The sequence below is a fragment of the Chryseobacterium sp. CH21 genome (genome assembly GCF_004119445.1).
Taxonomy (GTDB): domain Bacteria; phylum Bacteroidota; class Bacteroidia; order Flavobacteriales; family Weeksellaceae; genus Chryseobacterium.
Map to the genome: position 1 here is coordinate 57672 of NZ_QICI01000013.1, position 57671 is coordinate 115342.

The 57671-nt window shown below is 36.8% G+C and carries 55 protein-coding genes, 2 tRNA genes and 1 pseudogene (2 of these 58 cut by a window edge); 26 read left to right on the forward strand and 32 right to left on the reverse strand.

Features of this window, described 5'->3' with window-relative positions; genetic code table 11:
* Window positions 1–1066, reverse strand: the 5' portion of a protein-coding gene (locus tag BOQ62_RS01445) for a S41 family peptidase (RefSeq protein ID WP_129036647.1). The gene continues 701 nt to the left of window position 1, outside the view; the window shows 1066 of its 1767 coding nt (coding positions 1–1066); the start codon lies at window positions 1064–1066; its stop codon lies off the left edge, out of view.
* Window positions 1067–1140: 74 nt separating this feature from the next.
* The gene (locus BOQ62_RS01450; protein ID WP_317127347.1) at window positions 1141–1581 is read right to left on the reverse strand and encodes a DinB family protein; all 441 of its coding nucleotides are present in this window, start codon (window positions 1579–1581) and stop codon (window positions 1141–1143) included.
* A gap of 233 nt (window positions 1582–1814) precedes the next feature.
* Between BOQ62_RS01450 and BOQ62_RS01455 the strand changes: the two genes are divergently transcribed.
* Both BOQ62_RS01455 and BOQ62_RS01460 read left to right on the forward strand, forming a co-directional pair.
* Complete coding sequence (locus BOQ62_RS01455; RefSeq protein WP_129036648.1) at window positions 1815–2951, forward strand: tetratricopeptide repeat protein; 1137 nt, start codon at window positions 1815–1817, stop codon at window positions 2949–2951.
* Window positions 2952–3021: 70 nt separating this feature from the next.
* Window positions 3022–3360: a YciI family protein gene (locus BOQ62_RS01460; protein WP_129036649.1), complete on the forward strand. Its 339-nt coding sequence runs from the start codon at window positions 3022–3024 to the stop codon at window positions 3358–3360.
* Window positions 3361–3440: 80 nt separating this feature from the next.
* Here the strand turns inward: BOQ62_RS01460 and BOQ62_RS01465 are convergent, their stop codons facing one another.
* The 7 genes from BOQ62_RS01465 to BOQ62_RS01490 all read right to left on the reverse strand — a co-directional run bounded on the left by BOQ62_RS01465 (window position 3441) and on the right by BOQ62_RS01490 (window position 8002).
* A complete protein-coding gene (locus BOQ62_RS01465) occupies window positions 3441–4004 on the reverse strand; it encodes a DUF6624 domain-containing protein (RefSeq protein WP_129036650.1) in 564 nt (187 codons plus the stop codon).
* 58 nt (window positions 4005–4062) lie between these two features.
* Window positions 4063–4623: an AAA family ATPase gene (locus BOQ62_RS01470; RefSeq protein ID WP_129036651.1), complete on the reverse strand. Its 561-nt coding sequence runs from the start codon at window positions 4621–4623 to the stop codon at window positions 4063–4065.
* A gap of 25 nt (window positions 4624–4648) precedes the next feature.
* Window positions 4649–5644: an MsnO8 family LLM class oxidoreductase gene (locus BOQ62_RS01475; protein WP_129036652.1), complete on the reverse strand. Its 996-nt coding sequence runs from the start codon at window positions 5642–5644 to the stop codon at window positions 4649–4651.
* Window positions 5645–5710: 66 nt separating this feature from the next.
* Window positions 5711–6067: a winged helix-turn-helix transcriptional regulator gene (locus BOQ62_RS01480; RefSeq protein WP_129036653.1), complete on the reverse strand. Its 357-nt coding sequence runs from the start codon at window positions 6065–6067 to the stop codon at window positions 5711–5713.
* Between the two features lie 122 nt (window positions 6068–6189).
* On the reverse strand, window positions 6190–6354 hold the full coding sequence (locus tag BOQ62_RS22300; RefSeq protein ID WP_158521351.1) for a bacteriocin-like protein: 165 nt from the start codon (window positions 6352–6354) through the stop codon (window positions 6190–6192).
* Between the two features lie 68 nt (window positions 6355–6422).
* A complete protein-coding gene (locus tag BOQ62_RS01485) occupies window positions 6423–6668 on the reverse strand; it encodes a hypothetical protein (RefSeq protein WP_129036654.1) in 246 nt (81 codons plus the stop codon).
* A 38-nt stretch (window positions 6669–6706) separates the two neighbouring features.
* A complete protein-coding gene (locus BOQ62_RS01490) occupies window positions 6707–8002 on the reverse strand; it encodes an Ig-like domain-containing protein (RefSeq protein WP_164976653.1) in 1296 nt (431 codons plus the stop codon).
* Window positions 8003–8238: 236 nt separating this feature from the next.
* Here BOQ62_RS01490 and BOQ62_RS01495 point away from each other — a divergent pair, with 236 nt between their 5' ends.
* The 7 genes from BOQ62_RS01495 to BOQ62_RS01525 all read left to right on the forward strand — a co-directional run bounded on the left by BOQ62_RS01495 (window position 8239) and on the right by BOQ62_RS01525 (window position 15552).
* A complete protein-coding gene (locus BOQ62_RS01495; protein ID WP_129036656.1) occupies window positions 8239–9120 on the forward strand; it encodes a cupin-like domain-containing protein in 882 nt (293 codons plus the stop codon).
* A 140-nt stretch (window positions 9121–9260) separates the two neighbouring features.
* Window positions 9261–9974, forward strand: a complete 714-nt coding sequence (locus tag BOQ62_RS01500; RefSeq protein ID WP_129036657.1) for a hypothetical protein — start codon at window positions 9261–9263, stop codon at window positions 9972–9974.
* 63 nt (window positions 9975–10037) lie between these two features.
* Window positions 10038–10574: a TetR/AcrR family transcriptional regulator gene (locus BOQ62_RS01505; protein WP_129036658.1), complete on the forward strand. Its 537-nt coding sequence runs from the start codon at window positions 10038–10040 to the stop codon at window positions 10572–10574.
* Window positions 10575–10584: 10 nt separating this feature from the next.
* Window positions 10585–11118 carry a Crp/Fnr family transcriptional regulator gene (locus tag BOQ62_RS01510; protein WP_129036659.1) on the forward strand — a complete coding sequence of 178 codons (534 nt, stop codon included), beginning with the start codon at window positions 10585–10587 and terminating at the stop codon, window positions 11116–11118.
* A 67-nt stretch (window positions 11119–11185) separates the two neighbouring features.
* Complete coding sequence (locus BOQ62_RS01515) at window positions 11186–11569, forward strand: hypothetical protein (RefSeq protein WP_129036660.1); 384 nt, start codon at window positions 11186–11188, stop codon at window positions 11567–11569.
* Window positions 11570–11730: 161 nt separating this feature from the next.
* Window positions 11731–14511, forward strand: a complete 2781-nt coding sequence (locus BOQ62_RS01520; protein WP_228413552.1) for a TonB-dependent receptor — start codon at window positions 11731–11733, stop codon at window positions 14509–14511.
* A gap of 6 nt (window positions 14512–14517) precedes the next feature.
* On the forward strand, window positions 14518–15552 hold the full coding sequence (locus BOQ62_RS01525; protein ID WP_129036662.1) for a phytase: 1035 nt from the start codon (window positions 14518–14520) through the stop codon (window positions 15550–15552).
* Between the two features lie 393 nt (window positions 15553–15945).
* Here the strand turns inward: BOQ62_RS01525 and BOQ62_RS01530 are convergent, their stop codons facing one another.
* From BOQ62_RS01530 to BOQ62_RS01565, 8 genes are all read right to left on the reverse strand, one after another.
* Window positions 15946–16668, reverse strand: a complete 723-nt coding sequence (locus BOQ62_RS01530) for a sterol desaturase family protein (RefSeq protein WP_129036663.1) — start codon at window positions 16666–16668, stop codon at window positions 15946–15948.
* 80 nt (window positions 16669–16748) lie between these two features.
* Window positions 16749–17018: a hypothetical protein gene (locus BOQ62_RS01535; protein ID WP_129036664.1), complete on the reverse strand. Its 270-nt coding sequence runs from the start codon at window positions 17016–17018 to the stop codon at window positions 16749–16751.
* 306 nt (window positions 17019–17324) lie between these two features.
* A complete protein-coding gene (locus BOQ62_RS01540) occupies window positions 17325–18650 on the reverse strand; it encodes a S41 family peptidase (protein ID WP_129036665.1) in 1326 nt (441 codons plus the stop codon).
* Between the two features lie 6 nt (window positions 18651–18656).
* Entirely contained in the window at window positions 18657–19334 is a 678-nt protein-coding gene (locus BOQ62_RS01545) for a hypothetical protein (RefSeq protein ID WP_129036666.1), read from the reverse strand.
* 240 nt (window positions 19335–19574) lie between these two features.
* On the reverse strand, window positions 19575–20540 hold the full coding sequence (locus BOQ62_RS01550) for a T9SS-dependent choice-of-anchor J family protein (RefSeq protein ID WP_317127348.1): 966 nt from the start codon (window positions 20538–20540) through the stop codon (window positions 19575–19577).
* Window positions 20541–20573: 33 nt separating this feature from the next.
* Window positions 20574–21866 (reverse strand): hypothetical protein, encoded by a 1293-nt coding sequence (locus BOQ62_RS01555; protein ID WP_129036668.1) that lies wholly within the window; start codon window positions 21864–21866, stop codon window positions 20574–20576.
* 314 nt (window positions 21867–22180) lie between these two features.
* Entirely contained in the window at window positions 22181–25468 is a 3288-nt protein-coding gene (locus BOQ62_RS01560; protein ID WP_129036669.1) for a TonB-dependent receptor, read from the reverse strand.
* 157 nt (window positions 25469–25625) lie between these two features.
* Window positions 25626–26465 (reverse strand): FecR family protein, encoded by an 840-nt coding sequence (locus BOQ62_RS01565; protein ID WP_228413554.1) that lies wholly within the window; start codon window positions 26463–26465, stop codon window positions 25626–25628.
* 242 nt (window positions 26466–26707) lie between these two features.
* On the opposite strand from BOQ62_RS01565, the gene BOQ62_RS01570 reads away from it, so the two are divergent.
* A complete protein-coding gene (locus tag BOQ62_RS01570; RefSeq protein WP_129036670.1) occupies window positions 26708–27334 on the forward strand; it encodes an RNA polymerase sigma factor in 627 nt (208 codons plus the stop codon).
* A 426-nt stretch (window positions 27335–27760) separates the two neighbouring features.
* Here BOQ62_RS01570 and BOQ62_RS01575 read toward each other — a convergent pair.
* Both BOQ62_RS01575 and BOQ62_RS01580 read right to left on the reverse strand, forming a co-directional pair.
* Window positions 27761–28260: pseudogene (locus BOQ62_RS01575) on the reverse strand (HAD family hydrolase); the annotation flags it as partial.
* A 28-nt stretch (window positions 28261–28288) separates the two neighbouring features.
* On the reverse strand, window positions 28289–28909 hold the full coding sequence (locus tag BOQ62_RS01580; RefSeq protein WP_129036671.1) for a helix-turn-helix transcriptional regulator: 621 nt from the start codon (window positions 28907–28909) through the stop codon (window positions 28289–28291).
* Between the two features lie 194 nt (window positions 28910–29103).
* Here BOQ62_RS01580 and BOQ62_RS01585 point away from each other — a divergent pair, with 194 nt between their 5' ends.
* The 6 genes from BOQ62_RS01585 to BOQ62_RS01610 all read left to right on the forward strand — a co-directional run bounded on the left by BOQ62_RS01585 (window position 29104) and on the right by BOQ62_RS01610 (window position 32707).
* Window positions 29104–29730, forward strand: a complete 627-nt coding sequence (locus tag BOQ62_RS01585; protein WP_129036672.1) for a superoxide dismutase — start codon at window positions 29104–29106, stop codon at window positions 29728–29730.
* A gap of 24 nt (window positions 29731–29754) precedes the next feature.
* Window positions 29755–30255 (forward strand): DUF2480 family protein, encoded by a 501-nt coding sequence (locus BOQ62_RS01590; protein WP_129036673.1) that lies wholly within the window; start codon window positions 29755–29757, stop codon window positions 30253–30255.
* A gap of 4 nt (window positions 30256–30259) precedes the next feature.
* A complete protein-coding gene (locus BOQ62_RS01595; protein ID WP_129036674.1) occupies window positions 30260–30829 on the forward strand; it encodes an NADPH-dependent FMN reductase in 570 nt (189 codons plus the stop codon).
* Between the two features lies 1 nt (window position 30830).
* Entirely contained in the window at window positions 30831–31883 is a 1053-nt protein-coding gene (locus tag BOQ62_RS01600) for an NAD(P)/FAD-dependent oxidoreductase (protein WP_129036675.1), read from the forward strand.
* Window positions 31884–31888: 5 nt separating this feature from the next.
* Window positions 31889–32212 carry a 2Fe-2S iron-sulfur cluster-binding protein gene (locus tag BOQ62_RS01605; protein ID WP_129036676.1) on the forward strand — a complete coding sequence of 108 codons (324 nt, stop codon included), beginning with the start codon at window positions 31889–31891 and terminating at the stop codon, window positions 32210–32212.
* A 144-nt stretch (window positions 32213–32356) separates the two neighbouring features.
* Entirely contained in the window at window positions 32357–32707 is a 351-nt protein-coding gene (locus tag BOQ62_RS01610) for a 4Fe-4S dicluster domain-containing protein (RefSeq protein WP_129036677.1), read from the forward strand.
* Between the two features lie 4 nt (window positions 32708–32711).
* On the opposite strand, the gene BOQ62_RS01615 is transcribed toward BOQ62_RS01610, so the two are convergent.
* The 3 genes from BOQ62_RS01615 to BOQ62_RS01625 all read right to left on the reverse strand — a co-directional run bounded on the left by BOQ62_RS01615 (window position 32712) and on the right by BOQ62_RS01625 (window position 35291).
* On the reverse strand, window positions 32712–33650 hold the full coding sequence (locus BOQ62_RS01615; protein ID WP_129036678.1) for a ketopantoate reductase family protein: 939 nt from the start codon (window positions 33648–33650) through the stop codon (window positions 32712–32714).
* 64 nt (window positions 33651–33714) lie between these two features.
* On the reverse strand, window positions 33715–34296 hold the full coding sequence (locus tag BOQ62_RS01620; protein WP_129036679.1) for a Crp/Fnr family transcriptional regulator: 582 nt from the start codon (window positions 34294–34296) through the stop codon (window positions 33715–33717).
* A gap of 191 nt (window positions 34297–34487) precedes the next feature.
* Window positions 34488–35291, reverse strand: a complete 804-nt coding sequence (locus BOQ62_RS01625; protein WP_228413556.1) for a class I SAM-dependent methyltransferase — start codon at window positions 35289–35291, stop codon at window positions 34488–34490.
* A 187-nt stretch (window positions 35292–35478) separates the two neighbouring features.
* Here BOQ62_RS01625 and BOQ62_RS01630 point away from each other — a divergent pair, with 187 nt between their 5' ends.
* Window positions 35479–36234 carry a helix-turn-helix domain-containing protein gene (locus BOQ62_RS01630; RefSeq protein ID WP_129036681.1) on the forward strand — a complete coding sequence of 252 codons (756 nt, stop codon included), beginning with the start codon at window positions 35479–35481 and terminating at the stop codon, window positions 36232–36234.
* A gap of 27 nt (window positions 36235–36261) precedes the next feature.
* Window positions 36262–37458, forward strand: coding sequence for an FAD-dependent oxidoreductase (locus tag BOQ62_RS01635; RefSeq protein WP_129036682.1), 1197 nt, complete (start codon window positions 36262–36264; stop codon window positions 37456–37458).
* A 1108-nt stretch (window positions 37459–38566) separates the two neighbouring features.
* Here BOQ62_RS01635 and BOQ62_RS22305 read toward each other — a convergent pair.
* Together BOQ62_RS22305 and BOQ62_RS01645 are read right to left on the reverse strand one after the other, a co-directional pair.
* The gene (locus BOQ62_RS22305) at window positions 38567–39751 is read right to left on the reverse strand and encodes a tetratricopeptide repeat protein (protein ID WP_164976654.1); all 1185 of its coding nucleotides are present in this window, start codon (window positions 39749–39751) and stop codon (window positions 38567–38569) included.
* Window positions 39752–39915: 164 nt separating this feature from the next.
* Window positions 39916–40698 (reverse strand): tetratricopeptide repeat protein, encoded by a 783-nt coding sequence (locus BOQ62_RS01645; protein ID WP_129036683.1) that lies wholly within the window; start codon window positions 40696–40698, stop codon window positions 39916–39918.
* Between the two features lie 1123 nt (window positions 40699–41821).
* Here BOQ62_RS01645 and BOQ62_RS01650 point away from each other — a divergent pair.
* A complete protein-coding gene (locus BOQ62_RS01650) occupies window positions 41822–42307 on the forward strand; it encodes a GNAT family N-acetyltransferase (RefSeq protein ID WP_129036684.1) in 486 nt (161 codons plus the stop codon).
* Window positions 42308–42362: 55 nt separating this feature from the next.
* On the opposite strand, the gene BOQ62_RS01655 is transcribed toward BOQ62_RS01650, so the two are convergent.
* Window positions 42363–42435: transfer RNA gene (locus BOQ62_RS01655), tRNA-Lys, on the reverse strand.
* A gap of 314 nt (window positions 42436–42749) precedes the next feature.
* Here BOQ62_RS01655 and BOQ62_RS22310 point away from each other — a divergent pair.
* A complete protein-coding gene (locus BOQ62_RS22310; protein ID WP_164976655.1) occupies window positions 42750–42911 on the forward strand; it encodes a hypothetical protein in 162 nt (53 codons plus the stop codon).
* Window positions 42912–43106: 195 nt separating this feature from the next.
* Here BOQ62_RS22310 and BOQ62_RS01660 read toward each other — a convergent pair.
* The 6 genes from BOQ62_RS01660 to BOQ62_RS01685 form a co-directional block, all read right to left on the reverse strand.
* Window positions 43107–43179 (reverse strand) — tRNA-Lys (locus tag BOQ62_RS01660).
* Between the two features lie 256 nt (window positions 43180–43435).
* The gene (locus BOQ62_RS01665) at window positions 43436–44074 is read right to left on the reverse strand and encodes a DJ-1/PfpI family protein (protein ID WP_129036685.1); all 639 of its coding nucleotides are present in this window, start codon (window positions 44072–44074) and stop codon (window positions 43436–43438) included.
* A 104-nt stretch (window positions 44075–44178) separates the two neighbouring features.
* Entirely contained in the window at window positions 44179–45180 is a 1002-nt protein-coding gene (locus tag BOQ62_RS01670) for a GlxA family transcriptional regulator (protein ID WP_164976656.1), read from the reverse strand.
* A 192-nt stretch (window positions 45181–45372) separates the two neighbouring features.
* Complete coding sequence (locus tag BOQ62_RS01675; protein WP_129036687.1) at window positions 45373–46965, reverse strand: beta-carotene 15,15'-monooxygenase; 1593 nt, start codon at window positions 46963–46965, stop codon at window positions 45373–45375.
* Window positions 46958–47962: an HlyD family secretion protein gene (locus tag BOQ62_RS01680; protein WP_228413558.1), complete on the reverse strand. Its 1005-nt coding sequence runs from the start codon at window positions 47960–47962 to the stop codon at window positions 46958–46960. The genes BOQ62_RS01675 and BOQ62_RS01680 overlap by 8 nt, the downstream gene beginning before the upstream one ends.
* A 63-nt stretch (window positions 47963–48025) precedes the next feature.
* Window positions 48026–49348, reverse strand: a complete 1323-nt coding sequence (locus BOQ62_RS01685) for a TolC family protein (protein ID WP_129036689.1) — start codon at window positions 49346–49348, stop codon at window positions 48026–48028.
* A 131-nt stretch (window positions 49349–49479) separates the two neighbouring features.
* On the opposite strand from BOQ62_RS01685, the gene BOQ62_RS01690 reads away from it, so the two are divergent.
* The 6 genes from BOQ62_RS01690 to BOQ62_RS01715 all read left to right on the forward strand — a co-directional run bounded on the left by BOQ62_RS01690 (window position 49480) and on the right by BOQ62_RS01715 (window position 54788).
* Window positions 49480–50292 carry a helix-turn-helix transcriptional regulator gene (locus BOQ62_RS01690; protein ID WP_129036690.1) on the forward strand — a complete coding sequence of 271 codons (813 nt, stop codon included), beginning with the start codon at window positions 49480–49482 and terminating at the stop codon, window positions 50290–50292.
* A gap of 100 nt (window positions 50293–50392) precedes the next feature.
* Window positions 50393–50824 carry an RrF2 family transcriptional regulator gene (locus BOQ62_RS01695; protein ID WP_129036691.1) on the forward strand — a complete coding sequence of 144 codons (432 nt, stop codon included), beginning with the start codon at window positions 50393–50395 and terminating at the stop codon, window positions 50822–50824.
* 54 nt (window positions 50825–50878) lie between these two features.
* Window positions 50879–51331 (forward strand): hypothetical protein, encoded by a 453-nt coding sequence (locus BOQ62_RS01700; RefSeq protein ID WP_129036692.1) that lies wholly within the window; start codon window positions 50879–50881, stop codon window positions 51329–51331.
* Entirely contained in the window at window positions 51328–51756 is a 429-nt protein-coding gene (locus tag BOQ62_RS01705) for a c-type cytochrome (RefSeq protein WP_129036693.1), read from the forward strand. Before BOQ62_RS01700 ends, BOQ62_RS01705 begins: the two co-directional genes overlap by 4 nt.
* Window positions 51757–51799: 43 nt before the next feature.
* Window positions 51800–52525: an iron-sulfur cluster repair di-iron protein gene (gene ric, locus BOQ62_RS01710; protein ID WP_129036694.1), complete on the forward strand. Its 726-nt coding sequence runs from the start codon at window positions 51800–51802 to the stop codon at window positions 52523–52525.
* A gap of 13 nt (window positions 52526–52538) precedes the next feature.
* Entirely contained in the window at window positions 52539–54788 is a 2250-nt protein-coding gene (locus tag BOQ62_RS01715) for a nitric-oxide reductase large subunit (RefSeq protein WP_129036695.1), read from the forward strand.
* 303 nt (window positions 54789–55091) lie between these two features.
* Here the strand turns inward: BOQ62_RS01715 and BOQ62_RS01720 are convergent, their stop codons facing one another.
* Window positions 55092–57671 carry the 3' portion of a DUF2723 domain-containing protein gene (locus tag BOQ62_RS01720; RefSeq protein ID WP_129036696.1) on the reverse strand. 903 nt of this gene lie beyond the right edge of the window, so 2580 of the gene's 3483 nt are visible here — the last part of the coding sequence; the start codon falls outside the window, past its right edge; the stop codon is at window positions 55092–55094.

Here is a 57671-nt window from a genome sequence, read left to right on the forward strand (position 1 = left end):
CAGGATCTTCTTTTCCGGTTGCAAAATCAAATCCTCTTAAAGATAAGCGGTACATTCCATTTCCCTCTTTAGTAAAACTGTATTTTTCTGAGAGCAATTTTCTGTCAAAAGCAAGTGAATGTCTTGAGTCCTGAAGTTTTTTAAAATTTTCCAATGAGATTCCGGGCAATGAAATTTCTTTTACACTTCCATTCCATTGATAACTGATAATATAGTTTTTGTGGGTTCCGAATTCTATATAAAATTTGTCCAGCATCCCTCTTTCAAAGCCTGTTGTTTCTTTGTAAGGCATTGAATATCCGTCAGAAAAATAGTATTTTGAAAAACGGCTGATCATTTCTTTGGCAGGAACTCCGTTGATAGAAAGGATTTCAGCACCTAAAGGCAGTGCTGCATCTTTTGAATCCTGAAGCAGGCGGCCGTCAATATTTTTCAGGGTTATGGGTAAATATTCCGGCTTTTGAGTGAGATAATAAGAAGCATGATTAGGCAGATCTGTATAGTTATGACAGCTTCCTTCAAATCCGGTAACATTTGCTATTACTTTATAAAAGTCGAAAATATTTTTGCTGTTTCGCGCGTCAATTTCTGCCTGTTGGTAGATACTGTCGATTTGATTTTTTGTTCTGTAAACATACAATCCTGAATTTGCCTTATCCCGGATAGAACGAAAGGTTCTAAGGTCTTCCACAAACTGGTCAGGACTGAACTGGCCATCCAAAATTGCTGCATTTTTAGATTCTGTAATGGAAATTTTTGCCGGTTTGCTTTTCTCCACATAAGATTTAGCCCAGACTTTCAGTTCATATTTTTTTCCTTTTTCCGGTGTAAAATAGAAGCGTTCAACACTTCTTATCCCTCTGGAATCATCCTGCTCCTTCAGCTTTTTTCCATCCATGAATAATGCAAGTCCCAAATTGGCATCTCCGGACTGTATTGAAATCCATGAAGGTTTGTGGGATTGTGGAATATATTTTAAGGTATCTCCCGGTTTCAGGTCTGAAATTGTTTGTGCATATACACTGTTTAACAACAATAAAAGAGGGATGATAAAGGGTCTGGTCATTATTATTTTTTGAATGGGCTAATATACAAATTAACCTCAACTGGCTGAAAAATATTCATTCATACATTTGATTACTATAATTTTATACTCATTTCCTGAACCTCTTCTGCAGAAAATCCGTAGATCTGTGGTGTTTTTATATCCAGAAGATTCAAATAAATATAAATTTCAGCTCTGTGATGAATTTCATGTTCTATCATCGCACGAAGCCATTTCCAGATAGAAATTTCATTGTTGGCAGGGGTTAAGCATTTGCGGGTAAGATCTTCATCGGAAAGTCCGCCAATGATTTCCAATGTCTGGCGATGCATCTCATTAAAAAACTTAACTGTATCTTCATAGCTATCAGCCAGTTCTTTTCCACATCCCGGATAAGCACTTTTCTTCCCGGAAATGGTTTCTCCATACATGTAGCGTTCTATTGTCGCAATATGTCTGATCTGATCTCCAATGGTAAATTTTCCCGGTTTATAGGTAAAATCAATATGTTCAGGTGGTACAACTGCTATAATCAGGTTGGTTCTTTCTCATATTTTTTGATAATAATCCAGGAATGATTGTACAGTTTTTATTTCCATATCTAACGGCTTTATCTTATGCTTTTTTGTAGGGTGAATATAAGAATTCTAAAAACAGGAGTTTTTGATTTTAATTATAAATTATATATAAAACCGGAAAAAATCCCGAATAAGTGAGTATAAAATTTGGAAACTTACTGAATATCCAATATTTTAGTTAAAAAATAACCATGATGAAAATAGGAACATGCTTGTGCATTATTCTACTATGCTTTAATCATATTACTGCTCAGTCTGTAAAAATTGATTCTGAAAAGCTTCTTGAATACTATGAAACACAACGTTATGCAGATGCTGCAAAATATCTTCAGAGTATATATCCAGAAGATACACAGGATATAAAAGCCCTTTCTCAAATAGCTTACTGTAATATGATGGCCGGTAAACTTCCGGAATCAGAGAAAAATTATCAGAAAATCAATACTATTCAGCCCAATAATCTGTCTACTCTATTCAGTCTGGCGAGTATTAATTCCAGACGGGGAAATGCATCCAATGCCAAGGCCTATCTTCAGCAGATTATTCAGGTGGACAGTCTCAATTTCAGTGCTTATAAACAGCTTGCAAGCTATGCAGACACTCCAGAATCAAAACTTAATTATTTAAAAAAAGCCAATACTCTGAACGCTACAGATCCTGATGTGGCTTATGATCTTTCTCTGGCTTACAGTGGCCTCAAACAATTTAAACCAGCTTATAATGTATTAAAAACTGCCATTGCTTCCGATACAGAAAATTTCACTTTACAACAGGCTTTATTGCCGGTTGCCAATCAGTTGGGAAAGTATCCGGAGGTGATCGAAATTGGTGAAAAACTGTTGAAAAACCATGCGGATGTGAACGTAATGAATGATATGGGGCAGGCTTATTTTTATGTAAAAGATTATCAGAAATGCATTACTCTTTATAAAATGCTGGAAGATATGGGAGTACAAAATGAAGGTACCTTATATTTTATGGCGTTAAGCTATCGTGAACTTAAAGATTATAACAATGCTGCTATCTATGCTCAAAAGACAATTGATGAAGCTATTTCAGATCATACCACATTATATTACGCCGCACTGGCAGGCATTTATGAATCCAAGAATCAGTATAATGATGCGGTAACGGCCTATAAAAGAGGATTAACCTTTGGTACGAGCAATATTATTTATTATCGTTTGGGGCTTCTTTACGATCTTAATCTGAAACAACCCAAAAACGCTGCAACTTATTATCAATTATACCTTAAAAACAATCCGGATCAGGAAAAAGAAAAAGAGCAGATTGCATATGCTAAAGGCAGAATTCCTGGTTTAAAATAGATATAGAGAATTTTGTCCCCGTACTGATGGTTTAGTCGTCATTGAAATGAATAACAAAAAAATATAGATCATGAAAGAATTTGCATTAATCTTCAGGCTTAAAGATATTTCCGATTTTAAACCTTCCCCGGAACAAATTCAGGAACGGATGAACTGGCTGGGAAACATTGCCGCTCAGAATAAACTGGTGGACAAAGGAAATACCCTTCTGCCTGCCCCTGGAACTGCAAAAACTGTAAAACCGGATAATATTGTAACTGACGGACCTTACACGGAAATCAAAGAATTTATCAGCGGATATATTATTGTAAGAGCAGAGTCTATAGATGAAGCAGTAGAAATGGCAAAAGGAAATCCCATCTTTAAAATTGGGGGTAATATTGAAGTGCGAGAAGTTTTGAAGGTGTAAAAAAATATGAAGCTGGAAATCAGGAATTGGAAGTTATTGCAATCTATGTTGAAAATTGTACTCTTCATTCTGGAGTCTTTTTAAATCCAGCCTACTTTTTTTCTCCAGACCGTATACCCGGCATCTTTACTGTCTATTTCTGGAATCTCTTCAGGCTCTGGGATGTTGTTAATTTCCTCTTTTGAGAGTTCAGGCAGGTTTACCTTTTTACGTTCTTCGTTCAGATTGTCTTTATTTTCTACAGGATAGATGGTTCTTTCAGCACTCAGTTGTGTTCCGTATTTCTGTGGCTTACTTTGAAAAACCTGGATCCTGTCGTATAAATAGGCTATATTCGCAGGATTAATATCACTGCTATTCTCCTCCATCATGATGAGACATTCTTTCATAAATTCTGGCTCACTAATGGCATGCTGAATAATCAGCCAAGCAGCCTCGCTTGCGTTTTTACCTATTTTTGAAATGGTAGGATAACCAATTTCCGATATAATTTCCCGAAGACGTTGTGCATTAGCTCTATGAATACGTTCCATTTCAGGATGATAACCTCCGGATAATTCTCCTGCTTCCAACAGTTTTTCTCTAACTGACAGATCTTTATCAGCCATTTCAAGGAGTTCTTTTTCAAAAGGAAGATGATTCATATTATAAATGATAATTGATGATTGATAATTGATGATTGATGATTGATAAACGATTAATTTAATTATTCTGTGAAATCATATCAAGAACGAAGCGTGCTCTGTTTCCTACGGCTGCTTTCGGGACTTCTATGAGATTGTATCCATATTCCTGATAAATATCCTTCATGCATTCAAAGGTAAGAATCGCTTTTTCAAAGGTTTGTTTTCTTTCCTGATCATTTTCGTAAATTTCTTTCCATGGGGGAAGAATGAAAACATTGTTATGATACACCATTTCTCTTGCTTTCGCTTCCATTGATTTTGGAATAGGAATATTTTCAAGCCTCATATAACCCAGCGTATCCAATATTCCCCGGTCGAAGAAAACAGGTTTTGTATTGGGCATGTGACTTATTTTAAGATAGGATTTTACAGATTCTGCAAACATCAGTTCTGCAAAAAGTTCTTTATTAAGCCATGGAAGTCCATCATTACCAGAATCAATTTGTTCCTTAATGATTTTCCTTCCTTCTTCGGGTACGGTTTCCAGCCCGTTTCTGTTTAATTCATCCAGCAAGGTCGTTTTTCCTGCTCCGGGACCACCCGTCATGATATATAATACTGAATTATCCTGTTTCATGAGTTTGATTTATATTCCGGAGGACTTATTTATTATTTTTAATGATATTTTTATAGGTATTGATACGGTCTTCTTCCCGATGCATATTGCACAATATGAGAAGATCATCCGTATTGTATTTTTCTGAAACCTGCTGTAGTTTTTGATTGACAGACGCTGGTGTTTCCATGATAATCCTATCTAAAACCGTGAAAAACACTTCTTCATCATGAGTTCCCAAAATCCTTTGCTCTACTTCTTCAGAGGAAAGAACAGCATTGGGACTTACTAATTGACGGGATTGCAAAAACTGATATGCCATTCCATAAGCATTCCTTCTGGCCTGTTCAAGAGTGTCTGCAACCGATACCGCTAATGCAATCTGTAAAGAAGGCCGAGAAAAATATTGAGTCTCATCGAATTCTCTGAGATAAACTTCTGTATTTTCCATCCCATTCTCATTGTTCATAAAGGCAGCAAACGAATAGCCAATCCCATGTTTTGCAGCTTCCATGGCAGAGGTCTTTCCTGAACCCAGCCACATGATCTCCGGTATATGCTTTACTTGGGCAGGTTGTGCAATTAAACCGTCATATACTCCTTTTTCATCTCTGATGAATTGAATAATCTCTTCCAGTTTCGTTTCCATATTGGATAAAATGACGGGTTTATGATTATTCAATGCCATTACCGCATCTTTCAATCCTCCGGGAGCTTTTCCCAATCCGAGAATAAAACGTTCTGGATATAGAGTTGACAGCATTTTGGTCCATTCCGCGATCTTATAAGCAGAATAGTTACGCATCATAATGCCGGCTGTTCCTATCCTGATACGATTTGTTTTACTGAGTACGATGGCAGCTAATAATTCAGGGCTGGAACTGCCATAGGCTTCTACTCCATGATGTTCAGAATACATGATGCTGTGAAAGCCAGTTTCTTCAGCCAATAAAGCGAGATTGATACTGTTTTCCAATGCAGATGCTGCACTGCCTCCCATAGTTGTAGGTGACTGATCTAATATCCCTAATTTCAGCTTCATACTATTGAATCAATTTTATGGTGAAGGTATGAAAAAAGCTTTATTGAATGGTGAAATATACACTGATCATTCTTTGGGAGGAAACACAATTCCCTCTTCTTTGATCAAATCATAACCAAATGTCATGATGGTTTCAATTACCGGAATCGCTTTTTTCCCTTTTTCTGTAAGGCTATACTCCACTTTTGGCGGAACTACGGGGAATACTTCCCTGTTAATCATTTCTTTAGCCTCTAATTCACGCAGCTGGCTGGTCAGCATTTTGTCTGTAATATGGGGAATATCTTTTTTAAGCTCACTGAAACGAAGTGGTTTCTCCTGTAATCTCCACAGGATCGGCATTTTCCAGGTTCCGCCGATATGGCTTAAAGCAAACTCAATAGGAGTATAATACAGTCTTTTATCATGGAAAAATTCAGGCATAGGAATCGTTTTTACCGTTACCCTCTCAAAAAGGTAAGGTTATCAAAAGGAAATATACAACTTCTAAGCTTCAGTAAAAAATAAAACCTTCCGATAATGGAAGGTTTGTTTATAGAAAATGATTATGCACATCTGATATCAGCACAACCGCCACCGCCGCCATTTCCATTTTTGTAATAACATGCTGAAGTTGGGCATCCACATGCTATACATTCACTCTCTGCTGGCGGACGACCACCTGTGATTGTTTTTAAACTTTGTCTCGCGATTTTCTTTAGATTTTTCATAATAAATAAGTTATTAGTTTGAAAGAGTAATTTAATAAAAAATCATTGAACAGCTTTGATTCCAATTGTTAAAGTTTTATTTTTCTTAGAATATAATACAAAAGGGTCAGCAACACAGCTCCTCCCATAATGATCAGCCACCAGTAAGGCAAAACCCAGAGTATAAAATATTGTATGGAATTAACCAAATAGAAAAACATATTCTCCGAAGGATAAACCTGTGTGAAAGCAGAGTCTGTAAGCCCCAGAATATAGGCTATCAAAGACAATATCATGATGTTTATGATGAACACTTTGAGTATATCTTTCTTCATAGCCATATTAAAAATAAAAAAGTTGAATCGCTATCTAACTATTTGTTCGCCGTTTTAAACTTAATAAGAAGCTTCTCTTCTTTCAGCGAATAGCCTTCTTTGGATCTGAAACTTTTATTGGTGAGTACAAACTCATATTCTTTATTAGGTTTAAGATCTACTCCCAGAACCAACGTTTTATCCGTATTTTCCATGCCTAACACTTTGGTAATGGGCATATATTCTTTTCCTTTATCAGAAAGATTGAAAGAATAATATTCCGGTATCATTTCTTTTGAGAAAGTGATGCGTATTTCTTTTGTATCAGGATTTACATCTGCAGAACCATTGGCAGGGTCCATTTTCACAACAGCTGGCGACTTCTTACGGTATTCCTTCATCAGGTCTCTTGTTTTTTCTTTAAAAAATTGAGATTGAGTAAGAAAATTTTCTACCGCTTTATCACTATTGTAATTCAGCTCAATAATATCTTTGATGGCCTTTTTCTTATCTTTGGCATTCTGGTAATACAACTTACTGATTTCATACCCTACATAATATCCTAAATCTGCACTTTCACCTTTATCTCTTCCATTGTAGAGCCAGTTGGTATAATTTCCGGTGAACATTTCTTTTTTAAACAGATTTTTCACTTTATCCGCATGAGCAGCACCGTAAGATAAATATTTCTTTTCCTGAGGCTTATTCATCACAAGCTCGGCAATCAGGTCACATGATCCTTCTTTTATAGATTGGTTTAAAACCCTTCTGCGGTCTCCGGTCTGCTGGGTATGGATATATTCATGAATATTCAGAGAAACGATATTATCCAGAGACTGCTTTGCAAAAACGCCTTTCAGCCATTCATCTTTGAATTCTGAAACATCTGTAGACGCAAGTCCCGTAACAAGTTCAGCCCCTACCAACACCATATTTCCACTCACCGTTCCTCCGGAGTTAAGTCCACCAATGGTAAAATACATTTCAGCATCTTTAAGTTCAGGATATAGCTCCTTTAGCTTGGCAACACTGGCTTCCAGTTCTTTGGTTTTGGTTTTTATCGTCAAAGTATTGGGTCTGACAGAATTCCAGAATTTGGGATATTGCTCAATATTTTTTACATAAACACTGTCATTATAATTTCTGGCCTTCATAAAAGCTTTTAAACCTTTTGTAGCTTTATCCGTATAAAGCCTTTTTATCAGATCGAGTTTTTGGGAGTGATTGTCTGTCTTTTGAATACTGTCATAAGCTACCCAAAAATTATCAATATCTGAAGTAAAAATTTTGGCCGATTGCTGTGAAAAAGCACTAGCAAATACAAGTGAGAAAATAATAGTAGTGAAACGTTTCATGATTATTCTTAAACAGTAACAATGATACATACAATTATTGTATTTTGCAACTCACTTTTATAGTATAAACACGCCCATTGTAAAAGCTTAGAGATGGTAAAACCAGCAGAATAACTCCAACAAAAAGAAATCAGAATAAGTATTTTATCATTTATTTATATCTATTCCAAATAATTTTAATTCTTTCCATTTTATTATCGCAAATATTTAATACTTTAGCTTAATAATTTGAACGAATGGGAATAATCCTTAAACCAATTGATATTGTAGATGATATTTCACAAGAAGATTTCCGTGAAAAATATCTAAAGCCATGTAAGCCAGTGGTAATCAGAAATATGGCAAGAAAATGGCCCGCCTACCAAAAATGGACGATGGAGTATATGAAAGAAGTAGTAGGTGACGTTGAAGTTCCCCTTTACGACAGTTCCAAAGCAGATCCTGCCGCTCCTATCAATACTCCAACGACGAAAATGCCATTTCGTGATTATGTTGACCTTATTCAAAGGGAGCCTACTGATCTAAGAATATTTTTCTTTGATCCTATAAAATTTGCTCCAAAACTTTTGGACGATTATGTTCCGCCAAAGAATCTGATGGGTGGATTTTTGGATAAGTATCCCAGTATGTTTTTCGGAGGTAAAGGTTCAGTGACTTTCCTTCATTATGATATTGATATGCCGCATATTTTCCATACGCATTTCAATGGAAGAAAGCATGTCCTGTTATTTGAATACAAATGGAAATCAAGACTTTATAAACTTCCATATGCTACCTATGCACTGGAAGACTATGATATTGCCAATCCTGATTTTGAAAAATTTCCGGCATTGGACGGTATTGAAGGTATTGAATGCTTTCTGGAGCACGGAGATACATTATTCATGCCTACGGGCTGGTGGCACTGGATGAAATACCTGGATGGTTCATTCTCTATTTCTCTGCGTGCATGGGACAAAAGCTGGGCCGTAAAAGCACATTCTCTTTGGAACCTTGCTGTTCAGCGTAATTTTGACAACTTCATGAAAGGACGATACAAAAAAAGGTATATGGACTGGAAAGAAAGAAAAGCGGTAGAAATAGCGAATAACGCATTGAAAAAAGGACTTCCTAAATAACAGGAAGCAATTCTTATACAAGCAAAGAGAGTGGATGATCATGATAAATCATCCACTCTTTTTTATCCGTGGACTTTATTTTTAAGTTATTTGTTAAAAATTAATTAAATTTCATAGGATGTTTCCTAATACCCTTATATATGTTTGAAAAATTGATCGATAGCTTTGAGAAGCTGTGCCTGCAAATTATAATTGAAATATTATTGGTTCCTGTTACCATTTTCAAATTGTTTCAGGATCCCCGCCGCTGCTATGATCTTTCTGTACACGAGATGGAAAAAGAGGAGACAGAGCGTTTTCAGGACTACCTCTCTCCTATCAAACTTTCCGTTTATACCTCTGTGATTGTCTCTGTGCTATTAATGGATTATGGTGGTGAACACAATATTATTTCCAAGATCAAAGGAGTTAGCATGGTAGAAAAAGCTCTTTTTATATTCCTCATAAATAATATTACTGCAGTATTCTTCAGTGTTGCATTGTTAGTATATAAAAAAGAAAAGGTAAATACTGTTACATTTAGAACCTTGCTGTTTTCTTTCATTTATACGACGGTATATACTTCTACTCCATTTTTTATATTAATCAGTTCGGCAATGTTTTTAGGTCAAACCCTGAATGTAAAATCCTATCTGGATAGATTTGGCAAGATAACTGAATATGGAACAAGAGATTACCTGTTTTTTCTGGTCTTCCTTGTCTTTCTCATTATTGGGATTATCGGAATCTTTAAGCTCTTTAAAGCCTTACATTATATTCTGAAGAATAATTTCAGCTATCATCCCTATGTGGTATGGTTCTTCACGCTACTTTTCTTCGTTATTCAGCTTTATTATACCAGAGGATTTATTTAAAATTAGTTCTATTTTCAAACATACCCGTCTGTTTATTTTTTACATTTGTAAAAATTTTATACGATGCCCAAACCTCGCGAAAGAATACTAAATACAGCAATGGATCTCTTCCATAAGCAAGGTTACAACAATACGGGCATTAATCAGATCATTGAAGATGCAGGGGTATCAAAAGCAAGTTTTTACCAGCATTTCAGGTCTAAAGATGAACTTTGTATTGAATTTCTCAATAAAAGATATGACTATTGGGTTTCTGAGCTTGAACAATTCACATCAGAAGCAAAAACAGTACAGGAAAAATTCCAACAAACTTTTGATTTCCTGATTGATATGAATAAAAGAGAAGACTTCAGAGGATGCAGTTTCTTCAATATTTTGTCGGAAATTCCTGCAGATCAGGAAAACATTCATCATGTAATCCGTACTCATAAAAATAAGCTGAGAGAAAGCTTTAATGAAACCCTTCAAAATGATATGGTTTCAGCACATATTTACCTTCTTTTTGAAAGTGCCCTACTTACCAGCCAGCTTTACCGATCCAATGAACTCATAGAAAAATCTAAAGTTATTGTGCAGGATATACTGAACACCACCTATTAATTCTTCAGATATGCATATTCCAGATCTTCATTCTTTCTTAAAAACTGAACTTCATCCACTAAAAGAAGTTACCTATCCTGCTAAAACCATCCTTCTTGAAGAAGAAAAAATTTCAGATAAGATGTTCCTTGTAAAAAACGGAGCCTTAAGAGTATTTTTCTATCAGGACGGAAAAGAACTTACATTGGATTTTATAACAGAAAACCAGGCTGTTTCATCTTTTGACAGCTTCCTGAATGGTATTCCCAGCGATTTCGTTATTGAAACACTGGAATCTACTACAGTCTATGAACTTCATACTGATACTTTTCACACACTCATGGAAAATCAGGAATTTCAGCATACTTTTCATCCGCTTTTTTACAAACGTTTCAGCGAAATCAATAAAAGGCTCATTTCTTTCATTAAAGATTCTCCTCAACAGAGATATGAACAACTTCTCAAAAACAGACCAGAACTTCTTCTCCGCTTTCCACAACATTATATTGCCTCATATCTTGGAATAACAAGTGTTTCATTAAGTAGAATACGCAACCGCCGGTAATTTCTTTACAATTGTTATCGTTCAGTCATTACTCTGTAAGGTAATTTTGCTTCAAAATAATAAAGTTATGAAACATTTTATCCAACAGGTATTTAAAGAAGTATTAGAAAATCCGGTATTTGACGAACTATTAATTGAGAACTATTTTTCAAAAGAATACATTCAGTTTGTAGATCATTCTCAGCTGAATTATGATGAATTTGTTTTGCACATCAAAAAGCTTAAAGAAAAAGTAGCGGAACAAAAGCTTGAAATCATCAGCCATGCTGAAAATGGTAATATCATATTTACCAATCACATTGCAAAATCTATACTAAAAGATGGAAGTGAAGTTGTGCACAAAGTACTGGCAGAATTTACCATCCACAATCATCAGATTATACGATGTGATGAATTGACATTACTAGTGGAAGGAGATGAAACTGCAAAAAATTTAGGATCCGAAAGGTAAGTAATCACTCTGTATTTCCTTTGAACAAACAGTTTCTATATTAACAATTCTTAAGAAAACCTTAATTTTCTCTTCAACTTCATTTCCAAACAGACGTTTAATTTTGTTACGTTTTTAATCTAATTAAAGAAAAGTGAAAAAATTTTTACATCTGTTCTATTTTGTGCCTCTATTTTTTCTATGCACAAACCGGATCTCTTTCCGGAAACATCAATGATGATTCTAAAATTGCCCTGCCTGGAGCCAAAATCTCCTTAAGTCCGGGAAATATTTATACCACATCGGATGAACATGGAAATTTTGTATTTCTCAATGTTCCTCCCGGAAGCTACACTATGAAAATTGATTATCTGGGTTATGGTGTGCATGAATACAACGTAACAGTAGAACCTGAGAAAAATACACGCCAGAACATTGTTTTCGATAAGAAAGAAACATCCATTGCAGAAGTTGTAGTTTCCGGAGCTACGTTAAAAAATCAGGCTAGAGCTTTAAACAAGCAAAAAAACAATGCCAATATTACCAATGTGATTTCTTCAGATCAGATCGGGCGTTTTCCTGATGCCAATATTGGGGATGCCTTGAAGCGTGTTCCCGGAATCACCATACAGAATGATCAGGGTGAGGCCAGAAACCTTATCATCAGAGGGCTTGCTCCAAATCTTAATTCAGTTACCCTGAATGGAGACAGAATTCCGTCTGCTGAAGGAGACAATCGTAATGTACAGATGGATTTGATTCCTTCTGATATGATTTCTACCATAGAAGTTAATAAAACCTTGACTCCTGACATGGATGCCGATGCCATCGGAGGTTCTGTCAACCTTATTACCAGAGCTTCCCCGAATGGACAGAGAATTTCTGCAACCGTTGCAGGAGGATACAATCCTATCCGTGAAAAAGGAAATTACACCGCCGGATTTGTCTATGGAAACCGATTTCTGGATAAAAAATTGGGTGCTGTATTCAGTTTCTCCTATAACAACAACAATTTTGGTTCGGATAATATAGAACCTGTGTGGAGCCAGGCAAATGATCTTGCGCAAACCGTTTATGTAAGCAAAATGGGGGTACGTTATTATAATGAACACCGTATCAGACACAGCTTTGATCTTAATATGGATTATGAATTCAATTCCAAGAACAAGATCTACGCTTCTGCGATGTACAACTTCAGAAATGATAAAGAAACCAGGCTGGCATTAGGATATAAAATAAAACCAGTCTACAGTGCCGACGAAACGGAGATCACAGACTGGAAAGGAAGTATTACCAGACAAAATAAAGGAGGTGATGCAGATAATGACAATACCCGTCTGGAAAAACAAAGAGTACAGAATTATGCATTAAGAGGAGAACATTTATTAGGCTCTAAAGTGGATCTTGACTGGTCCGTAAACTACGCAATCGCCAGTGAAGACAAGCCTCATCAGCGTTATATAGAGTTTGAAAACAGCAAAATGAACTTCGCTCCTGACCTTAGCAATCCTGAAAAACCAATGTTCAACCTTCTGGCTGCAGATAATCTGGGCAGCTATAAGCTGAGTGATCTTTCGGATGCCAATAACTTTACTCAGGAAAAAGAGCTTGGCGCCAAAGTGAATGTCCGTTTTCCTTTTTCAATAATTGATGGTCAGAAAGGTCGTCTTCGTACCGGTTTCCGTATGCGTTTGAAGAAAAAGGAAAGAGAGAATGATTTCTATGCTTTTACTCCGGTCAACAGTATGGGAAGCCTTTTATCTGTTCCAACGATACATCTTAATGGTGATAATTTCCAGGCTGGCAATTATATTCCGGGGACTTTTGTGGATCCTGCTTTTCTTGGAGGACTGGATTTATTCAATCCAACTTTATTTAACGGCAAGCTTAAACCTGAAAAGTATCTTTCCAGCAACTACAATGCAAAAGAACAAATCTATGCTGGTTACATCCGTTGGGATCAGGATTTTAATGATCAATTATCTATGATTGTGGGAGCACGTTTTGAAACCACCCAAATTGATTATACCGGAAACTATGTGATGAATGAGAAAGATCTGGTAGGACAAATCAATAATACCAATACGTACACGAACGTACTTCCCAATATCTCCTTCAAATATGTTCCGATGCAGGACCTTGTACTTCGTGCAGCGTTTACTACTGCTCTCGCACGCCCGAATTATTACTCATTGGTTCCTTACCTGAATGTCATTTCGGAAGATGAGATCGTAGCAGCCGGAAATCCGAACTTAAAAGCAACCTATGCCTACAATTTTGATTTCATGGCAGAAAAATATTTCAAATCTGTCGGGATTCTTTCAGGAGGTGTTTTTTATAAAAACCTGAACAATTTTATTTATACCTATTCCAAAAGAAATTATACAGCCAACGATTTCACCAATGACTTTGCAGGGCAAACCAACCCGATTCCTGCCGGAGAAAGCAACTGGAAATTCACCCAGCAGCGTAATGGTGACAATGTAGATATCTATGGTTTTGAAGTTGCTCTACAAAGGCAGCTTGATTTCATTCCGGGAGCTTTCTGGAAAGGACTTGGTGTCTATGTAAACTATACCTACACCAAATCCAAAGCAAAAGGAATCACCAACGAAGACGGTGTGGAAAGAACAGATGTAGGACTTCCCGGTGCTGCTCCTCATATGTTCAACGGATCGCTTTCATGGGAAAACAAACGTTTTTCAGCAAGGGTTTCCATGAACTATGCTTCTCATTATATTGATGAACTTGGTGGCAAAGCGTTTGATGACCGTTATTACGATAAGCAATTTTTCCTTGATGCCAATGCTTCTTACAAGATCACAAGCCAATTGAGGTTTTTTGCGGAAGCCAATAATCTGACCAATCAGCCGTTAAGATACTACCAGGGAATCCAAAGCAGAACTGCTCAGGCGGAATATTACAGACCAAGATTTACAATGGGAGTGAAATTTGATTTTTAAATAAGCATGAAAAACATACATTATATATTGGCTCTTTCAGTTCTTCCTTTGGTGATCAACTGTACACGGCAGAAAGAAATAATAGAAAAATTAAAACCTACCGTTATCACAGAAACGGTAGTTCATGATACGGATGACCCTGCTATATGGATTAATCCTCAGGATGCTTCCAAAAGTATCGTCATCGGAACAGATAAAGATACTGATGGAGGGCTGTACGCCTTTGATCTCAACGGAAAAATCATCAATAAAGTTGTAGGACTGAAACGTCCCAATAATGTGGATATCGAATACGGTTTTATGCTGAACGGTAAGAAAACAGATATCGCAGCAGTCACTGAAAGAGAAACCAACAAAGTAAAATTGTATGCTCTTCCAGAACTGAAAGAAGTTGGCGAAATATCGGTATTTGAAGGAGAATCAGAACGTGGTCCCATGGGAATCTCAATGTATAAAAACCCTGAAACCGGCGATATATTTGTGATTGCAGGAAGAAAATCCGGTCCAAGTGACGGCTATCTTTGGCAGTATAAGCTTTCTGAGAAAAATGGGTCTATCACTGGAGAAGTTGTCCGTAAATTTGGGAAATACAGTGGCTTAAAAGAGATTGAAAGCATTGCTGTAGATGACGAAATGGGCTATATTTACTATTCTGATGAACAATTTGGAGTACATAAATATTATGCTGACCCTGGAAAAGATAATGAAGAGTTGTCAGTTTTCGGGAAAGGAGATTTTAAATCAGATGTGGAAGGAATTTCAATTTATCCCACTTCCAAAGGGAAAGGATATATTCTGGTTTCCAATCAGCAGAATGATACATTCAATGTGTATTCAAGAGAAGATCAGTCCAAAGGGAGAATTGCTGAAATTCCGGTTTCTACACTGGAAAGTGATGGTTCTGAGGTAACGAATGTTAATTTAGGTCCGAAATTCCCGAAAGGAGTTTTTGTTGCGATGAGTAATGGCAGAGTATTCCACTTTTACGACTGGAGGATTGTTGAAAAAGCCATAAAATCAGCAGTGAAAACTAATAAATAAAAAATAGTTTTTTAAACCATTAAGGTTTGATAAGTTTTTAAGAGTATTAAGCTGAATTAAACAGTCATTGCGAACCGAAGGTGAAGCAACCCATGAATTTTATCTAGCTTAATACTCTTCACTTTTTCATTTTTCTTAATGGTTTATAATCTTAAAAGTTTTTCAACGCAAAGGGTATTTAAATTTTGTAATATTTTAAGTAAGTTAAGCAAAAGTTGATTTGCAATCAACCGATGAAGCAAAATATTTATCCATGGGCTTTTTAAGCAGCTTGCTGCAAAACTTTGCTACCTCAAAAGTATGAAAGTCTTCTGCATAAACTTTGCGTTTGAAAAATAATTGCATTGTTATATCACAGCAACAACTTCCCTCTCCCAGCCTCCAGCCTCCTTCTTACTTATACGTCCCAAATACCCTATCCCAAATAGAAGTATAAAATCCAAAGTTTTTACTTTCATCCAAATGGTGCTGGTTATGAAACCTTGTTGTTCCCACCAAGAACCGATCAAAAGAAGCCGGAAAAAACTCTCTGTTCAAATGTCCTATGGTTCCCCAGATAAGATTGAGTAAAAGATATATTGAAATGGAAATTACAGAAAAGTCATAACCTATGAGTAAAGCCAGCATCATCAGCCCAAATCCTATGGTTTCGAAAGGATGCAGTACAAAAAGGCTTAAAAAATTGGTACTGACATGCTCATGATGTTTACCATGTAAAGTTTTATAGATGAAAGGCAGATGGGCTGCAAAATGAAAGAAATACATCAAAAGATCCATTAAGAGAAGCAAAGCTGACACTTCCGCTATGACTCCAATTACAGATTGAGTTTCTCCCAGTACAATCCATCCGTTTTTCCATAAGAAAGCACCTAAAAGAAGTACAAAACTGTTACATAAAACAGTAACGAGACTAAGGTAAAAGTCGGATCTGGTAACAGGATGATTTTTCTCCTGTAACTGGCTTTTACGGCAAGTTTTTTCTATAAAAACATATAAACCTATAGAAAATAGGTAGAGAACAACATTGATGATCAGGCTGAACACCATCCACTCTGGCCAGGAAAACTGCCAAAATATATGTAAATAACCGGAAAGTTCTGTTTGATTAAAATTCATAAGTCCTTCATCCTTCAGCTTGATGTCATAAAGGTATGAATTTCATAGTAGAAACAACCGATAAAGTCTGTTTTCAGTCATTATTTCTGTCGGGACTTTCTTCTGAGCTCACGAAGTCTTGATGTCAGTTTTTTTCTTAAATCATTATGATATTCGCGGTAGTTTTTGATGCTGTTTTCCAGATTTTTTTTATTGAGCAGATACTCATCATATAAATGTCTGAGCTCTGAAATCTGATTAATCACCTCCGAAGGCTGGCTTTCAGGATCTTCCGCAGCTTCTATCAGCAGACGGTAATATTCAACACGGCTGGTCAGGTTCATATGAAGTTTTGGCTCTATTCCCTGCATGATCTTATTATTTTATTGAGTTCTTGAATGGGTAAAAGACAAAGAGACTTTTGCTTTTACTATTCGATATATTATTTTTTACTTTTATTATTAAATAACCTTTTTAAACTTTCCTTTTTTTGAACCATTAAGATTGTATTAAGATGATTAAGATAAGCTTCGCTTTAATTTAAAATCAGAGTGATTGACCTTAGCTCTACTTTAATTCTTTAAAATTCTTAATGGTTAAAAAAAGGTATCCATTTTCACATAGTCGAAAATGTAACGCCTTTTTATCTTTTCTATCCAAATTCTATTTTTCCATCATTACCGGAGGCACATCACTCTGGTATAAAATCTTAACATCTCTATTTTTTCCTGACCTGCAGATTTGAAATAACCTCCGTTAAGGGCAGAAGAAATAAGCGTTTCGTTAGGATCTCCCAAAGGTAATAATGGCAGACTGACAAATTCATTGACATTAATCTGCGGGGAAATTCCATTACTGTATTCTCCGGCACCATTGGCATTAAATACTTTATAGATTACCGGATGAAGCTGCCAGGAAATTTTTCTCGGTTTACGTTTGTCTTCTACTACAAATCCTGCCATATCTTTCCCCAGAGTTGTATTTCCTATCTGAATAACCTGCATATAAGGTTTCAGATTATTCACCACAATTTCTGCCGCTGATGCCGTACTGTTTGATGTCAGAATAAACACTTTCTGTAATCCCAATGCATTGGCACGTAAAGTTGTAAAGTCCAAAGATTTTGGATCATAAGCGATCTGCTGGGCAAATGTTCTTTTTACTTCCCCTCCATTTTTATTTCCTTTAAAAATAATGAATGGTGAGCCGGATGATAATCCTGAAGGAATCAATGAACAGAGCGCAGCTGCAGATGATACAGAGCCTCCATAGTTGTAGCGGAGGTCAAGAATCAACTCTTGTACTCCGGCAGCTTTGAGTTCCCCAAACTTTTGGTTCAAAGTCTGAGTCATCCCGTCCGGAAAATCATAGATATAAAGATAGCCTACTTTTTTACCGTTTTTCTCAAAAATTTTAGATAAAATGGGTTGTTCAAAGGAAAAACCATAGTAAACCGTAATATTTTTTTCATTAGTGACCGCTCCATTTTGCCATTTTCCAACGGTAAGTTCTACAACAGTCTGATCTTTAATAGAGGAAGCCATTGTTTCCGCATTTGCGACTGTCATTGCTTTTCCATTGATTTTGGTAATGATCATTCCTCTTTCCAGCCCGGAATTGAAGGCCGGAGAATTTTGAAGCACCAGCTTTACTACGGTAACTACTTCATTATTGGCAAGCTGAACAACAGAGTAATCAAACCCATACATATTTCTGATAGAACGTGGATAGGTAGAGGAATCTTCTGTATTGACCAGAAAAGAAAACCGATCCTTGGAAGAGAGCAGACTTTTGAAAAAATCTTTTATAGGAAGCTGATAATTAGGTTTTGCAGGCATTTCATCTGCCCAATAATAATACCGTTTCATGCTGTCCTGAACCCAGAGATTCACAGATTCTGTACTGCCTTCAGGGAAGACAGGTGCGCTTTCATCATTATTATTCGTACACGAAATGAGAAAGACCACGATGGCAATACATTGAAGTTTTAAAAAATTTTTCATACGCAATTACAGATATTCTGCTACATCTATATCTCCTTTGACTACCCATTCTCCATTTTCCATTTTTTCCTGAAGGACAATCATATTGGCACCTGTGTGCTGTTTTATTTTTACCTGAATCATTTTAGATCCGGCATAAGGTTCTGTAGTTCCCGGTTTGTACAGTTCCAGATATACAGGAGCTGTAGAGCTGTAAAAGTTATAGATTTTCACTGCTGTAAAATTATCTTTTCCGATGTTGTCAAATTCTGCCAATACAACTCCATTATCTCTTTTCAAAATACCTTTTACATTTTTCAATGAGGTTCCGGACAATTCGCCCAGATTAGGAAAAATAAATTCAAAACCTACTTTCCCCAGATTAACCTGAGGTTTTACGGCGTAAGTCTGTAAGTAAATTCCGGGAAGATTAAAAAAGTTCAGGGTTTTAAAATCATTTATGTTGTCATACGTAATACTGTATTTTGCGATTTCGTTGCCTGTTTCACTATTGTAGACAGACAGTTTATTGGTTTCTCCCTGGTCCAGTACAAACTGAAGCTGGGTTTCTATCTTATTGGTGTAAGATGTTTTTCCGTCAATGGATACAGGCTGTCCGTTAAACCTCAGCTGAACAGCATCAGGCTTGGAAAATCCTTTGATAGTAACCTCTCCGGGTTTCTGTACTCTATCATACAACTCCATCGTGTTGCTGTCTGTACATGAAAAAGTACGGTAAAAAATAGGAGTAATGCAAAGATTTTATTCATCTTTATTTAATTATTTGATGGTAATACTTAAAAATATTGCCCGACCCATCAGCCGGGCAATATATAATTATAAAAAAACTAGTTGGATATGTTCTGGATAACCTTTTTCAAGGACTATCCATTATTGTATTTAAAATTTCTGGTGTTTCTAAAATCAGTTTCTAAGGGTGACGCTTTATTTTTTAATAAATTTCAGTTTTTCCGTAGTCTTTCCGTCTGTAATTTCTGCGATATATGCTCCTGATGTAAGATTAGCTACATGAATCGCTTTTGAATACTGAGCGGTAAGCACTTTTTGTCCGGCAGCATTGTAAATATTCACTACCGTTGTATTTTCCTTCAATGCAGGATTAAGGTGTAGTACTAATGATTCTTTTACCGGATTTTCTGCTATTTGGGTAAGTGTTTTGTTTCCTTTTACATCCTTAGTTCCTAAAAATGCCGTAGCATAAATTCCTATTTCATCAATATTGATATTCTGGATATTATTTCCGCTTGCTTTTCTGTTCGCCCACATTCCGATATAGATTTTCTTTCCAGCAAAAGCAGAAATATCTACAAGAGATTGTACAAACTCGGTAAGATCTGCCGGAAACGGATTGGCTGAGTCTCCTACCTGTATTTTATAAAGACTCTGAACGTCGTTACCACCTGCATCTACTGTCATGGCCTGAAAATCAGCTAATGTAGGAACTTCTTTCTGCGGTGTACTTACATAGATAAAAAGGTCTCTGGCAACAATGGTGTGGGTGGTTCTCTGTCTTCCGATATTGGCCGCTAAAGTAACTGTACCTGCAGTGTTGGTAAGATCAATCTGAGGAGAAATAATCCAGTCATTTTCTGTAGCAAATCCTGTAGCATTACCGGTAGGCACCAAACTGATGGAATGACGAAGAACGCCTGCAGTTCCATAAGTTAAAGCTGTTCCGTTGTGGTAGATATTCTGTCCCTGCACCCATCCGTTGCTATTTCCGTTCAGATCATGGAAAGTCCATCCCTGTAGGTCAGCAGGTGTATCAAAGGAATTTCCCCAAACCAGAGTCTGCGCTGCAGCAAGTTGGGATAAAAACAGAACAGATGATAAAATTATTTTTTCATAATGCTGATTATTAATGTTTTTGAAGTAAAAGCAAGGAATCAGCTTTCGCTGTTCCCTGCTTTTTAAAGTTTTTTATTATTCTACAATTGTGAAATTGTATTTTGTCCAAAGTCCCTGGAAGTTTCCACAGTTTCTTGGAGATACATTCCAACTTCCTTCGTTGAAGAATGGCTGGCTCATACCCCATAGAGATGCAGGAGTACCAGTTAATAGGTTAGCAGCTGGGATTCCCGCAGTTCCTGTACCTGTAACTGAAGTACCAAATCCGTGAATCTGGATCGTGTTATATGCTGAAGCTGAAGAAAGTTCAGAACCTGTACCTTCTACTTTGATTCCCACAGGATATCCTGTAACCACAGCGTTATTTAATGTTAATCTTCCGTGTCTTCTGATGTGGATACCGTTTTCATACAAAGCTCCCTGAGTAGAGTTTTTAGTACCAATGATCGTAAGGTTGTTGATTACCGGGTGAGTCAGCAATGATGTAGAAGAACCGTCTGCGTTGTTATCAAGCTCGATACCGTTAGAATCCGGGCTTGATCCGCTAAGACTGTGTGTAGAGTTGTAATCTGCCAAAGCAAGAGCACAAGTGATTGTTCCTGTATATCCGTTATCAAAATCGAAGTTATCGTCATCCGCAGCGAAAGAAACAAGGTTTGAAGCGTTCACAGTACCACCGAAGAATTCAAAAGAGTCATCTTTTCCGAAAGATACCTGGATATGATCCAAAGTAGTTCCGTTTCCTACTCCTCCTAAAGTAAGACCGTTGATTTCGTTTCCTGAATTCGGAGCCAAAAGGTCATATCCTGCAAACTCAATACGTACATATTTCAATGTTCCAGCGTTATGAGATTCGTTTGTACCTCCGTAATAGAAATCAGGACCAGATAATCCTTCAATCGTTTTTGTGAAAGGAGTGTTGGTAGGAGCATCTCCTAAGATAATCACCCCTCCGAAATCACCAGGTGCAGCAGTAGTATCTTCATTTCCGTCTAACAATTTGTAGCTTGTGAAAATGATTGGCTGAGCTTCTGTACCTGCTGCATTGATTTTTCCTGTTTTAGCAATTACCAAAACTCCTGTAGCTGTATTGCTTGCATTTGGTTTTGCTTTAATGAATGTACCCGGCTGGATTGTTAATGTAGCACCATCTTTTACGGTTACAACTCCATCTAATTCTACTACACCACTCCATGTAGTATTGGTAGTAATAGCACCACTTACACTGGTTACCGGAAGCGCAGAAGCGGTAAGGTATTCAGCAGAAGTAGATTTCATTTCGAATGGAGATGATGAATCCGCCAGTTGATCGTGTTGACAAGCTGTAAGAGATAATGCTGCCACTGCAATTAGAGTTAGTCTTTTCATTGTTATAATTTTTAGTATAATCCGGTCGTATTATTTTTATACCAGATCAGTTTTTTAATATTCAGGAATATCTTCCTCTTTATTCCTTCGATTTGTTTTTTGGTGTTCGTCCCATCTCCGCAGGAGGAGCTGCATTGCGGGAGTTCCCATAAGAATCGTTAAGGCCTGGGGAAAAAGCAGTTAACGTCCGGTTTTTTCTTAACTGTACTGCTGTGCGCATCATCAGTATTATTTCAGTTTTTGATCAGGCTTCCGAAACCTGTACGCCTCTATCTAAGAGCTCTTTTTATATCATCTTGTTTGGTGTCTTATTTTTAAAAAGTATAGTTCACACTCAGGCTGAACATTCTTCCGCTGTACGCCCGAAACATGATCTTATCTATATTTTTATCGTACTTGTCTGTAGCTCCCGGAAGAAGATCCCAAGCCTCTCTTTCCGTTCCTACATTACTTCCGCCTCCGTTTTTTGCAGCCAGATAAGAATTGAAGTTGTTATAATACTCCTTTACTCTGTTGAAGAGGTTTCTCACATTAAACTTCACTTCAAAATTTCTGTTTCGAAGGAATTTATATGAGATCTGAGCATCTGCTACTGCATAAGGACGCTGGATTTCCTCTCCTTTGTAAGCATATCCTACCGTGATGTATTGGTCTCCTTTTGCGTTATACAAAAAGCTCATCCCGAAACGGTTTCCATCATAGACCAGTCCAAGATTGTAGGCGTAAGGAGTCTGTCCGTACAGTGGACGTTTTACTTCATAGGTATCATCATTATCACCCGTTTTATACAGGTCTTTAAAAGCCACTACTTTGGTATGGTTATAGGTAAAGTTTCCGCTTATGAAAAGCTTTTCAAGAAAAGTTCCGTCAGCGATAAAACCTAAACTTTTTCTTACTTCTGCTTCCACCCCAATCAGCTTTGCATTTTTTGAATTTCCGTTGTATAAGAAAAGATTTCCTTCACTTGAAATATGCCCTTCGCGTTCAATAGGTCTGTCAATATTTTTGTAGTATAGTCCCGCAGAAAATATTTCTCCGAGTCCTGGAAACCATTCAAACTTGAAATCATAATTATTGATCACCGATGAACTTAATTCTGTATTGTAAATCAATCCATTGGCAATAGGGTCGAAATAAGGAAGTCCTGTTCTTTCATTAAACTGAGGGCGGATGACAGATTTGTTATAAGCAAGCCTCAGGTTAATTTTATTGGTTGGGCTGTACGTAAAATTTACGGAAGGCATCCACTGCCAAGGTTTATCATCTATAGCTGCTCTCATGATGTATTTGGAATCGGTAGGATCCAGCTGTTGGGAAATCATGTCGTACTTAAAATATTCTGCACGGAGTCCCCAGACTAATCTTAATTTCTTCCAACGGTTGTCAAACATTACAAAAACTGCGTGCTGATTCACTTCCCCTTCATACTTATCATTTTTATACAATCCTCTGGTTTCCCAACCAATACCACCCGGAACATAATGGGAACCATCAAACCAGTCAGCAAGTGAACCATACATCGTCAAATAATTCTTCTCGCTATTCGGAACGTTCCGGTTTTCGTCAACACGAAGAAAAAACTTCTGCTGTTGGTTGGTATTGTTTTTTATAGCTCCTGCATATCCGGTTTTGATGGTGTTTTTAAAACTTCCAGCGTCCATATCCCATTTCACAGAAGCACCATAATTGTAATCTGTTTCTTTATTCTCAATATATCCTCTGTAGAAGTCTGCTCCAGAGTTGTAGATCTTATGAAAAGTTAGAATTTCACTTCCGATAAAATCATATCGGGTAATATACTGCGTGTAATCTTTAGTATCGGAAGCCACTCCTGTACGGGCTGCAAACCAGCTTACTTCTGCATTTCCTATTTTATGATTTCCCTCTAATTTATTTTGTAAAAGGGTTTGAAAAATCGGGTAATTGGTATTATCAGTATAAGGTCTGTCTAAATTTTTGATCTGAGCAGGATCATTATTAGGAACGACTCCATTGTAGAAATAATTATAGGCTAGTTCTGCATTGGCTGCCATTCCACTTCCCGTTGAGTATTCATTCCAACCTGTTACTCTTGTTAGTGTATTATCAAAAATATGGGTATAGGAATTACGGAATGAGATTCTGTTTTTTCCAAACTGAAATCCGAAATTCAACATCCCAGCCAGCGTAGAATTATAATTGTAAGAAGCTCCGCTGTTTTTGAAATTATAGAATGGAATCTGTCCGTTCGCATCCGGCATTCCTGTGGTATCCAGCCAGTTTCCTCTTCCTGTATGGTCAATATCCAGTTTATTCTGTTCATTTCTGATAACAAATGCTCCGGCAAATCCCCATTTATTATTGTTTTTAAGGGCATAAGTTCTTCCCAATGCCAGCTGTATATTAGATCCCATGTCACCTCTTGTTTTATAGGTGCTGAAATTGTCATTGGTAAACTGTTTTGATTGTTCAAAAAACCTTGGATCTGTCCAGTTCATCGCTTCCAGTCCTTTGGGAAAATCCCTCGTTCCATCATCATATCCGAAATAATCATACTTTCCTCGCTTACGGGTCAGGAATTCTTTGAATGCCGACTGATCATTATAAGAAGTTCCCATCGTTACCGTTGTAAAGTTTTCATTGGGAATATCTTTCGTTCTCACTTCCACATATCCTCCTGCAAAGCTGGCATTCATATCAGGTGTTGCAGACTTGCTTACCACCACACTTTCTACCATGGCTGTAGGAATAATATCAAATGAAAAATTCTGATTATAAGCTTCCGTACTAGGCAGGTTGATACCATCCATAGCTGCAGTGTTCCAACGTTCTCCCATGGATCTTACGACCACATATTTATTATCAATCGTGGTGATTCCTGTTACTCTTTTCAGTGTTCCTCCCACATCGCTGTCGGGAGTTTTGGAAATCTGTTCCGCTGAAATACCATCACTCATCTGGGCTGCTTTCTTCTGCTGGGCAAGAAGTCCTGCTTGTGTATCTGCTTTACGGGCAGCGGTAATCACCACTTCTTTGATGTCTGTAATTTTGTCCGAAGCCTTGTTTAAAGCAAATGAAACAGAACTGGTTTCTTTGTTGGTCACAGATAGTTTTTCAACCCTCAGCGTATTGTATTTGGGAGCTTTTATTGTCAGGTTATAAGTTCCTGAAGGAAGATCTACCGTAAAATCTCCATTATTATCTGTTATGACGGTTTTCTGAGCGATATTCACTTCTGCTCCGATAATGGGATTTCCCACCTCATCCACTATTTTACCGGAAATACGTCCGTTTCCCGGTACTGAAATATTTGAGCTTTCATATTTTATCGAAATAAGATCACCATGCAGACGGTATATCACGGGAAGTCCATTGGTAATATCCTTCAGACAGTTGTTCACTGAAGTATTTTCACATTTCACTCCTTTTACCTTCAGCTCTTTAATATCTACCTTGGAATAAGCCAGTCTCATTCCTGTTTTTCCGGCAAATTCTTCTAAAACTTCAATCAACGGTCTGTTGGCAGGTACAGAAAATGTCACTTTCTGCACCAGCTCCTGAGCTTCTGCGGCTACAGTAAAAAATAAGGCTGCTATGGTAATCCCACATTTCAAACTTTTCATACTTAATAGTGTTCTCTTGATTATGATTATTTAATTTTTTTGAATAATGATTTATTTCTTAAGGATATAGGTGTTTTCTTTTTTTGTACTTCCAGTCCCAGGATGAAGGCCAAGGATTCAATATTTTCAGCGACAGTTCCTCCGGTAAAATCTGCCGTTATTTTTTGTCTTCGGCTTCTTTAGGATATAAAACTTTGGTGTTGTAACTGCTTTCCAAAACTGCTACGACTTCTTTTAGAGGGACATCGTTAAAGCTTAAAGACAATATTGCAGGAACTTTGTTTGTTGAATTTTTTACTGGTTTTATTGAAACAATTGCTGTAGTATGAGCAATCCCGAAATTCGTCCACTTCTGATTCGGTGTAAGGAAAGAAACCGGAACTCCCGGAGATGATACTGCTACCTTCCCTTCATAAAGATCAACCGCTTTTTTCTTCCCAGATTGTGAGATTTTAAATACTGTTCCCAATACCTTCGTACTGAAACCATCCGCACGAACAATGAAAGGATGTATTTTTGATTTTGCCACAGAGAAAATTGCATCTCCTTTTAAATCCACCACTCTTGTAGAAGCAGGAAAAGATTTTGCAACAGTCAGTTCAGCACCTGGCAAAAGGGTAACCACAGATCCGTCTTCAAGATGAATAATGCGGTTTTCAGATTTTGCAAGATAGATATCTGGTTGAATGAACATCGTGTAGGTAAAGATGCTTCCCAACGACAACAACAGAATAATAACTGCGGCAATTTTATAGGCATGAGTTTTAAAACTTTTTGCAGACTCTATATCTCTTTGAGGAAAATAATGTTCCAGTCCGGATAATATCTTTTCTTTGGATTCTTTAAGATGAACAATATCCAGATCTTTTTCTGCAAAAGTCTTCCATTGTTTTAACAATTCATTTTCCTTTTCAGAAATGTTATCTTCCGAAACTTCCCGTTCCCAAAGTCTGAAAACAAAGGCTTCAATATTTTTATAGGTTAAGCGTTTTTTCATAGAATCTTTCATCGTATTCACAGATACTTCTATCTATAAGACTTTGAAAATGAAAAACTTCCCCAGGGCATTCTTAATATTATATTCACATTAAGACCAAATTGTTAATAATTTTCGTTGTTTTTCACATTTACTACACATTAACACCTAATTTCACCCTACTTTTTCAGAAATATTTAATCTTACCATACCCAAAGTTCACAAAAAGTTAATTTTCCTTTAGGTAATTTTGTGACAACAATATGAGCGCAACCGACTATACATTATTAAGGAAAATAAAATCAGGCGATCGCCCTGCATTTATGCTGCTGTATGACCGATACTGGGATAGTTTATATCGCTTTGTTTTTGTGCGGACAAGGGATAAAGAAGTCTCTGAGGAAATTCTTCAGAACCTATGGATGAAGATTCTTGAGAATACAGACCTTATACAGACCGATGATACTGAAAGTGCCAAAGGCTACCTTCTCCGCCATCTTCATTACCGGATTATTGATTTTTATAACAGCTACAAAAAAACACCTCCTACGCTGAGCATTGATGAGTTTGATATTCCGAATGAAATTGAGATCGCAGATTCAGACTATTTTGAAATCCTTGAGGAAAATGAGATCAGTACTTTATTATCCATGATTGATGAGGTGGTTTCCCAACTTCCTTCCACGGAACAGCAGGTGTACGATATGAGAATCCGGAAAAATAGGTCTGTGAATGAAACCGCAGAAGCACTGGGCATCAGCAACAAAACAGTAAGTAATAAATTGAGCAAAGCTTTGGGAGAAATCCGTGAACAACTGAATCCGGAGTATCAGTCGTCTAAAAAACTGGTCTCTATTCTATTGTTGATGGAGGTTTTGACGAGGTATTGAGATGCGGGGTACGGGTTGTGTCAATGGTCAATTTGCTGCGCAGTCAATCGTCAATTTTTACGACCATTAATAAAATTCACAGCAAAGCGGATTGACCACTCACGTTCATAATTATTCGTCAATGGTCAGTTTGCTTCGCAGTCAATTGTGAATAATTAATTGCTGATTAGAAATACCTGCATCCATAAACGAATCAGTTACCTGTAACCTCAAATCACGCAACCCGAACCCCGAATCTACAAAAGTTCACAGCGAAGCGGATTCACTACTCACTATTCACTATTCACCAAATACGGCTGGAAAATCTGTATTAAAATCTAAAATTTTAAAATCGGCAAGGTTTGAATGGATGCTTTCATCATTATTGGTGAAAATGATGGTCTGCATTCCGGCTTCTTTTGCTGCTTTTAATCCTGAATGACTGTCTTCAATAGCAATACAGTGCTCAGGAGAAACACCCAGATTTTTTGCAGACGTAAGGTACACCGCCGGATGAGGTTTCCCTGAGTTTCAAACTCTGATGAATGAACGGTATCAAACAGTTCACGAACCTGAAGCTTTTCAAGAACAATATGAGCCACACGCAAGGGAGCATTGGTAGCCAATCCTATTTTATACTCTTTATTTTTAAGATTTTGAATAAATTCCTGTACACCAGACATGGTACAATCTTGATTTTGAATCATTTCGATCACTCTTGTAACCACTTTATTTTCTAAGGCAGAACTGTCAAAATTTTCCCATGGAAATCTTTCATACCAGAATTCTGTAACTTCCTGAGTGGTCATATATTTGGTTTGTGCCGCCAGTTCATCCGTAACCTGTACACCATAGGATGAAAATACATCCAATTCTGCCTGCGTCCAGAATTTTTCGGAGTCTATCAGAACACCGTCCATGTCAAATATTACTGCTTGTAAAGCCATTTTCTGAATGATAAAAATGATTGATGAATTATTGGCTGATTTTATAAACACAGCGCTGTCCTCCGGAAATGATATGATCTATTCTTTCTACTTTGTAATCCTTCCCTATCAAAGACCGAAAATTGGATAATTCCGCACGGCAAAACCCTTGGCATTCGGTTGCAGCAGCACATATCGGGCAATGGTTTTCAATCAGAAAATAGTCTTGATCTTCTTTTTTCCATTCCGCCATATACCCTTCATCACTACGGATTTTTGCAAGGGATTCAAGGCGTTGTTCAAGAGATTTTGTTTTGGAAAGTATTTTTTCATATCGATCATGAGTATTCTTTTCACGATCACTGATCAATAAGTCTAAAGCATTTTCACCCAAAAGATTTTTCACTGATTTCAAGATCTGAACCGTCACATCTGCATGGGTATCCGGAAATTGAGCCAATCCTTTTTCAGTAAGAACATAGTAAGTAGATGGACGGCCTACTCCTTCGCTCTTCACTGAAGACCGAATCAATCCTTCCTGCGCAAGATTCAGTAAATGCTTTCTTGCTCCTTCTTTGGTAATCGACAGTTCTTCAGCAATAAGAAGGGATGTAGCTTCACCTCTCATCTTTAAAAACATAAGAATACGATCTGCAGCCAGTTTCTTCATTAGACAATATTTAGGTTGTTTTATTTTCCAACAACAAATATAGTCATTTTCTATAATCTTATAAAACTAAGCTTAAACAAAACATTTACAGCACATTATTTGTTTAAATTGTAGAATACATAAAACAACCAAAAAGTTGTTTTATTGAAATATATTTCTACCTTTGTTACACATTAATCAAAAAAATAAAGACGATGAACCCATTTACATTACCACAGTTACCTTATGCTTATGATGCTTTGGCACCTTTTATAGATAAAGAAACCATGACGATTCACCATCAGAAACATCACCAGGCTTATGTAGATAATCTGAATGCAGCTTTGGCACAAACCGATGAAGTCAATCCAGATCTGGATTCCTTACTGCAAAGAATCAGTGAATACAGCCCTTCTGTAAGAAATAATGGCGGTGGACATTATAATCATTCTTTATTCTGGGAAATTCTTTCATCTCAGCCTAAACTTACCCCTGAAGGAATGCTTCATGATGATATCACAGCCACTTTCGGAAGCCTTGATGATCTTAAATCAGAAATGAAAAAAACAGGTTTATCTCAGTTCGGTTCCGGATGGGTATGGCTTTTTGTGAAGTTCAACGGATCCTTGGCAATCAGCTCTACTCCTAATCAGGATAATCCGATGATGGATATTCTTTCCATGAACAGAGGTTTTCCAATTCTTGGAATAGACGTTTGGGAACATGCTTATTATCTGAATTATCAGAATAAACGTGCAGATTATCTTGACGCTTTCTGGTCTGTTTTGGATTGGTCCGCTGTTGAAAGAAAATATGAAGAAGCTTTATCCAAAGTAAGATAATGAACCCCTGAATGTAAATAAACTATGACTGAGGAAAATTTTATCAATAAAGCAAAGGCTTCAGGCATTATTGCCCTTGACCTTTCAGACTACAAACCGACTACGGAAATTGTAGAACTGGATATCAAAGATCATCTTTTCATGGGAATGATTGTGAAGGAGAAAGAGTTTAAAGAATCAATTGCTGCGGTGGATTTTTCTGTATACAATGAAAAAGCAGTAGGGATCATCTGTTCTACGGATGCCATCATCCCTCCCTGGGCCTATATGCTGATTATGGAAAAATTATCTCCTTATGCTTCCTATGCTGATTTAAACAATGCAGAAAATATTCTGCTCGACCTTTGGAAACGCCGTCTCATCTATGCAGACCTGAAACATTACAGAAATCAGAAAGTAGTTGTTCGCGCAAGTACAAATCATGACCCTGCATTATACTTATTAGCCGCAGGATTATTGAAACCTCTGGTGAAAACACTAATGTATGGTGAGATAGGATTACCCAAAGTAATTTTTAAACAATAAAAAAATGAAAGCAATCATATTTAATGGATCACTGGAAAGAAGAACTTTATCTACTTCCGGCCTGATTTCAGATTATTTTTCAGAGCGTCTGAAAATATTGGGAATTCACTCTGATATTTTTACCCTTGCTGATTCTGGTATCCCCTTATTCGATGTTACTCTGAATAAAACGCCTTTGGCAGTAGAACGTATGACTCAAATGTTCACAGATGCTGATTTGCACATCTGGCTGGCTCCTCTTTACCACGGAAGTATTCCGGGAGTGATGAAAAACTGTCTGGACTGGCTTGAAGTAACCGCCAACAGGTATGAGCCTTATCTTACAGATAAAACAGTAGGCTTAGTATGCTGGGCAGATGGTCTGCAGGCAATGCAGGGAATCAATGCCATGGATTCTATTGCCAAATCATTGCGTGCGTGGCCATTGCCATTCAGTGTGCCTGTTCTCAGATCAGCATTATTTGCAGGTAACAATTCAACTGAAATTTCGGATCTCTACTCCGGTAAGTTTGATAAGCTTATCAGCATTGCCACCTCTAAAAAAATAGAAAAAACGACTATAAACCATTCATAACATGATAGAAACAGATATACTGATCATTGGTGCCGGCCCTGCAGGGTTATTTACGGTATTTGAAGCCGGCCTTCTCAAAATGCGATGCCATATTATTGATGCATTGCCACAGATGGGAGGCCAGTTATCAGAATTATATCCCAAGAAACCCATTTTTGACATTCCCGGATTTCCAAGTGTACTTGCCGGAGAACTCATCGATAATCTTTATGAACAGATCAAACAGTTTGAACCAGGCTTCACCTTTAATGAAACAGCCATACATCTTCTCAAACTGGAAGAAAATCTTTTTGAAGTCATTACCGATAAAGGAACAAAACACCGAGCGAAAGCCGTTATTATTGCCGGAGGACTGGGAAGTTTTGAACCTAAAAAGCCACCTATTGAAAATATTTCAGCTTTTGAAGAGCTTGGAGTTAATTATTTTATCAAAAATCCGGAGGACTATGCCGGAAAACATGTGGTGATTGCCGGAGGTGGAGATTCAGCGCTGGACTGGACGATTCATCTTGCTGAAATGGCTTCATCTCTTACTCTTATTCATAGAAGAAATGAGTTCCGCGGAGCACTTGATTCTGTTGAAAAGGTGAAAAAATTAAAACAGGAAGGGAAAATCAACCTGATTACTCCTGCAGAAGTGGTCGGATTAAATGGTAAGGATTATTTGAAGGAAATTCTGGTTGAAAAAGAAGGTTCGATACAGTCTATTGAAACAGATTATTTTATTCCTCTTTTCGGATTGGTTCCAAGGCTGGGACCTTTGGCAGAATGGGGAATTGAATTGGAAAAGAATGCCATAAAAGTAGATAACAGTACCGATTTTCAAACCAATATTTCGGGAGTCTATGCTGTGGGTGATATTAATACGTATCCTTATAAAATGAAACTGATCTTATGCGGATTCCATGAAGCAGCCATTGCCTGCCAAAGTATTTATCAGCGTCTTAATCCGAATAAAAAGTTTGTCTTAAAATATACTACGGTAAGTGGAATTGAAGGTTTTGACGGGACAAAAAAACAGGCAGAAAAACAGGTAGTCGCAACTATTGACTAAGGATTATGGAGAACGAGATTACCATTACTGTTATCGACCAAAGCGGTAATACACACACTTTGCTATGCCCTTTAGAAATGGGGCTTACCCTTAAAGATATCTGCAAAGCCTATGAATTGCCTATGGAAGCCATGTGTGGAGGTATGGCTATGTGTGCCACCTGTCATTGCTTTGTTTTGAGTGAAACAACTGCTCTTCCTGAAAAAAATGATATTGAAGAAGCTTTGTTATCAGAATTGTTTACCTCCAAAACAACCAGCAGATTAGCCTGCCAGATTTACCTTACTGCCCAGATGGATGGGCTGTCGGTAGAAATAGCTGCAGATTAATGATTTAAAAATAAAAATTAGCACACTTTATGCTGCTTATTTTCAAAGAACAGTGTTGAACTGCTGTAATTAAGTTTAGCGGGGATTTCCGAACCGTCTGACGTGGAAGAAATCCCTTTTTTAAATCCTTTAAATTCAAACAATATGGCGATAAAAATAACAGATGCCTGTATCAACTGTGGAGCCTGCGAACCTGAATGTCCCAACTCAGCCATTTATGAAGGAGCTATCGACTGGCGCTGGAAAGACAAGACCAAACTTTCGGGACATATAAAATTCCCTGACGGCACTGAAGGTGATGCCGATGCTTATCATGAAGCGGTCTCGGATGAAGTTTATTATATCGTAGCCGGAAAATGTACGGAATGTAAAGGTTTTCATGATGAACCTCAATGTAAGGCTGTATGCCCTGTAGACTGTTGTGTAGATGATCCCGATCATAGGGAAACTGAAGAAATACTATTGGATCGGCAAAAATTTATGCATAGTGCTTAAACTTCTATTTTTTATATTTAATTTCGGTATAGATTTTTTGGGTAAAAGGTGTTTCTACACCTACTTCGGAACCATATTTTAACACCGCACCTGCAAACAGTTCCATCTCGTTATCCTTCTTTCCTGAATTAATATCAAGCTGCAGAGAAGTAGGGGTTTCAAAAGGGAATGTAGAAGCTTTTTCAAAAGTTGCATTAACAATATCTTCCTGAAGCTCAATCCCTTTTTTAGTTGCAATCAGTTTTATTTCATTCATAATTCCCGTCGCTTCGCTCTTCTGCTGCTCATTTGTACATACGGCTCCCATGGACGAATTATGCTTGGCTGTTACCAATCCGAAGCTTGCAATGAATATGAATTTCGTCCAGATAGCATTTAATGAATTATCTTTAAAATCAAATTCTATTTTACTTTCACTCAACACATCTGTAACCCATTCTACCGAAGTCTCAAAATGCTCAGGATCTCTTCCTACAATAATCTTTCCAGGATTTCCTTTGTGTTCTACTATTCCTCTTTCCTTAATATGGGAGGCTACATAAACACAAGTCGGAAGTACGGTATGGTCTGGAATTATAGTATGTATTCTGTCATAAATATCAGCTCCGTTCATCATCGGAAGCAAAATGGTATCTTTATTAATGACTGGTAATAGCTGTTTGCAGACGTTTTCAAGATCATATTCTTTTACACCAATCAAAACCAGATCAGGATTTTTGATATCACTGATGTTCTGCACTATGGCATTAGGATGCGTCTGTGAATTGGAATGCTCAGGAGATAACAAAACCAATCCATTTTCTTTTACTTTTTCATAAGTTTCTCCGCGGGCGACAAAAGAAACCGTATATTTTCCGGTAGTTTCATTGGTCTGATTTATTTTAAAACCAAAATAACCACCTACACCACCTAATCCTACTACAACAATATGTTTTTTGTTCATGAAATTATTTTTAAGCAAAGATCAGTGATGATTTCTGAACTATCACTTGACAAATGAAAAGAAATTACAGTTTATGAATATCCCTTCTGATCCGGCTTAGCGAGCTGTCTTTAATCCCCAGGTAGGAAGCAATCACTTTCAACGGGACATGCTGAAAAATATCCGGATCTTTCTTCATGAGATTAAAATATCTTGTAGAAGCTTTTTGACTGGCCATTTCGATCAGTCTGTCATGAATATTATAGTAATTAAGAACAAAAAGAAGCCTGCTGAACTCCCTGAATTCAGGAATATTATGAAAATTATGCTGTACATTTTCCAACCCGGTCTCCCAGAAAACACATTCCGTCACCGTCTGATACATTTCTTTGGTGGGCTGTTGTTTGAAAAATGACAGAAAATCATTCACAAAACATGGAGCTCTGAAAATATTGGTGGTAATCTCCTCATTATCTTCATTCAGTATATATGACCGTACATACCCTTTTTCCAGGAAGTAGGTCTTGGTACTGATGGCATTTTTATTCAATAAAACAGTATTCGCTTTTAACTGAAAACAGCTGAATTTCTCAGTGATTTTTTCAACCACTTCCTCTTTGATACTGAATAGAGAATGAAAGTAGGCATTAAGTGATGATTTGTCCATTAAAATGTCCTCATAAATATACATTGAGCCCTCTAAAATAGCTATAATTCCTGGAAGTATGGTTAATTTGAAGCGGTAAAACCACCCCGTCAAAAATTCTTTGAATTTTCGCCACCCCTCCAAAGGACGGGAATTTTTCTCAACATTAGAAATGGTACTCCTAAAAACCGTTGAGACTTACATTACTTATGTTATTTCAACTTCACTGCTTTTGTTGCGATGAAAGTAGGAAGGTACTTATCAATTAAAAAGCGTGGATTGGGCTGCATTTCTTCTGTGAAATCTTCAATCATAAAACCTGCTTTCAACTGTCCTCCGATAAGATCTGAAAGGGTATGTCCGAAAACCAGAGCTTCGTTATTTTCCAGCTTTCTGTTGATCTGATCCTGATTCAGATCTTTTATGTCGGCATAAGGAAGCGTATATTTCGGTCTGATAATTCCATCTTCTATATCCTGAGGATTCCGGTCTGCTACAAATACTACGGGATTAAAAAAGCTCGCCAGAAGTACACCTCCCTTTTTCAAAACTCTGTAAGCTTCTCTCCAAACAGGATTCACATCTTCCACATAATGATTGGATATGGGATGAAATACAATATCAAAGGTTTCATCTTCAAATGAACTTAAATCTCTCATATCACCTTGAACTGTTTTCAGAGACAGTCCATCACGTTTTGCTACTTTTTCATCCTGCTTCAGCTGTTCTCCGGAAATATCAAAAACCACAACGGAAGCTCCTGCTGCAGCCAAAACCGGAGCCTGCTGTCCTCCTGCAGATGCCAGGCACAGGATCTTCTTTCCTTTCACCTCTCCCAGCCATTCTTTATTCAATGGTTTTGGGGTCAGGTGAACCTCCCAATCTCCTTCTTTTGCCTTGTTGATTAATTCTGTGCTTACCGCTTTTGACCACTCATTCTGTGCCAATGCCTGTTTGTTCCAGGCCGCTTCATTGTGATATAAAAAGTCAATTTTTTGCTCCTTCATATTTTTCATTTTCTGGTCATTTAATTGTCAATTTACAAAAATATTGTATTCACAAACCATTCAACTGGTGCAGATTTTCTAAAATGTACTGGTCCAGTTGAACCCTCAAGGATCATAATGAATTTTATTGGACTTTGCAGTTTATCATAAATTTTGTAATTTTCTTCATCAAAAAAAGCGGTGTAGGACAACAATTATGGACAATGATTTCACTTACAATTTCATCGAACCTGATAAAGAAATCGCTGATTTTGTTGAAAATCTGGGAACTTTTCAAAATCTGTCGGATGAAGCTAAGGAAGTGGTGATCATTCCTGACGGAAGAATTGATTTATTTTTCTCACTGTCGGCTTCAGAACCTTTTCATATTACCCTCCTCGGACTGGAAACCTATCCTGAACAAAGATATATTGCTCCCCATACCACGGCTTTTATCGTCAGTTTCAAACCTCTTGCTGTGGAATACATTTTAAATACATCTATCGCTGGTTTATTGAATACCGGAAAAGAGCTATCCCCTGATTTCTGGAATTTCAAAGTTGATGATTTAAAGGATTTTAATCATTGCTGTACCAAAGCTATTCACAAAATAAAAGAGCGGCTTCCTCAAAAAACAGATGAGAGAAAACTTCGACTTTTCGAATTGGTTTATGCTTCAAAAGGCGAAATGAGCGTGCAGGAGCTTTCTGAAAAAACAGGATGGAACAGCAGACAAATCAACCGTTATTTTACCAAGCAGCTTGGATTATCATTAAAGGCCTACTCTACTATTTTACGTTTCCGGGCATCTTTGGAACATATCGCCCAGGGAAGACTCTTTCCGGAACTGAATTATACTGATCAAAATCATTTTATCAAAGAAGTGAAGAAATTTTCAGGGGTTGCCCCCAAAGAATTATCCAAAAATAAAAACGACCGATTTGTACTATTATCTGTGTTGAAAGGAAAATAACTTTGCATTGTAAAATTTAAATCAACAATGCTGATAGGCAATAAATCAATAGCAATCGTTGGTGGCGGTCCTGCAGGACTTACACTGGCAAGACTTTTACAACTGAAAGGTGCAGAGGTAAAAGTATATGAAAGAGACTTTAATAAGGATGCCCGTGTACAGGGCTCTCCCCTGGACATGCACGAAGATTCCGGATTGGCGGCTATTCGTAAAGCTGAATTATTGGAAGAGTTTAAAAAGACTTTCCGTCCCGGAGCAGACAGAACCCTGATCATGAATGAAAAAGCTGAAATATTTTTCAACGATCATGAAACGAAGCCTGAAGAGGATTTTGGACATGAACATTTCCGTCCGGAAATAGATCGTGGTCCTTTAAGAAATATGCTGCTGGAATCGTTATATCCTGAAACGGTAGTTTGGGACAGTCATTTCCTCTCTATGGAACGTCATGGTGAAGGCTGGCTGATGCATTTTAAAAACGGAAGCTCAGCATATGCAGATCTTATCATAGCCGGAGATGGAGCCAACTCTAAAATCCGGGGTTATCTTACTGATATTAAACCCGTTTATTCCGGAATCATCATGCTGGAAGGCAATATTTCAAAAGAGAATGCGCCTCAAATTGACAATTTGATTAAAGGTGGAAAAATAATGGCATTCGGAAATAACCAAAATATTCTGCTAGGTCAGAAAGGGAATGGAGATCTGGGATTTTATGCAAGTTTTAAAGCTGACGAAAGCTGGCCTGCTACCAGTGGTCTTGATTTTTCTGATAATGTTCAGATGTTACAATGGTTTCAAACTGAATATTCAGAGTGGAATTCTATCTGGGAGGAACTTTTTAAAAATGCAAAAATTCCGCTTATCCCTCGTTTAATTTACTATATGCCTTTGGATCAGAGCTGGGAAACTCAATCTAATTTAACGCTGATAGGTGATGCAGCCCATGTGATGCCTCCATTTGCTGGAGAAGGTGCTAATATGGCCATGCTGGATGCCCTTGAACTGAGTGAACATTTGACGGATAACAGCTACAGCACATTACAGGAAGCTATTTCCGGTTACGAGCAAGCAATGCGAAAAAGAGCTGCTATTGCCACACAGGAGTCCCTTGAAAATGGGGAACGGATGCACTCTGAAAAGTCATTAGCCACTATGCTGGATTTTTTAATGGTCATCTGGCTTAATCAGGTCATCAAAAATCAAAAGGCTGCCTTCTGTTGAAGACAGCCTTTTTTCCCTCGTGAAATAATTCTTTTTCTCTCCGTTTTTAGATCCTGATGTGGAGATTCATTTGTGTGATTTATTTTTGATTAGTTTGGTATTATAAATGTTTTTCTCTTATCTGCTAAGATTTTTGGGAAGCAGATTCCCATCTCTGAGCATTGAAAACGGTAAAACAAGATGCTAATGCGCAAACTAATAAAATTCTCTTTTTCATAAATAAGTTTAAAGTTATTTTGGGAAGCCTGTTGAAATAATACCCCAAGTCCATTTTACTTTCTGGTCTTAAGTTATCTTAATTAAGATTCAGATAATCAATGCCACAAATTCAATAAAACAAAACTTATCATGTGATATTCACAACAAAACACGCTACAAAATTTATATATTTTGAATAAAAAACAAAAAAAGATCATACGACACATGTACAACAGCAATGTAATTCATTAATTATCAATAAATTAAACTTTGTCGTTGTTTTTAGCTTTGTTCACCTCATTTTTTTACTATAGAAAATCAATAAAGTTTTTAATAAAAAAACTGAAAATAAAACCTACTGAAAATCAGAAAAGAAAATAGGGATCAAAGAAATAAGTTATAAGAAATACAGGTCTAAAAATAAAGCAGTTTAGAGTTTTTAGTTTCATTTTCATAAATAGTCATCAAAAACAGACAACAAATACAACTCGCTATATACCAGACATTTAAAAACAAAAATACACAGTGTAGTACCCATGTAGTAGAGTCTTTTTTCTTGTTTTGGTTAAAAATTTTCATATTTGACCCATAGACCACAAAAAATACAAGTGGTGAAAAGAGAATATTTCGAGTGCTGTCTGACCTGATGAATCAGACAGTTTTTTTTTGGAATTATTTTAAGGTATCAAAAAATGATAGATATCTGTTTCGCTGGGAATATTTAGTTTTTTTCTGATTCTGTATTTTTTCTGCTGAACACTTCTGTGCTGAACCAAGGTGTAACTAGCAATTTCTTTAGAGGTAAAATGCAGCTTTAGCATGGCACAAAAAACCAATTCAGAACTTTCAAGACCAGGATTAATAGTTAATAGCTGATCTATAAATTCAGGATAGGCTTGCTTAAAGTGATTTAGAAATTCAGGATCATTTTTTTACCCAGTTCAATAATCTCTTCCTGCTTGTTGTCATTCATTCTGATTTTTAAGCTTTCAGATTCTAGGGTGAGAACTTCTTTTCTTTTCCCTAAAGCATGGATAATCCGCCATGCATATAGTCCTAATAAAGAAAGCCCTGCACATGACAGAAAGACAATCCAGTATATTTTATTTTTATGCTGATCTGTATCCTTTTGAGCTCCTGTAATAAAAGCCTCCATATCCTGATTAATTGTAGCCAATAAAGAGCTATTGGTTTTATAATAAGCATCGGTATATGCTTTCAAATAATGATACGCTTTTTCTTTCTCTCCTGTACGTTCATACAACACTCTGAGATCGTTATAGATATACTTGCCATAATAGGCATAAATACGTTTTGTTTTCTCATTAATTTCCAACGCCTTATTCAGCGCTTCTTCGGCTTTATCATATTCTTTATAGGTAAGATAATATTCTCCCATAATTGTATTGGCGTACAAAGCGATGCCATCTTTTTTCCCTCTTTCCTTGGCTTTGTTATAAGCAACCGTCACATATTTATATGCTGAGTCCTTATTTTTATGCATATACACATAATCACCTATAGCACAATCCGTTAATCCTGTATCATCTAATTTCTTTGCCTTATGAAAGTATTCAAGTGCTTTTTCGTAATTTTTTTTATGAATAAAATAAATGGCCTGCCTAAAATAAATACTGAAAAGCAAATCATTTTTGAGTTCCGATGTAACACTTTTGTGCATAAGACTCATGGCCTCATTATTATATTGAAAAGCTTTATCAAGTCTTCGGAGTTCAAGATTAAAACGGCCATAAACATTATAAAACCTTGCCTTGTGTATTTTATCTTCTGAATTGTCCAGGATTTCCTTTGCATTATCAAATAAAATCTGGGATTTTTGAAAGTTTTCCAGTGAAATATTGAGTTCTGCCAGATTGATATAACACAGCGCTTTTCCATCAGCATAATTCATTTTATCGGCTTGCTTGTAATATCTTTTATTAAGACTGATTAAGGAGTCATATTCTCCAGCAATCCTGAATTTCTCATTCTGTCTCAGCAAAGAAACATCAAATTTCTGTTCAGCCTCTTTCTTTGAATGAGAATGGCACGAAACCAAAATAATGAGTAAAGCAGAAAGAAAAATACGTATCATATGCTTCTCTATTTAAGCTAAATTTCTATATAAATTATGGTTAAAAATAATCTCTTAGATTGAATTGTACTCTTTTTTAATGTTCAATATTTATTTCTACAGAGATCAATAATAAAATCTTTTCATAAAACAGAATCTGGTAACTTTTATTGTGATCAATATCATTATTCTGTTAAGTTTTCAAAAAAGTCATAAATATCTATTTCTCCAGGGATATTCAATCTTTTTCTGATCCTGTATTTTTTCTGCTGAACAGATCTATGCTGTACAAAAGTATAGTCTGCAATTTCCTTAGATGAGAAGCGTAGTTTTAGCATAGCACAGAAAGTAAGTTCAGAATTTTCAAGATCAGGATTGATTTTCAAAAGCTCTTTTATAAAATCAGGATATAGTTCTTTAAATTTCAATAGAAAAGAGGAATCATTCCGTTTGGCAAGCTCGGTAATTTCTTCCAGCTGTTTTGTTTGAACACGGTTTTTCAAAGCATCAGTCTGCTCTTTCAATGTATTTTTCTTCTGCTTAAGACCACTGATCATCTTTCGGACATATACTCCTGAGATAGTAAGAACAGAGATAGAGAGGGCAATAAATAATGGAAGATCATTTTTATGCCAGTCGGATTCCTGCTTCACTTCCAACATAAAATCTTCGGTAGCTTTGTTCATTGCAGCAAAACGGGAGGCATCAGACCTTCCCTCTTCCTCCATGTATTTTTTTAAATAAGAATAGGCCTTTCCGCCCTCATTTTTTTTCTTATATAATTCTGCAAGAGCTTTGTAAACGTCTTTTATGTGTGAAGAATAGGTATGTCTGGTTTTAATATTAATTTCCAGAGCTTTTTTCAGAGCTTTTTCAGCCTGCTCACTATTATTCACCTTATTATAGTAATATCCCATTGTATAATAAACCCAAAGAGATTCTACATCTGTTGTTTTTTGGTTCATCATTTTTTCATCTGCTTTGGCTATGTATATTCCAGCGGAATCTGGCTTATGAACAAATAAATAATACTGAGCAACCATACTGTTTGTATATGCTGAGTTTTCCAGCACATTGCCTTTTGTAAAACACTTTAAAGAGGTTCCCAACCATCCTTTCAAGGCATAATAAATCCCTTTGTTTACATAAAGTCTTGGAAGAAGTTTTTGAGTAAGTTTTGTCTTTTTTGCTTGTTTTATATAATAAAATGCTTTATTGTTACATTCTATAGCTTTATCATTAAGTTTAAGATGCGAATAATAGAAGCTGTAGTCATCATAGAAGGTTGCTTTGTGATAAACATTCTCAGAGTTTTCCAGGTCTTTTTCTGCTTTATTGAAAAAAAACGGGCTTTTTCATAATTCCCTGCTGAGACATTCACTCCAGCCATATTCAAATAACACAACCCTTTTCCTGCCCTATAATTCATTTTAACAGCTTTTTTCAAGTATGTTATATTGAGCCGGACAAAAGCTTCATATTCACCGGACAACTGAAGTTCCGAACTTTGACTCAATAAAGAAATATCAAAATTTTCTCTTTCTTTATCATGAGAATCATTACTGCATGCAACTATACACAAAAATAATCCCATGCAGACTGTATAGGCTACTATTTTTTTATGTTCCTTGGATGCATTTTTTTATTCTTAAAAATGATCAAACTAATTTTTCCCATCACACCACTTTTCCCAATATCTACCTACGCATATTTCTCTGAAATACGCTGATAAAATCTACTATTATTATATTATTTTTCCCCAATAAGTGTTATAAATATACACAATTTATCATGTCTATTATGAAATAGGCAATTAATTTTCCAAAAATGTAATATTTAAATCAAGTAACACGATTATTCCCTTCAACAGGCACTTTTTATTATTTCAGAATTTATATGTAGGTTTCTCTGATCAAAAAAATGCATCTTTTGTTTACAATAAGACTATGTGAAATCAAATTTGTTACAAATACATTGTACAGTTTAAGAAATTATTTAAAATTAGTATGGGCATACTAAAACCAATTCAAAATAATTTACATCTTTGCAGGTGAATACTGGTAAACATGAAAAAACCAATTAATAATGATAATGAATATTAGTTATCGAAAACTCCTACCCGAAGAGAGTAAAATTTATAGAGCTATCCGACTGGAAAGTCTGGAAGAATTTCCAGAATCATTTGGAGCCAACTATCAGGAAGCCCTGAAAATTGAAAAATTCCGGATGGAAAATGATATTGAGCAACAAACAGCGGAAAGATTTGTTTTGGGAGCCTTTGCAGACAAGGAAATTATCGGCATTTGTACATTTATAAAAGATGAAAATAATACCGGAAATATTTATCAGATGTATGTAAAAAAGGAATTTCAGGGAAAAAATATTGGTATGGGACTGATTAAAGCAATTATTGATGAAGCCTTTCAAAAATTTAATGATATTGAAATCCATTTAGAGGTTGCCCATGGCAATGATAAAGCTTATAAACTGTACGAAAAGGTAGGATTTCGGGAAGTAAAAAACAGCTCCGGCAAAGATCCTGGCAATGCTATTACGATGAAATATATTGTGGAATAAAAAACTGATAAAACTTCATAAAAAAAGCTTCAACTTGTGTTGAAGCTTTTTTTTGTGACCCGGCTGGGATTCGAACCCAGGACCCATACATTAAAAGTGTATTGCTCTACCAGCTGAGCTACCGAGTCGGCCACTTACTTTTTCAAGTAAATCCCTTTGTTTAAGGGACTGCAAAGATAGAAAGTTTTTCTTTATTTACAATACTTCCTCAACATTTTATAAACTGAATCCGGCTAACTTTTACAAAATCAGAGACAAAAATTTCTCACTATGGAACAAGCTCAGTGATTTGAATTTCAAATATTGTAAAAATGAATAGCCATCCCCACTCTTATTACTTAAAATAATCTCTTATAGGCAAAAAATTCTTTGGTTAAAATTTCCTGTATCAATTTTCAGAACTATAATTTGTTTTTTTCAAATAAATTCACTATATTATAACATGAAAAAAAATGAACGTCAGGACAATATAACACATGCTGGCAAAATTAGCGAACGAGTAAAAGCATTGGAAGTCCTTGAAAAAGCAAAAAAAGTACAGGGAAAAATTACATTTCTCCGTCAGGGAGTTGGAAGAAACTTTAAACCGAAAAACGAAGAATAAAGATATTCTTGAATTTCAATTGAATGAACGAGTAAAATCAAACTGGTCAGTTCATACAGATGTATAGTAATCGACCATTTTTGAAGCATTATAGCAAACACTATAAACAAAAAACCTGCAAATCATTGATTTTGCAGGTTTTTTTAATATTTTTCCAATGTGTTTGAAAATTTCATTTTCACATCTTTCAGATAGTGACCCGGCTGGGATTCGAACCCAGGACCCATACATTAAAAGTGTATTGCTCTACCAGCTGAGCTACCGAGTCGGCCACTTACTTTTTTAAGTAAATCCCTTTGTTTAAGGGACTGCAAAGATAGTAAAACCCTCCTTAAATCCAAATTTTTCCGGGCTTTTTTATGAGGAAATTTAAGCCAAAAAAGTCAAACACCTGTTTATAAATCAATTACATTTATTATTTTTCCCATTATAAAATACAGAATCAATGGCTGCGTAATTAAAAATAAAGTTTTCACCAATTTTTATGATTGACGAAATTTTTTAAATCAATCTATTTTTCTGTTTTATAACCGACTTTCAGGCTTCACATTCTGATATTCAAAAATCTTGATAATTGTTTCCATTGTTTCCTGACCAAGCTGCTTCCCTACCAAATAGAGTGCGCCATCAATTCCGGCAGTAATGCCCGCAGTAGTGATCAATTTTTCCTGATCCACATATCGGACATTTCTGATTACATTGGCATTCGGGTTATGCAGTTCTAATGCATCCAACAACATGCTATGGGTTGTTATATCATGATGATCAAGGATTTCTGTTCCGGATAGCAGCATACTTCCTGTACATATTGTAAACACAATTGTTCCTGCATCGTAATTGTCTTTAATCCATTTCAGAACTGTTTTCTGGAAATCTTTATCCTGAATATATTTCATAATGTGTTCGGGATTTGCTCCGGGAACAACGATCATATCCGGCTGAGGACAAGTGTCAATATCATAGGTAGGAGTAATTGCCATCGTATTGGCTTCCATATACACGGGATTTTTTGTTTTCCCGACTGTAAAACAATGATAACTTTCCGGATGGATGACATTCGCTTTTACAAAAACATCCAAAGGGCCATTTAAATCAAGGGCTTCTACCTGATCATAGATTAAGAATGCGACATTCATTGTTTTTCTGTTTTTTACGTGTTTCATAATTCTGTTATTTTTAAGACTATTATTTTTACATTAAGACATAGGCATTCCCTGCTGATGATTGACAATGATCAGTTTTATTTTAAATCAATAAGCAAAAGCAACTATTCTGTGGTTTTGAATGCTTCCCGGTATTGTGCCGGAGAAATAGAAATATTTCTAAGGAATACTCTTCGAAGCGAAGCTGCATTGCTAAAACCGCATTTATCAGCAATCATATCAACGCTCATTTCGGTATACTCCAGCATATTTTTAGCCTGATCCAGCCTCATTTTTTCAAGAAATCTTCCAGGTGTCATACCAGATTCTTTTAAAAATACTCTGGAAAAATTACGAATACTCATATTGAGAGACTCTGCGATGTATTCTATCATTATTGTTTCCCCCAGTTTATCTTTCAACAGGTCACGAACATCTTTTGTAAGGGGAGACATCATTTCATATTCTGGCAGTGTTTCCCCAAATTGAGACTGCATTCCGGATCTTTTTAAATGCAGCACAAGATGGCGGGCAACTTCTGTGGCCAAAGATTTTCCAAAATCTTCTTCCAAAAGAGCTAAAGCAAGATCCATCCCCGAAGAAACACCTCCTGAAGTATAGATAGGTTTGTCACAAATAAAAAAAGGATTGACATTCACCTCCAGTTTTGGATAGGATTTCTGCAATGTGTCTGCAAATTTCCAGTGGGTAGTCACCTGTTTGCCATCCAACAGACCTGCTTTAGCCAAAACAAACGCCCCTACACAGACCGATCCCATCCGTCTTACCTCTGGTTTTATATTTTGGAGATAATGATAAATATCCGGACTGATCTCATTTAATACACACAAAGTCGTCCCCGCTACCAATAAAGTATCTATAGGAAAATCAATATCATAAATGGTATGACTGCAAGACAAAGGCATTCCTGAACTGGAGCAAATGATCTTTTCTGAAGTTCCGGATACCAGATAAACATGATAGCCTGAATCTGGTTTACTACTGTTTAAAAACCGGTTGGCTGCTGTAAAAACATCAAGAGGTCCGGCAATATCAAGCAGCTGCACCTGTGGTAATACCAAAAGCACTATATTTTTCACTCCGGCAGGTTGTCCTTCTTTCTTCATATTTCGTTCTGTATGAGTACAAATGTAAAGAGAAAGTGTTTTGTCTGCAATGACAAAAAACATACTGTTTCGGCCAAAGTAAGAGATTCAACCACAACAAAAGAGACTGCCTTATAAGACAGTCTCAGCACTCTACTATAAAATTAGCTAACAAGCTATACTTTTTGATTGATTAAAAGATTAAATATCTCTTTATGCAGGTGATAATCTTCGGGATTTCAGATAAAGGGCTGTACGGTTCAGATAAGGAAAAATTAAAATCAATAACAATGAAGCTGCAAGAAGCCCAACCATCATTTCGTAATAATCCATGGCAAAACGGACATGATCCTGTACATTCATCTTTCCAACCAATAACTTATTGGCTGCTTTTACTGCCTTACCTTCAGGCATTCCTCTGGCAATAAGTTTTGAGGTCTGCTGATGAAGAAAATTTTTAACTTCCGGGTCTACAGCACTTAAATGATCCTGAAAAGCATTATAATGACCGCTTTTTTCAAAGAGTTCAAAAAAATTGATCAGAGCGATACTGGCACAAAAACCAAGATATCGTATTGCTAAAGCAGTTGCAGCAGCAGAAGGACCAATAACAGCAGGAACGGAAGAAATAATAAAGATAATTGTGGGAACCATAATCAATCCCACTCCCAGCCCCTGAAGGAATAATGGAAGGTAATAGTTAAACTCATCAGCCTGAACATCAAAAGAATAATACATTAATCCATGAAAGATCAGCAACATTAAAAAACCACTCCCCCAGATATATCTTATATTTTTCTTTTGTAAAACCATACAGCAGGCAATGATAACTCCGGTAACTAACCCTGCGAGATTAAAAATATTGATATAAGCAATATGAAAAGGATCCAAATGCAGTTCTGCAGCAAAGTAAGTATTCACAATTCCTGATGCAAACCTGCAGATGTACATTATAAAAAGAACCAATAAACCTACTTTAAAGTTCCGGTATCTGAAAATCCGAAGATCAATATAAGGTCTTTTAATAGCCTGCTGACGGAATATGGATATTCCCGCTAAAAAAATAATTCCGATTACACTTCCCAGAATCCGGTTGTCTTCAAGCCAATAATATTCCTGCCCAAAAATGGTAACATATCCTACAAGTACCAATATTGTACTGAACAGTCCGAAACTCTGCCAGTCGAGTTTATACAAATGAAACCTTGCATGGGTTCTATAATTGCTCATTGCAAGAGTCAGAAAAATAAGTCCCGGCAGATAGGAGAATATGGCCGTTTTATAAACGATATTAAAATTATAAGAGTCGATGAGAGCTGCTGTGATCAGATTATTAAACGGTAAAGCACAGAGCAGAATTCCGAAGAACACAGAAAAACTGATCTCCCTTCCCCTTTCACTGCTCAACCGGATAAAAATAAGGGTAAGTGAAAGGTTTACATTCCCTGCAAACAACATTCCCTGTATAAAACGCACCGGAAAGAGGATATAGACCTCACGGGTGAAATAGCAAATCAGACAAGCCAGAATCTGCAGTGTAGTAAACAGAAGAAAATATTCTTTAGCAGCCAAAAAACTGAAAAAACGTCTTTCCAAACAGTAAAACCCTACATATCCGGCATAAAACAATGCCACAGAAAACTGAATATCAGCCGGTTCACATCCATAATATCCCGCTGCGGCATTCACATTCGCCAAGGGAAGGAAAAAGATGATGATTCCCGGAAGTGTCATGGAAAAAAGAATGATCTTCACCAGCCATTCCGGTGCCCATTTTTTGAAATAGGGCATTTGTCTTTTAACCATTGGAATGTTTTTTATCGGCATATACATTCACATTCATTCCTACTTTCAGCATATCAATATCTTTTCTTATCCCGTCTACTTTAATTCTTACAGGAATACGCTGTACAATTTTCACGTAATTTCCAGTAGAATTATCAGGAGGTAATAGTGAAAAACTTGATCCTGTAGCTGGAGAAAGCGAAATAATAGTTCCCTGAAACTCTCTGTCCGGATACGAATCGGCAACAATTTTTACATGATCACCGATGTGCATATCTTTAATCTGAGTTTCTTTATAATTGGCTACCACCCATTTATCCGTTTCGTTATTGACAATAAACGCCAGTGTTTCTCCAGCATCAATCATCTGACCTACCTCAACGGTTCTTCTTCCCATTCTTCCGTCATAAGCAGCTGTGACAGCGGTATAACTTACATCCAGTTTGTGGCGGTCCAGCAATGCTTCCAGTCTTGCAATTTCGGCTAAGACCACTGTTTTTTCAGCTCGTATATCATTAATCTTAGATACTGAAGCTGCATACTTATCCTGTGAAGATTTATAATCGCTTTCATTTACATCCAGGGTTGCTTTTACATCTTCAAGACGCTGTTTTGTAGCAGATTCTTCATCATATAACTTTTTATATCTGTTATAATCCAGCTGTTGTTTCCAGACTTTTGCTTTACTGGCATCCACCTGAGCCATTGCTGCTGCAGCTTCTTTTTCTGTAGTTCCTGTAGTACTTTCCAATACTCTCAGCTGAGCACGGGCTTTCTGAATGGCTGCCTGAGTCTGTTTTTCCTGAAGAATATATTCCCGGTTATCTATGATTAAAAGAGTATCTCCTTTTTTAACTTCCTGATTTTCTTCAAATTTCACTTCTACAATAAATCCTCCGGCTCTCGAAATAATCGGATTGACATATTCCTGAACCTGTGCATCATTGGTCTGCTCGTAAGCATAGTAATTTTTAAGGGTAAAACCGCCCCAAACTGCAAGTGCAGCAACGATTACCACTGAAATCCATCCTGTAATCTTTGTAATGAGTCTATCGGTGGGAGTATATTTTTTTTCATTATATTATAAAATGCCTGTAATGTTTTGTAATAAATAGTAATTATTTTGAGCCATAATCTTGGCCGCTTCCAGCTCAAATTTGGTCTGAAGCAACTGTATATCTGCATCCAGCAATTCCGTAATAAGAGAAGTTTGGCTGAAATAGGTATTCTTAATGATACGGGCATTTTCTTTAGCCTGAATCACATTGGCTTCTGCTACTTTTATCTGTTCAAGGGCTTCCTGGTATCGCAAATACGCTTCTTTTACCTGCTGTCTTACTTGATCTTCCGTATTTTTGTGAGCCTCTTCTTCTTTTTCAAATTCCAGTTGAGCCGCTTTTACTTTATGGGTGTTATGATAAAGGGAAGAAATGGAAAATGAAGCTTTAATTCCTACGATTCCCAATGAATACCAATACGGATTATAGGGATACAGGAAAATCTGTGGATTCGCATAATAAAATTCACCATACATTCCTATTTTAGGTCTTACATTGGCTTTTACCTGTTTCACTCTGAGTTTACTCAATTCTGTTTCCTGTTCAGAAACATGATAGTTGAAAGAATGATCCAGTGCCAGTTTCAGATATTCATTATAAGTTATATTTTCATTCCACTGATTAATGGGTGCCTCTGGCATTACCATCTGATCATCAGGTATTCCGAGAATAATATTAAGTTTTTGGGTAGCGATCAGAATATCATTTTCTATGGTAATCAGGGTCATTTTCCGTTTTGAAAGTTCCAGGTCAATTCTTAAAACATCACTTTTTAATACCACTCCGTTTTTATAAAGTGCCTGTATTTCTTTAAGCTGCGTTTTTTGATCCTCTATATCCTGTTTTATAAGGTTTCTGAAAATTAAAGTTTTCTGAAGTTCAAGATAAAGAGCTGCTGTTTTGTAATGAATATCAGAAACCGACTGCTCTTTCTGAATATCCTTAATCTTTTGAAGCGTTTGATTTTCTTTAATCTTAAGATTCAGCTTATTTCCGTTATAAATGTTCAGGTAAAAATCTGCTCCTGCCCGGTAAAGCGTATGGATCACTTCATGCTGTGTGGGTTTGGAAAAAATTCCGTTTTCATAGATAGGAATGTTTGATGCTTTTTCTACCGAACCTTTAACATCAATCTCAGGTAGGCGCTCTCTTTTGGCATCTTTTACTTCGGCTTCAGCAATGTTTACGTTGATGGAGTTGATTCTGATATGGCGGCTGTTTTCTTCCGCTTTCTGCCATGCGTCTTTTAGGGAGAGACGTATGGTATCCTTTGCTGGACTGCCGGTTTGAGCTGATATACTGTGGAAAATTCCAAGCATCAGCAATCCGGCGACATAAGTTTTCATTTGAATTTTTGAATTATTGCACTGCAAATTTATTGGCAATCCGGAAATTTTATTTATCTAAAATAGTCAACTTTTACATGATTCCGGCCAAATGATTATATTTGCATTTTCATTGGTATTTCAAAATTTTTATGGGACTCATTGCTGCACTTCCGGACATTGATAAAGACGACAAAAGTGTATTTGTCATGCACGAAAAATCAGAAAAGCTGATTCCTTTTCATAAACACACCAAAGGACAGTTGAGCTATGTAGAGGGTGGTATTGCTTACATTACCATCGATAATAGAACTTATGTAGTGCCAGCCAGGCACTTCTTCTGGATTCCTCAGGGGATGGAACATATTTTAGAGATTGGATATACCGCCACTGTCCTGAGATCGCTTTATTTTTATGCTCACGATGATACCACAGATCTCTTTTACAGCCGGCTGGGAATTTATCCGGCATCCGAGCTTCTGATCCAGATGATCAAATATTCTGAAATCTGGGATGAAAAACACGTAACCGCAAAAGATGAAAACTTTGAATTTTTAGTGGCGTTAAAAAAAATTCTCCCAAAAACTCACAAACAGCCATTACCCATCATTCTCCCCGCCACCCACAACAAGCAGATGATGAAAATTGTATCTTATCTGGAATGGAATATCGGAGAAAAACTAACTTTAGCCAGTGTCAGCAGCAAGTTTGGATTGAGTGAACGCTCTCTGTCACGACTTTTCAAAGCGGATATGGATATTTCTTTTCTTCAGTATCTGAAAACCTTGAGAATCATCAAAGCCATTGAATTGCTTTTAAATACAGACAAACCCATCAATGAAATTGCTGATGACGTAGGTTACAGCTCTATCAGCGCATTCAGTGATACCTTTCATGAGTTTACCCGTTCCAGACCGTCAGATTTAAGAAAGAGCAATAAAGTGACCCAAAATATAATGGGTTAAGCAATTTACAGATGATCTTCATCAGATTCAAAAAAATAAAAGACATATTTATCTTTTATTAAAAATATCTTTCTATCTTTGTCCCATAAAACTCAGTAAAATGTTTTCAAAAACTTGTGAATATGCTTTAAGAGCTTTGATCTATATCGCCCAGCAGTCTAAAAATGACAGCAGGGTCGGGATTAAGGATATTTCAAAAAGTATTCATTCACCAGAACATTTTATTGCTAAAATTTTGCAGGATCTGAGCAGAAAAGGTTTTGTACAATCTGCCAAAGGTCCAAACGGAGGCTTTTACATGGATCAGAAAAACCTGAATACTTCCATTGCTGATATTGTAAAAGAAATTGACGGAGATAAACTTTTCACCGGTTGCGGACTTGGGCTTGATCAGTGTTCAGAAATACATCCGTGCCCGCTTCATGATCAATTCAAAAGCATTCGACAGGATCTGCGTATCATGCTTGAAACTTCAAAAATTCAAATGTTTGTCGATAATCTGGACTTACAGCTTACTCATTTGAGGGCTTAAAAAAATTTACACAAATAAAAGATAAAAAGATCTTTTAATATTAAATAACTAACAATGAAATTATATCTTAAAAATCCTTTTGTATTGATGCTGCTCTGTCTGATGACGGGAATGTTGATAACCATCAGCTTTTTGGAGACCCCACTGAAGTTTCAGGTTCCGGGAATCACCCTTCCGACAGCATTAGGATTGGGAAAACTCATGTTTGGACTCTCTTCAAAAATACAATGGGGATTTCTTATTGCAATACTCGTTCTAATGCTCATCAGCCGAAGAAATTATAAGAAAGTTGATTTTATAATTCTGGTCATCTTATTTTTATTACTTGCTTTAGAACAGTTCTGGTTGCTGCCTGTATTGGATTCCAGGGTCGATCTACTTTCAGCAGGCAAAGCATTATCTCCTACTCCATTGCACGACTATTTTATTTATACCGAAACGGCAAAAGCATTTTTACTTATAACAGCTATTACTTTACAATTCAATAACAAACACGATTCATTATGAAAGCACTTATTCTAAATACCACAAAAGCAATAGTTTTAGCTACAACATTATTTTCCTGTTCCAAAACAGAAACTACTCCTATCCCACAGGTTGAGCCTTATTCTGCACAACAAAATATTGAGCCACAGCCAGTAGAAAAAGCTCCTGAAGTTTCAGTTTCCACAGATGCTTCGAAACATGAAGGATTGAAATTAATTGAAGGAACAGATTGTCTTACCTGTCATAAAATAGATTCAAAACTAATAGGTCCATCCTACCAGGAAGTTGCAGCAAAATATACGGATGCAGATCTTGATATGCTGGCTCAAAAAATCATTGACGGTGGTAAAGGCAATTGGGGAGAAATTCCCATGACTCCTCATACAGGACTGAGTAAAGAGAATGTCAGACAGATGGTAAAATATATTTTATCACTCAAAAAGTAAATAAAAAAATTTAAAATAATAAAAGACAAAAAAGTATTATATTATGAATACAAAAACAGACTTTATAGGAAATATGGTTGCTGAAGATTTCAGAACAGCCGCAATTTTTAAAAGACATGGTATTGATTTCTGCTGTAAAGGCGGAAGAACCATTGAAGAAGCTTGCAGTAATAAGAAACTTATTCCTGAAAAGATTTATGAAGAACTGGAAGCCCTTCCAAAAAATGAAGGTTCTGCAATAGACTTCAACAGCTGGCCACTAGATCTTCTGACAGATTATATTGAGAAAACCCACCATCGTTATGTAGAAGAAAAAACATCCGTTTTGCAGGCATTTCTTGATAAACTTTGTAAAGTTCACGGAGGCAGACATCCTGAACTGTTTGAAGTCAATTCTCTGTTTAACGAATCGGCACATGATCTGGCCGCTCACATGAAAAAAGAAGAACTCATTCTGTTCCCGTTTGTAAAAAATATGGTGAAAGCTAAAATCTCCGGAACCTCCCTTCCAAAGACTCATTTCGGAACTGTAGAGAATCCTGTTCATATGATGGAACATGATCACACCATAGAAGGAGACCGTTTCAGAAGAATTGCGGAAATCACCAATGAATTTCTACCTCCTGCAGATGCCTGCAACACCTATAAAGTAGCTTTTGCCATGCTTCAGGACTTCGAAAATGATTTGCATAAGCATATTCACCTTGAAAATAATATCCTTTTCCCAAAAGCTATCCGACTGGAAAAAGAATTTGCCGTTGAATCTTAAAAATTAATACAGAATGACACCTAAAAAACTTTGGATATGGCTTGCTGTAGTAATGGTTGCTTCGTTTGCTGTATTGATCTTCTATGGAACTGAAATTTACAGAAAAATCCCACCCATCCCGGATAAAATCGTAAGCACAGACGGAACCGTGATGGCTACCGCACAGGATATTAAAGACGGACAAAACGTATGGCAGTCTATTGGCGGGCAAACGGTAGGAAGTATCTGGGGACATGGTGCCTATATTGCTCCGGACTGGACTGCCGATTATCTTCATCGGGAATCTGTTCTCCTGCTTGATAAACTGGCCAAAAAAGACGGAAAAGTGTATAAAGATCTTCCGGATGAAGAACAGGCTAAATATCAGGTATTGCTGAAAAAAGAACTTCGTACCAATACTTTTAATGAAAGCAAAAATGAAATTGTTTTCTCTCCTGAACGGGCTGAAGTGCAGAAACAGCTTGCACAGTACTATTCAAAATTATTTATGAATGATACTTCCATGGCGAAACTCCGTGATCAGTACGCTATTCCTGAGAATACCATCAAAGATACTGGAAGAATGGCCAAAATGAATGCATTCTTTGCATGGAGCACTTGGGTCTGCATCACAGAAAGACCGGGAGATGATGTGACCTATACCAATAACTGGCCGCATGATGAATCTATAGGAAATGTTCCTCCGCCTTCATTGCATTTATGGTCGGGATTCAGCATTTTACTTTTATTAGGGAGTGTAGGTCTTTTGGTATTTTATCATGCCCGAAACAAAGAAGAAGAAGAAGAGATCAGCGAAGCGCTTCCACACGAAGATCCTCTGCGAAATATGAAGCCCACCCCTTCTATGAAAGCTACATTGAAATATATTTGGGTGGTTGCCTTGCTGATTCTTGTACAAATGCTTGCCGGAGTCGTTACAGCGCATTACGGTGTGGAAGGAAGCGGATTTTATGGTATTCCTTTGGATCAGTTTTTACCACAATCGGTTTCCAGAAGCTGGCATGTGCAGCTCGCGATATTCTGGATTGCGACCTCTTGGCTGGCAACAGGTCTGTATATTGCTCCGGCTGTTTCAGGATATGAGCCGAAATATCAGAAACTGGGTGTGAATGTATTATTCGGAGCCTTACTGATTGTTGTACTGGGATCTTTAACCGGGCAATGGCTTGGTGTGATGCAAAAGCTTGGTCTGGTAGATAATTTTCTTTGGGGGCATCAGGGATATGAATATGTAGAACTGGGAAGAGTGTGGCAGATCTTACTGCTTATCGGGCTTATTCTTTGGTTGATTTTAATGGTAAGAGCGCTACTTCCTGCTTTAAAACGAAAAGATGGAGACCGTCATTTGCTGATACTTTTTACGTTATCATCCGTAGCCATTGCCTTATTTTATGGTGCAGGCTTGATGTATGGAAGACAAACTCACATGGCCATTGCCGAATATTGGAGATGGTGGGTGGTTCACCTTTGGGTAGAAGGCTTTTTTGAAGTATTCGCAACGGTAGTAGCTGCATTTTTATTTACAAGACTCGGATTATTAAGACTAAAATCTGCTACAAATGCCGTTTTATTCTCTACCATTATCTTTCTTGGCGGAGGAATTTTGGGAACATTTCACCATCTATATTTCAGTGCTACACCAACCGCCGTACTGGCATTGGGAGCCACTTTCAGTGCTCTGGAAATCGTACCGCTTGTGCTGATAGGTTACGAAGCATACCAGAATTACCAACTGAGCAAATCAACCCCATGGATTCAGGCTTACAAATGGCCTATCTATTGTTTCATTGCCATGTGTTTCTGGAATTTCCTTGGTGCAGGGATCTTTGGATTTGCAATTAACCCTCCTATTGCATTGTATTATATTCAAGGACTGAATACCACTGCGGTACATGGCCATGCGGCTTTATTCGGAGTGTATGGAATTCTTGGGATCGGATTAATGATGTTTGTTTTGCGCGGGCTTTATCCTGACCGACAGTGGAATGATAAATTAATAGGCTGGGCTTTCTGGATGATCAATATCGGATTGCTGGTGATGGTCACCATCAGCCTTCTTCCTATAGGAATTATGCAGTCTGTGGCCTCTATAAAAGAAGGTTACTGGTATGCGCGTTCTGCAGAATTTATGCAGACGGATATCATGCATTTTCTGAGATGGATGCGGGTACCGGGAGATATTTTACTGGCTGCCGGCGAACTGCTTTTAGTGATTTTCATTATCGGACTAAAATTTGGCTGGTCGCTAAAAGAAAAACGATAGTAGAATTATTTAAACCTCCTAGACTTTTGAATTTATGAGGTTTGATTATCATTTAATTACTTTAATTTTTAACGCAAAGGAATATTGTCATTGTCTTTATTTTAAGGATGCCAAGATGAGCGACTTTGTTGCAGATGAAGCTTTATGGTAATGCATTCGCCTAAGAATGATCAATGAAACTGATCAAACCTCTTTACTCCCTCAATAGATAGAATCAAGCATTTAATTCTTTGCGTTTATAAAAAGTTCCATTTAGATTAAAAAAGCCTTTAAATTCAATATTTAAAGGCTTTTATTTTAGATTTATTGTGTTGCTTTCATCATGGCATTGGTAATTTCAAGTTCTTTATTTCTGGAATAGTTGGAATCAAAAGGCTCCATCACATTGAATAAATACTGATAGAAAGGAGCAATCTGACGAACATTTTCAGCTTCTTTAACTGCTTTTTCTTTACCCATCTGCTGAAGCCCCTTTATAAAAACACTGAATTTTTTGTCAATTGGCTCCATTGATTTTAAGAGGTAAGCATGCGCTTTTTCGTTCTGTCCTAAAGTTTTGTAAGCATCTGTAACGGCTGAAACCACCAGAGCATATTCCATTGGTTTTGACCTCATCTGTCTTTTAGCTGCTGCTTTAAATGAAGGAGAAAGGTTCTGGTAATAATCATATTCTTCAAATATTCCTTTTTTGAGCATTTCAGCCAGCTGAAGACCTTTCTGTTCCTTTCCTGCAACAATATATCCGGTAACCATTGCACTTAATGAACGCGGATCGTTATATTTTTCCACAGGAATTTCATTGACAGCAAGATCCAGTAATTCTAATGCTTTAGCTTTCTGCCCGTTTGCCACAAGTGCAGATACAGCTCTGCTCACAGACATTCTGTAACTCATAATATTAGATGTAGCCGTTTCATCATAATAAATACTCTGATCTTTAAAATTTCCCCATCTGAAGTTTTTCACCACCTGATAAAGAGAATTGGCATCTACCCTTCCTTTGTCTCCATCCGGTTTCTGAGGAGTGTGAATAGGAACCAGTCTGTAGCTGAAACCGTCAAATTGAAGATAATCATCCAGATAGAAAATATTTTCGCTATCATACATTCCGCCTGAAGAGAAATTGATTGAACGCTTCCAATCGAAATTGGCCAGCATATCGAGCATCATCATGTTACTTTTGTAAAGTAAACTGGCTTCATAATTAATCATGATCTCATCTACAGTGTTTGGAAGATCAGCTTTATTAATAATTCCGGATTTCACGGCATTTTCTTTATTTACAGGAAGTATAAATTTACTCACCGGAAGAATATTATATTTTTCATATTTTTCTCCAACGTACATCTTCAGCAACTCATCTTTTTCGGGTGACTTTAATTTCAGGAATTTCATAGCATCCTTCAGTGTCAGTGAATCCTGAGTCAGGTATTTTCTGAACTCCTGAAAAGCAGTATCTGGTGCTCCCTGCTCTTTCAACATTTGGAAAATCTGTTCCCAATTTTGTTTTGTCATCAGATATACTGCATCATTTACACCTTCTCTATATTCTTCATGGGTCAATTCTCCCGGAATTCCCATCGCATTATATGTTCTTCTTTTTACCTGATCAATATTCCATGGAGTAGCTAAAAGGGTAAAGTTGACCGTTTTCACATCATCCCTGAATCTTTCCGTTTCCTGAATGCCCCATACCGGAAAAGTATCATTGTCACCATAAATGAACATAATATCATCTTTAGGCAGCGAACGTAAGAATGAGTATGCATAATCACGGGCTGCTGTCTTCTTGCTTCTGTCATGTGAAGTGTAATTCTGGAACCCCATCATCAAAGGAATTCCTAATAAAACGAGTCCCAAAACAATATTAGCGGCATTGGATTTAACCTTCGTCTGAATTAACCAAAGTATGGCTCCCGATCCCAAACCGATCCAGATGGCAAAGGCATAAAATGAACCTACCATGGCATAATCTCTTTCCCTTACTTCAAACGGCTTTACTCCGGTATAGAAAACAATTCCCATGCTTGTCAGAATAAACAGAGAAAGTATTGCATAAAATCTTCCGAAATCTTTGTTCAGCTGGAAAAAGAAACCAATCAAACCCAAAATCAATGGCAAAAAGAAAAACTTTACGGTACTTTCATTTTTAAACTTAGCAGGCATGTGATCCTGATCCCCCAGTAATGCATTATCAATAAAAGAAAAGCCTGAGATCCAGTTACCATTGGTATTCTCCATATGCCCCTGAAGATCATTTTGTCTCCCTACAAAGTTCCACATCAGGTATCTTACAAAATAATATCCATTCTGAAAGGAGAAAAAATAATCCATATTCTGAGCCAAAGAAGGACGTTTTACCCTGATAATATCATAAGGCTTTACCTTCAGATAATCTTCTGCAGTGATGGAATCTCCTTCATATTTTGCCCTCAGTTCTTCAAAAATCCTTTTGGCTTCCGGATTGTCTGCAACTTCTGCGTTATCATAATTAAAGGTAAAATCAGGAGCTCCGTATAAAGCAATATAATTTGCCATCACTTCTTTATCTTCATTGAACATTCTCGGCATGAAGCTGATATGAGATTTATTAAAAACATAGTTGAATCTTTCTCCGGTCTTTCTGTAGGTCCCGGTTTTTTCATCTTTTTCGTAGATATCCCCGGTGATGTCTCTTTTATAATTCCCTTCTTCATCCTTTTCCAGTCCGTTATTGTCTAGAAATGCAGTGTAGTTCTGTCCGTAAATGGTTGGCCAGTCGCCATATTGCACTCTGTTATAATAATCTCTCATACCAATAGCTGTATCCGGATCATTAAGGTTCATCGGTGGATTGGCATTCGCTCTTATCGGAATCACCAGCCAGCATGAGAATCCAATGAT

Excerpts from the sequence above, each read along its gene's own strand:
- BOQ62_RS01525 (WP_129036662.1), top strand. The coding sequence starts at position 14,518 with ATGAAAAACATACATTATATATTGGCTCTTTCAGTTCTTCCTTTGGTG.
- BOQ62_RS01700 (WP_129036692.1), top strand. The coding sequence starts at position 50,879 with ATGAAATTATATCTTAAAAATCCTTTTGTATTGATGCTGCTCTGTCTG.
- BOQ62_RS01485 (WP_129036654.1), bottom strand. The coding sequence starts at position 6,668 with ATGAAGAAAGATATACTCAAAGTGTTCATCATAAACATCATGATATTG.
- BOQ62_RS01635 (WP_129036682.1), top strand. The coding sequence starts at position 36,262 with ATGCTGATAGGCAATAAATCAATAGCAATCGTTGGTGGCGGTCCTGCA.
- BOQ62_RS01590 (WP_129036673.1), top strand. The coding sequence starts at position 29,755 with ATGACTGAGGAAAATTTTATCAATAAAGCAAAGGCTTCAGGCATTATT.
- BOQ62_RS01545 (WP_129036666.1), bottom strand. The coding sequence starts at position 19,334 with ATGGAGTTGTATGATAGAGTACAGAAACCCGGAGAGGTTACTATCAAA.
- BOQ62_RS01515 (WP_129036660.1), top strand. The coding sequence starts at position 11,186 with ATGAAACATTTTATCCAACAGGTATTTAAAGAAGTATTAGAAAATCCG.
- BOQ62_RS01650 (WP_129036684.1), top strand. The coding sequence starts at position 41,822 with ATGAATATTAGTTATCGAAAACTCCTACCCGAAGAGAGTAAAATTTAT.
- BOQ62_RS01535 (WP_129036664.1), bottom strand. The coding sequence starts at position 17,018 with ATGCAGGGAATAGAGCCAAAACTTCATATGAACCTGACCAGCCGTGTT.
- BOQ62_RS01465 (WP_129036650.1), bottom strand. The coding sequence starts at position 4,004 with ATGAATCATCTTCCTTTTGAAAAAGAACTCCTTGAAATGGCTGATAAA.
- BOQ62_RS01495 (WP_129036656.1), top strand. The coding sequence starts at position 8,239 with ATGGGAATAATCCTTAAACCAATTGATATTGTAGATGATATTTCACAA.
- BOQ62_RS01600 (WP_129036675.1), top strand. The coding sequence starts at position 30,831 with ATGATAGAAACAGATATACTGATCATTGGTGCCGGCCCTGCAGGGTTA.
- BOQ62_RS01605 (WP_129036676.1), top strand. The coding sequence starts at position 31,889 with ATGGAGAACGAGATTACCATTACTGTTATCGACCAAAGCGGTAATACA.
- BOQ62_RS22305 (WP_164976654.1), bottom strand. The coding sequence starts at position 39,751 with ATGATACGTATTTTTCTTTCTGCTTTACTCATTATTTTGGTTTCGTGC.
- BOQ62_RS01685 (WP_129036689.1), bottom strand. The coding sequence starts at position 49,348 with ATGAAAACTTATGTCGCCGGATTGCTGATGCTTGGAATTTTCCACAGT.
- BOQ62_RS01670 (WP_164976656.1), bottom strand. The coding sequence starts at position 45,180 with ATGAAGAAAGAAGGACAACCTGCCGGAGTGAAAAATATAGTGCTTTTG.
- BOQ62_RS01560 (WP_129036669.1), bottom strand. The coding sequence starts at position 25,468 with ATGAAAAGTTTGAAATGTGGGATTACCATAGCAGCCTTATTTTTTACT.
- BOQ62_RS01455 (WP_129036648.1), top strand. The coding sequence starts at position 1,815 with ATGATGAAAATAGGAACATGCTTGTGCATTATTCTACTATGCTTTAAT.
- BOQ62_RS22310 (WP_164976655.1), top strand. The coding sequence starts at position 42,750 with ATGAAAAAAAATGAACGTCAGGACAATATAACACATGCTGGCAAAATT.
- BOQ62_RS01460 (WP_129036649.1), top strand. The coding sequence starts at position 3,022 with ATGAAAGAATTTGCATTAATCTTCAGGCTTAAAGATATTTCCGATTTT.
- BOQ62_RS01705 (WP_129036693.1), top strand. The coding sequence starts at position 51,328 with ATGAAAGCACTTATTCTAAATACCACAAAAGCAATAGTTTTAGCTACA.
- BOQ62_RS01675 (WP_129036687.1), bottom strand. The coding sequence starts at position 46,965 with ATGGTTAAAAGACAAATGCCCTATTTCAAAAAATGGGCACCGGAATGG.
- BOQ62_RS01540 (WP_129036665.1), bottom strand. The coding sequence starts at position 18,650 with ATGAAAAATTTTTTAAAACTTCAATGTATTGCCATCGTGGTCTTTCTC.
- BOQ62_RS01470 (WP_129036651.1), bottom strand. The coding sequence starts at position 4,623 with ATGAAACAGGATAATTCAGTATTATATATCATGACGGGTGGTCCCGGA.
- BOQ62_RS01715 (WP_129036695.1), top strand. The coding sequence starts at position 52,539 with ATGACACCTAAAAAACTTTGGATATGGCTTGCTGTAGTAATGGTTGCT.
- BOQ62_RS01630 (WP_129036681.1), top strand. The coding sequence starts at position 35,479 with ATGGACAATGATTTCACTTACAATTTCATCGAACCTGATAAAGAAATC.
- BOQ62_RS01510 (WP_129036659.1), top strand. The coding sequence starts at position 10,585 with ATGCATATTCCAGATCTTCATTCTTTCTTAAAAACTGAACTTCATCCA.
- BOQ62_RS01625 (WP_228413556.1), bottom strand. The coding sequence starts at position 35,291 with ATGAAAAATATGAAGGAGCAAAAAATTGACTTTTTATATCACAATGAA.
- BOQ62_RS01565 (WP_228413554.1), bottom strand. The coding sequence starts at position 26,465 with ATGAAAAAACGCTTAACCTATAAAAATATTGAAGCCTTTGTTTTCAGA.
- BOQ62_RS01500 (WP_129036657.1), top strand. The coding sequence starts at position 9,261 with ATGTTTGAAAAATTGATCGATAGCTTTGAGAAGCTGTGCCTGCAAATT.
- BOQ62_RS01695 (WP_129036691.1), top strand. The coding sequence starts at position 50,393 with ATGTTTTCAAAAACTTGTGAATATGCTTTAAGAGCTTTGATCTATATC.
- BOQ62_RS01645 (WP_129036683.1), bottom strand. The coding sequence starts at position 40,698 with ATGATGAACCAAAAAACAACAGATGTAGAATCTCTTTGGGTTTATTAT.
- BOQ62_RS01595 (WP_129036674.1), top strand. The coding sequence starts at position 30,260 with ATGAAAGCAATCATATTTAATGGATCACTGGAAAGAAGAACTTTATCT.
- ric (WP_129036694.1), top strand. The coding sequence starts at position 51,800 with ATGAATACAAAAACAGACTTTATAGGAAATATGGTTGCTGAAGATTTC.
- BOQ62_RS01690 (WP_129036690.1), top strand. The coding sequence starts at position 49,480 with ATGGGACTCATTGCTGCACTTCCGGACATTGATAAAGACGACAAAAGT.
- BOQ62_RS01585 (WP_129036672.1), top strand. The coding sequence starts at position 29,104 with ATGAACCCATTTACATTACCACAGTTACCTTATGCTTATGATGCTTTG.
- BOQ62_RS01620 (WP_129036679.1), bottom strand. The coding sequence starts at position 34,296 with ATGGACAAATCATCACTTAATGCCTACTTTCATTCTCTATTCAGTATC.
- BOQ62_RS01570 (WP_129036670.1), top strand. The coding sequence starts at position 26,708 with ATGAGCGCAACCGACTATACATTATTAAGGAAAATAAAATCAGGCGAT.
- BOQ62_RS01475 (WP_129036652.1), bottom strand. The coding sequence starts at position 5,644 with ATGAAGCTGAAATTAGGGATATTAGATCAGTCACCTACAACTATGGGA.
- BOQ62_RS01580 (WP_129036671.1), bottom strand. The coding sequence starts at position 28,909 with ATGAAGAAACTGGCTGCAGATCGTATTCTTATGTTTTTAAAGATGAGA.
- BOQ62_RS01615 (WP_129036678.1), bottom strand. The coding sequence starts at position 33,650 with ATGAACAAAAAACATATTGTTGTAGTAGGATTAGGTGGTGTAGGTGGT.
- BOQ62_RS01480 (WP_129036653.1), bottom strand. The coding sequence starts at position 6,067 with ATGCCTGAATTTTTCCATGATAAAAGACTGTATTATACTCCTATTGAG.
- BOQ62_RS22300 (WP_158521351.1), bottom strand. The coding sequence starts at position 6,354 with ATGAAAAATCTAAAGAAAATCGCGAGACAAAGTTTAAAAACAATCACA.
- BOQ62_RS01490 (WP_164976653.1), bottom strand. The coding sequence starts at position 8,002 with ATGAAACGTTTCACTACTATTATTTTCTCACTTGTATTTGCTAGTGCT.
- BOQ62_RS01530 (WP_129036663.1), bottom strand. The coding sequence starts at position 16,668 with ATGAATTTTAATCAAACAGAACTTTCCGGTTATTTACATATATTTTGG.
- BOQ62_RS01555 (WP_129036668.1), bottom strand. The coding sequence starts at position 21,866 with ATGAAAAGACTAACTCTAATTGCAGTGGCAGCATTATCTCTTACAGCT.
- BOQ62_RS01665 (WP_129036685.1), bottom strand. The coding sequence starts at position 44,074 with ATGAAACACGTAAAAAACAGAAAAACAATGAATGTCGCATTCTTAATC.
- BOQ62_RS01505 (WP_129036658.1), top strand. The coding sequence starts at position 10,038 with ATGCCCAAACCTCGCGAAAGAATACTAAATACAGCAATGGATCTCTTC.
- BOQ62_RS01610 (WP_129036677.1), top strand. The coding sequence starts at position 32,357 with ATGGCGATAAAAATAACAGATGCCTGTATCAACTGTGGAGCCTGCGAA.